This window comes from Streptomyces sp. NPDC093225 (genome assembly GCF_044753805.1).
Lineage (GTDB): Bacteria > Actinomycetota > Actinomycetes > Streptomycetales > Streptomycetaceae > Streptomyces.
In genome coordinates this window covers 57672-114029 of sequence record NZ_JBIVNX010000008.1, presented here as the reverse complement: position 1 = coordinate 114029, position 56358 = coordinate 57672, and the positions used below count along the sequence as shown (strand labels likewise).

Genomic DNA, 56358 nt, shown 5'->3' with positions numbered 1-56358 from the left:
CTGTGCCGCGAGTCGGAGGCGTGACTCGTGGGTCAGCGAGGCGGGCCGGGAGCGCGTCGGGACGTGCGTGCACGAACGCCTGGGACCGGAGCCCTCACCCGGACCGGACGACGACCGGGACTCGGTCCACGCCTCAGCGGGGCGTGCCGAAGTCCTGGGTCCACCAGGGGCCGCCGGTTCCGCGGTCCACGCCGACGCCTATCTCGGTGAACTTGCAGTTGAGGATGTTGGCGCGGTGACCGGGGCTGTGCATCCAGGCGTCGACGACGGCCGCCGCGTCCTGCTGCCCCTGGGCTATGTTCTCGCCCAGGCCGCTCCAGGCGTAGCCGGCGGCCTCGATGCGGCTGGTCATGGTGGAGCCGTCCGGGCCGGTGTGCGAGAGGACGCCCGCCTTGCGCATGGTGGCGCTGTAGGCGCGGGCGGCCCGGGTGAGGTCGGTGTCGGCCTTGAGGGGGCCGCAGCCGGCCTCTGCGCGATGGTCGTTGACGAGGCTGATGACGGTGCCCTCCGCGTCGTCCGCGGAGCCGGCCCCGCCGCCGCCCGTGCCGGAACCCCCGGCCGAGCCCTTGTCCTTGTCGCCGCCCTTGTCGCTGCCCTTGTCGCCGGCCCTGCTCCGGGAGCCGTCGCCGCCGGACTTCGTTCCGCCGGTGCCGGTGCCGGCCGCGGGCCGCTCGCCCGTCGTACGCGTCGACGGGGCCGACGCGCTCGTGGGGGTCGCCGACGGCGTCGGGCTCGGGGCCGGCGTGGCGTCCACGGTGTCCGAGGGGGCCGGGAGCGGGTCCGCCGGTGCGCCCGCCCCGGGGTCCGCCCCCTGCGCGGGGTCGGCCGCGCCCTCGTTCATCAGCAGCGTGCGCGACGTGCCGGTGGTGTCGCCGCCTTCGCCCGCGACGACCACGGCGACGATCGCCGTGCCGGCGAGCAGGCCGGCACCGAGCGCCGCCTGCACGCGCCGGCGTCGCTGCCGTTGGTTGCGGCGCTCGGCTCGGGTCCCGGGGACGGATCGGGTGAACTGGGGGCGGCCGGAGCTCATGGGTGGGCACCTCGCGGAAGTACGGGGAGGGGGCCGGCGGACCCCTCGGGGCGGCCGCCGGTCGATGCGGAGGCTCAGAGTAGGTCGGCGTCACGGCGGCACGGGCCCCTCGGCGGCGTTCTTAAGAAAGCCCTAGGAATCCCCGCAGCGTACGCAGAGGTTGCCCCCTTCCCGCTCCGACCCCCTTGCGTTTTGCGTCCACCGGCCGCATTGTTTGCGTCCAGCGGATGCATTACGTCGAGACGAAGGGCCCCACCATGGAGAACGCCCCCACCGCAGGCGCCGTGCGCAGCGCCTTCATCCCCCAGCAGGAAGAGCTGGAGCTCAACCTCCCGCCCGTGTTCGACGACCCCGACGCCGAGCGCGAGCACCGCAAGCAGCGGCTGGCCGGCGCCTGCCGGGTCTTCGGGCGCCTCGGCTTCTCGGAGGGGGTCGCGGGCCACATCACCGTGCGCGACCCGGAGTTCCCCGACATGTTCTGGGTCAACCCGTTCGGGATGTCCTTCCGGCACGTCCGGGTCTCCGACCTGATCCTCGTCGACCACGAAGGACAGGTGCGCCACGGGAAGCGACCGGTGAACCGGGCCGGGTTCGTGATCCACTCCGCCCTGCACGCCGCCCGCCCCGACATCGTCGCCGCCTGCCACGCACACGCGCTGTACGGCAAGGCCTTCGCCAGCCTCGGCCGGCCGCTGGACCCGATCACGCAGGACGCCTGCGCCGTGTACGAGCAGCACGTCGTGCACCGCGACGACGCGGGAGCGGTGGTCATCGAGGAGGAGTCGGGCCGCCAGCTCGCGGCGAGCCTGGGGTCCCACAAGGCCGTCATCCACCAGAACCACGGCATCTTCACCGTCGGCGAGTCGGTCGACGAGGCAGCCTGGTGGTTCGTCTCCATGGAGCGCAGCGCCCAGGCCCAGCTGCTCGCCGAGGCCGCCGGCACGCCCCGCCTGATCGCCCCGGAGGCCGCCCGCTACACCCGCGAGCAGACCGGCTTCCCGCTGGCCGGTTGGTTCTCGTTCCAGCCGCTGTGGGAGGAGATCGTCCGGACCGAGCCCGATCTGTTCGAATGAGTCGGACCGGTCGAGCGAACGAGATCGAGTAGGACAGGACCCATGGCATCCGAAGCGTCCCGAGCACCCGCAAGCCCCTCCGCTCCCCCGCCGCCCGAGTCCGACCGGGCCGGCGGGCGGACCCCGGAGCCCGGCTCCCCCGCCTGGTGGCAGGCGCGCTACGCCGAGCGCGCCCGGCGCCGGCCGCGCCGGGGCGGGCTGACCCTGGAGCGCATCACGGCCGCCGCCCTCGAACTCGCCGACCGCGAGGGGACGGACGCCCTCACCATGCGGCGCCTCGGCGAGCACCTCCAGGTGCGCCACACCTCCCTCTACCGGCACGTGGCGAGCCGGGAGGAGCTGCTGATCGAGACCGTCGACCACGTGCTCGGCGAGATCCGGCTGCCGGTGCTCGGCGGCGACTGGCGGACCGGTCTGGAGGACGGCGCCCGGGAGTTCCGCCGGGTGCTCCTGGCCCACCCGGCGGTGGTCCCGCTCCTCACCACCGGCCAGCTGCTCGGGCCGAACGCGCTGCGGGCCCGCGAACACGCCCTCGGGCAGCTGCTCGGTCAGGGCTGGCCGGCGCGCACGGCCGTGCACGTGTACCTCACCGTCACCCACTTCGTGATCGGCTCCGCGGTGCTCGACGCCGGCGGCGCGGCCCGTACGTCCGAGCAGCGCGCCGCGATGACCGACCTGTTCACCTCGCTGTCCCCGCGCACCCATCCGGTGGTCCACCGCAACGCCGAGCTGCTCAACTCCCTCGACGGCGACGAGGAGTTCGAGTTCGGTCTGGCCACGCTGCTGCACGGGCTCGGCCGCCTGCACGAGAAGGAGGGGGACGCGTGAACGTACCGCGGGTGCTGCCGCCCCTGAGCCGGTGGACGGCCGGCGGGGCCACCGTCCAGGTCGGCGACCACACGGTCTTCGTCCGCCACGACGGCCCCCCGGACGGCACGCCGGTCACCCTGATCCACGGCTTCCCCACTTCCTCCCACGACTGGGCGGCGGTCGTGCCCGCGCTGGCGGCGGCCGGGCTGCGCGTCACCACGCTGGACCTGCTCGGCTTCGGCGAGAGCGACAAGCCCCGCCGGCACCCGTACTCCGTGCTGGAACAGGCCTCGCTGGTCGAGGAGGTCTGGTGGCAGTGCGGCATCGGCAGCACCGCCCTGGTGGCGCACGACTACGGCGTCAGCGTCGGCCAGGAGCTGCTGGCCCGCGATCCGGCGCGCATCACCCGCATGGCGTGGCTCAACGGCGGCCTCTACCCCGACCTGCACCGTCCTGTGCTCATGCAGCGGCTGCTGCACGGACCGCTCGGGCCGCTGCTGGCCCCGCTCACGACCCGGCGGCGCTTCGCGGCCGCGCTGCGCGCCGTGCTGGGCCGCGAGGTGGCGGACGCGGACCTCGACGACCTGTGGGCGTCGGTCGCCCGGGCCGGCGGCCACCGCCTCGCGCCGCGGCTGCTGGGGTACATCGACGAGCGGCGCCGGCACGCCGCCCGGTGGACCGGGGCGCTGGAGTCCTTCCCCGGGCCGACGCTCTTCGTGTGGGGGCCGGCCGACCCGATCAGCGGTGCCCACGTCCTGGAGCGCCTGCGGGTACGGATGCCCCGGGCCCGGATCGAGGAGCTCGCCGGACCGCCCGCCGTCGGCCACTACCCGCAGGTCGAGGACCCCGCGTCGGTGGCCGGGGCGCTCACCGACTTCCTGGCGGACTGATCCGCCCGGCGCCGGCGCCCTGGACGCCCCGCCCTTTCCCCGCGTCTCCCCCATTTGCGCCGGAGTTCATGCGACTAAAATCGATGCCGGAATTTCGGATTACATGTACGCGGAGTTGCTGTGCGTGTTCTCGTGGCTCCGAAGTCCGCAGTGCCATACGGTCGTCGCCGGACGGCCCGCCGCATCGCGGGGACGTCCACGCGCGGGCAGTAGCCGGCAGCAGGAAAGAGCGCGACAGGAAAGAAGGACGGACATGTCCGGCAGCGAAAGCGAGAACCCGGTAATCCCCTCCCCGGCCCCCACCGCGACGCGGCCCCGGACGAACCGGGACTGGTGGCCGAACCAGCTGGATCTCCAGGTTCTCCACCAGCACTCGCCCGGGGCCAATCCGATGGGCGAGGACTTCGACTACGCGGAAGAGTTCAAGAAGCTCGACGTCGACGCGCTCAAGCGGGACGTGTTCGAGGTGATGACCGCCTCGCAGGACTGGTGGCCCGCCGACTACGGCCACTACGGGCCCCTCTTCATCCGCATGAGCTGGCACGCCGCGGGCACCTACCGCATCGCCGACGGCCGCGGCGGCGGCGGCGCCGGAGCGCAGCGGTTCGCCCCCCTGAACAGCTGGCCGGACAACGCGAGCCTCGACAAGGCGCGCCGACTGCTGTGGCCGGTCAAGCAGAAGTACGGCCGGAAGATCTCCTGGGCGGATCTCCTGGTGTTCGCCGGAAACTGCGCTCTGGAGTCGATGGGATTCAAGACGTTCGGATTCGGGTTCGGGCGCGAGGACATCTGGGAGCCGGAGGAAATCTTCTGGGGTCCGGAGGACACCTGGCTCGGGGACGAGCGCTACAGCGGCGACCGGGAACTCGCCAATCCGTTCGGCGCCGTCCAGATGGGCCTGATCTACGTGAATCCGGAGGGCCCGAACGGCAACCCGGACCCGCTGGCCGCCGCCAAGGACATCCGGGACACCTTCGGCCGCATGGCGATGGACGACGAGGAGACCGCCGCCCTCATCATCGGCGGCCACACCTTCGGCAAGTGCCACGGCGCGGTCGACCCGCAGTACGTCGGCCCGGAGCCGGAGGGTTGCCCCGTGGAGGCGCAGGGCATCGGCTGGCCGAACACCTCCGGCACCGGCAAGGGCGTCGACACGATCACCAGCGGTCTGGAGGGCGCCTGGACCAACGCGCCCACCACCTGGGACAACGGCTACCTGGACAACCTCTTCGCGTACGAATGGGAGCTGACCACCAGCCCCGCCGGGGCGCGGCAGTGGACGCCCCGGAACCCGGAGGCGCAGGGCACCGTGCCGGACGCGCACGACCCGTCGAAGCGCCACGCGCCGATGATGCTGACGACGGACCTCGCCCTGCGGATGGACCCCGTCTACGAGCCGATCGCCCGGCGCTTCCACCAGGACCCGGCCGCCCTGGCCGACGCCTTCGCCCGGGCCTGGTACAAGCTGCTGCACCGTGACATGGGTCCCGTGGCCCGCTACCTGGGCCCGTGGGTCCCCGAGCCGCAGCTGTGGCAGGACCCGGTCCCGGAGGTCGACCACCCACTGGTCGGGGACGCGGACGTGGCCGCCCTCAAGGAGAAGGTCCTCACCTCGGGGCTGTCCGTCCCCGACCTGGTCGCCACCGCCTGGGCGTCCGCGGCGACCTTCCGCGGCACGGACATGCGCGGCGGCGCGAACGGCGCCCGCATCCGGCTCGCGCCGCAGAAGGACTGGGAGGTCAACGACACCCCGGAACTGGCCGAGGTCCTGCGGACCCTGGAGGGGATCCGGCGGGACTTCAACAGCGCACAGACCGGCGGGAAGAAGGTCTCGCTGGCCGACCTGGTCGTGCTGGGCGGGTGCGCGGCCGTCGAGCGGGCCGCGAAGGACGCCGGGTACGACGTCACCGTCCCGTTCGCGCCGGGGCGTACGGACGCCTCGCAGGAGCAGACGGACGCGGACTCGTTCGCCGTCCTGGAGCCGCGGGCGGACGGGTTCCGCAACTTCCTGCGCGCCGGCGAGAAGCTGGCTCCGGAGACGCTGCTGCTGGACCGGGCCAGCCTGCTGACGCTGACCGCGCCCGAGATGACGGTGCTGGTCGGCGGGATGCGGGCGCTGAACGCGAACGTCCGGCAGAGCCCGCACGGCGTCCTCACCGACCGGCCCGGGAAGCTGACGACCGACTTCTTCGTGAACCTGCTCGACATGGACACGGAGTGGCACGCCTCCACGTCGGCGGAGAACCAGTACGAGGGCCGGGACCGCGCCACGGGCGAGGTCAGGTGGACCGCGACGGCCGTCGACCTCGTCTTCGGCTCCCACTCGCAGCTGCGGGCCGTCTCGGAGGTGTACGCCTCCGCGGACGCGGGCGAGAAGTTCGCGCGCGACTTCGCGGCCGCGTGGCAGAAGGTCATGGACCTCGACCGGTTCGACCTGCGCTGATCCCGGTTCCGGGCCGGCCGGTGCGCGCACGCGTGCCGGCCGGTGCGGGCCGCCGGCCCGCACCGCTCACCCGGCGACGGTGTCGACCGCCCGCGGCGTGCCGGCCCGGGCCGACGGGCAGGAGCGGCCCATGACGAACGACTTCGACCGGTTCGGCGACCTCCTCGACTACCCGGTGTACGTGGTGACGGCGGCGGCCGACGGAGACCTCGCGGGCTGTCTGGTCGGCTTCGCGTCGCAGTGCTCGATCGATCCGCCCCGGTTCGTGGTGTGGCTGTCGGTGGCGAACCGGACGTACCGGGTCGCGCTGCGCTGCGAGCACCTCGCGGTGCACGTCCTGGACGCCGCGGGACACGGGCTCGCGGCACTGTTCGGCGGGCGGAGCGGCGACCTCGTCGACAAGTTCGAGCACGTGGCCTGGGACCCGCGGGGTGCGGAGGGCACGCCGGTGCTCCGGGAGGCGGCCGGCTGGTTCGTCGGCCGGGTGCGCGGCCACTGTCCGGGCGGGGACCACGTGGGCTTCCTGCTGGACGTCGTCGACGTCGGCCCGGCGGCGGGGAGTCGCGGTGGGCTGCTGGCCTTCAGCGACGTGGACGACGTACGGGCCGGGCATCCGGCGTGAGGAGGGGCCGGCCCGCGCCGGGCCGGCCCCTGCGGGAGCCTGGTCAGGTTCCCGGGGCGCGGCGCAGCCGGGCCTCCACCCGGCCGTCCACGACACGGGTGTCGAACGCCGGCTGCGGGGCGGTGGCCGGGCCGGTCACGTTCCAGCCGTCCTCCAGGCGGAAGACGCTGCCGTGCCACGGGCAGCGGATGCAGCCGTCCGCCACCTCGCCCTGCGAGAGCGGGCCCGCCATGTGCGCACAGCGCTCGGCGAGCATGCGCACCGCGCCGTCCGGCTCGCGGACGACGACCACCTCGACGCCGTCCACGGTGGCCCGTACCGGCCGGCCCTCGGTCAGGTCCGACACCGGGCCCAGCCGGTGCCACCCGGGGCCCACGGTGTGCGGTACGGCCTCGGCGTGGTTGGCGCCGGCCGCCTGCCGGTAGGCGAGGTGGCCGCCCAGGGCCCCGCCGACGCCCACGCAGGTCAGGCCCGCGAAGGCGAGGGCCCGGCCGGCGACGGGCCGGCCGCGGGCCCGGGCGGCCAGCGAGGCACCGTACAGGGACAGCGCGCTGACGTTCGAGGCGGCGTGGACGAGTCCGACGCGCGCCTGCTCGGGCGGCAGCTCGGCCCAGTCCGTCCAGCCCGAGAGCGCGGCGGGGGCGGCGGCTCCCAGGCCGACGCCGATCAGCACCCGGGCCGCGCGGCCCTCCCCGGGCAGCAGGTCCAGTACCGCCGCGGAGACCCAGGCGCCGATCGGGACCTGGACGAGGAGGGGGTGGGCGGGGTGTCCGAGGGGCACGCCGTGCAGGACGTCGCGGGCCCGCCCGAGCGGGGCGGCCCGCACGACGCGGCGGACGGCGGCGGCGAGACCGTCGGGGCGGGGTGAGTGCTCCAGCCGTTCCACGGCGCGCAGCACCGGGCCGGGCCCGGCCGTCCGGCGCGGCTCCGCGCGGTGGGTGGGGTGCGTGCGGTGCGTGGGCCTTACGGAGTGAGTGTGCATGCCGGGCGGCTACCCGTGGGCGGGCTCCGGATGCGTCCGACGGTCCGCCGCCGGTCCGTGGCGCGGGGGCGCGTCACCAGTCCAGGTCGGCGGTGGTCTTGGCCGGGCCGAGGACCCGGACGTGCCCGTGGTCGCCGTAGCCGGAACGCCGCCACTCGGCGAACGCGCGGGCGGTGCGGTCCGCGCCCTCCTGCTCCGCGACGCCGTAGTCGACCCGGACGACCGCCTCGGCGCGCCCGTCGGCGGGGCGGGTGCGGATGTCGACGCTCGCCACGTGGGAGGCGGTGCCGGCGGCCGCCGTCGCGGGGTGCGACGCGAGGTGGGCGCGGAACTCGCGCAGCATCGGGAACCAGCGGTACGGGCCGGTGGCCGGCACGCATCCGTCGCCGGACGCGCCGGCCCCCGGACCCTGGTCGTCGGTGGTGGTGTCGGGGAGGGCGCCCTGGTCGTCGCTCGTCAGGTCCGGACCGGTGTTCTGGTCGTCGCTGGTCAGATCGGGGAGCGTCCCCTGGTCGTCGGAGGTCTCGTCGGGGAGCGTGCCCTGGTCGTCGCTCGTCAGATCGGGGAGCGTCCCCTGGTCGTCGGAGGTGGTGTCCGGACCCGTGCCCTGGTCGTCGGAGGTGGTGTCCGGACCGGTCCCCTGGTCATCCGTGGTGCTGTCGGGCAGGCCGGGGCGGCAGTCCGGGCCCGGGGCGGGTGACGCGGGTGAGCCCGCTCCCGGCGGGGCGGCCGCCCGGGTCCCCGTGCGTTCCGTGCCGCAGGCGGTCAGCGCCAGGCAGCAGCAGGCGAGCGCCGCGGCGGCGCGTGCGTACCGAACCCGAACCGTGATCCTCATGTGTCGTCCCCCTCGGACGGTGAGAGGGACTCCCACCGTCCGGGGTTCCACCGGCGTCGGGAAAAGTCACTTCCTCCAGAACAGGTGGTGGGTCACACCGCTCGGGCTGGGCACGACGTCCAGGTGGAAGCGGTCCAGCAGGTCCTCCGGGGCGTCCCACAGCCGTAGCCCGGACCCGAGCTTCACCGGCGAGACCGCCACGTGCAGGGTGTCGACGAGGTCGGCGTCGAGGAACTCCCGGATGGTGGTGACGCCGCCGCCGAGCCGGACGTCCTTGCCCTGCGCCGCCTCGCGGGCCCGGCCCAGCACCGTGGCCGGGTCGCCCTCCACGAAGTGGAACGTGGTGTCGGAGAGCGTGAACGACGGGCGCGGGTGGTGGGTCATCACGAACACCGGGGTGTGGAACGGCGGCTCGTCTCCCCACCAGCCGCGCCACTCGTGGTCCTGCCAGGGCCCGCGCTGCGGGCCGAACTTGTTGCGGCCCATGATCTCGGCGCCGATGTTGTTCGCGAAGTCCCGGGTGAAGTAGTCGTCGATGCCCCGGCTGCCGCCGGGGTCGGTGCGGTTGGGCCAGCTCGCGGTGGCCCCCGCCCAGGCGAACAGCTTCCCGGGATCGACGTGTCCGAACGGCCGCTCCAAGCTCTGGTCCTCGCCGGCGGCGATCCCGTCGCTGGAGACGCCGAAGTTCTGCACCCTCAGCAGCTGAGCCACGTGCTCCTCCTGTGTGGTCGGTGACAGTGACGGTGTTGAGACTCCGGGGACCGGGAGAACTCATCGCCGCGTGCGCGACTCCTTCGGATGCGACCGTAGCCCGGCCCCGGGGCCGGGACGGGGTCTGCCACGTGCGACCGGGGCACCGGCAGCCGGACGGCGGCGCCCGATGCCGGGCCGCCGGGCCGCCAGATAGGACAGTGATCGACATATGTCGGATGCCGAGCTATGGTGACGCTCGTGAACGATCAAGCTCTGCGCGAGCCGACGCTGCTCATCCTCACCGCGATCGCCGATGCCCCGCGGCACGGGTACGCCATCGCCCAGGAGGTCGAGAAGATCTCGGAAGGCCGCACCACGATGCGGACCGGGACGCTGTACGGGGCCCTGGAGCGGCTCCTCGAACAGGAACTGATCGCCGTCCACGAGGAACAGGTCGTCGACGGCCGGATGCGGCGCAGCTACGCGCTGGCCCCGCGCGGCCGCGAGGTGCTCGCCGCCGAGGCGGCGCGGATCGCGCGCACCGCCCAGGAGGCGACCCGACGTCTGGGGCTGGGCGGGGTCGGCCCGCTGGCCTCCGGGACGGTGACGCCGTGACCGCTCTGCTGAGGTTCTATCCGGCCGCCTACCGCCGGGAGTTCGGCGACGAGATAGCCGACGCCTACCGCGAGGCCACGGGCGGTGTGGGCCGGGCGGCCCGGTTGCGCGAGGCGGCCGACGTGGCGGGCCACGCGGTGCGCATGCGGCTCGGGCTCGGCTCGGCGGGACGCGCGGGGCGGGGCCTCGCCGCCCTGGCGCCGTTCGCGGCGATCGGGGTGGGCGCGGACGCGGTGTGCTGGTCCACGCTGGTGCTGCGCGTTCTCGACACACCGGGCGGGCCGGGCGGCACCGGGGCGGTGATGGCCGCGGTGGTGGCGGTGGTGGCGGTCCGGTTCGCCGCGCTGCTCGGGGCGGCGGTCGCCCTGGCAGGCGCCTGGGCGGCGGGCGCCTGGACCGCGCTCGCGGCGGTCGTCGCGGGTGTCGCGGTGGACCTCGTCCGGCTGGGCCCGCACGCGCTCGGGTTCGCCGCCGTGTTCTGGGCCCTGCCCGTCCTGCTGGCCCTGGCGGCGGTGGCCTGCCCGCCCGACCTGCGGCCGCAGCCGCGCGTCCGCACGGCGACGGGTGTGCTCGCCGCGGTGGTGTGGGCGGCCGTCCTGGCGACGGCCCTGGTGGTGTGCCCGCTGCCGTACCCGCTCGGGGCGCTGCGGTTCGCCGTACCGGTGGCCGCGGGGCTGCTCCTGACGGGCCGGCAGGCCTTCGCGGGCCTGCGGACGGCCTCGGCCGTCCTCGGCGTGGGCGTCGTCCTGCTGACCCTCGGCGCCCTGTCGGGCGCGTTCCGGCCGACGGTGCTGCTCCCGCTGGTCGGCCTGGTCCTCGTGGCCGCCGTGGCGACGGGCGTGCGGCGACGGCACCGGGGACGCGACCCGCTGGCGGGCGGCTAGAAGGGCGGACGGACCCGGTGCCGGGACGGCGACCCGCCCGCACGGCAGCCACCCCGGCACCGCGACCCACGACCACGACCACGACAGGGACGGCGCCCACGACGGGGACGGCGAGCGCGACCGCAGAAGCTCCACGGCGGGGGGCGAGCACTGCGGTCGCCGTCCACCGGGCCGGTTCCTACGATGGGACGGTGGGCTCGGGGACTTCCGGAACGCCATGCCAGGAGAGGTCCCATGAGCCGCCATCGAGCACTTCCCGCGCTGGCCGCGCTGTCGCTCCTGCTGGCGGCGCTCCTCGCCGGCCCGGCGCCGGCCGCGGCGCCGCCCCCGCGCGACGTCATCGACCCGGCCACCGCCCAGCGCCTGGACGAAGCCGTCCGGGACGCGATGGCGGAGGGCGACATCCCAGGGGTCACCGTCGGACTGTGGAAGGACGACGGCTGGGCGTACGAACGTTCGTTCGGTACGTCCGACACCGCGACCGGCGCCCCCATGAACGCGGACCTGCACACGCGCATCGGAAGCGTCACCAAGACCTTCACCGTCACCGCCGTGCTCCGCCTGGTCGACCAGGGCGCGGTGGCCCTGGACGCCCCCATCGGCAGGTACGTCGCCGGCGTGCCCGGCGGCGACCGGATCACCGTGCGGCAGCTGGCGGACATGCGCAGCGGTCTCCACAGCTACACCGAGGACCCGGCCTTCCTCGCGGCGTACCAGAAGGACCCGCACGGCTCGTGGACGCCCCGGCAGCTGCTCGACATCGCCTTCAAGCACCCCGCCGACTTCCCGCCCGGCGCCCGCTGGGAGTACAGCAACACCAACACCGTGCTCCTCGGCGTCCTGGTGGAGAAGGTGACCGGCCGCACGCTGGCCGCCTACCTGCAGGACGAGGTCCTCCGGCCGGCCGGCCTGGCCGACACCGTGCTGCCGGCCGGAGCCACGATCCCGAGCCCGTACGCCCACGGCTACACGGACCTGGGCGGGGGCGGGAAGCCCACCGACGCGTCCGGCTGGAACCCCAGCTGGGCGTGGGCGGCCGGGGCCATGACCTCGACCCTCGACGACCTGCACACCTGGGCCGGCGTCCTGGCCCGCGGGAAGCTGCCCGACGGCACCCTGCTCCTGAGCCCGGGCACCCAGATCGACCGGCTGGTCATGCTGCCCACCGGCTACCCGGGGGTCGGCTACGGGCTGGGGCTCGCCGATGTCAACGGCTGGCTGGGACACAACGGCGAACTGCCGGGCTACGAGACGATCGCCGCCCGGCTCCCGCAGGAGGACGCCGTCCTCGTGGTCATCGTCAACTCCGACATCGACGGGGACCACGGGAACCTCGCCACCCTCGTCGGCAAGGCCGTCACGCAGGTCGCCACGCCGGCACACGTCTGGTCCCTGCCCTCGGCGGCGCAGCCCAACGGCACGCCCAGCCCGGCGCAGCCCTCGCCGTCCCGGTAGACCGCGGGGGCGGCGCCCCTACGGGGAACCCGGGGAACCGGCGCCGCGCATGCGGCCGTACGCGTACACGCAGCCGGCCAGCGCGAGGCTGGAGAGCAGCATGAAGCCGATGGAGTAGGAGGACTTGGCGCTGTAGACGGCGCCCATGACCAGCGGCGGGACGAACCCGCCCAGGCCGCCCATGGCGCCCACGATGCCGGTCACGCTGCCGACCTGCGGCTGCGGGGTGACCCGGGAGACCAGGGCGAACACGGCGCCGCTGGTGGTGCCGAGGCCGGCGGCCATGAGCAGCAGGCAGACCGTGGCCGTGGGCGTCAGCGCCGGGTCGAAGGCCTGCAGGACCGCCAGGAGGGCCACGGCTCCCAGGGCCCAGGCGGTCACGACCGCCGGGTGCACGCGGTCCGCGAGCCAGCCGCCGATCGGCCGGAACACCACGGTGACGAGCGCGAATCCGGCGGCCTTCGTGCCGGCGTCGGTCGGGCTGAGGCCGTACCAGGTCCTGAGGTACGTCGGCAGGTAGACGCCGAACGCCACGATGCCGCCGAAGCCGATCGCGTACAGGGCGGACAGCTCCCACGTCACCCGCAGCCGGCCCGCGGCGGCCAGCCGGGCGGTCAGGGGCGTCGTCGGTACGGGCCGCCCGGGCCGGTCCCTGAGCAGCAGCGCGGCGAGCACGGCGTACCCGGCCAGGGCGGCGGCCAGCACCAGGAACGGCAGGTTCTCGCTGTGCCGGTACATGCGGGGGGTGAAGTAGCCCGAGAGGGCGACGCCGCCCATGCCCATGCCGAAGACGCCGAGGGCGGCGCCGCGGTGCCGGGGCGGGAACCAGGAGTTGACGAGCGGGACACCGATGGCGAACGTCGTGCCGCCCAGGCCCAGGACGAAGCCGACCGCGAGGAGGGCGCCGTAGGACCCCTTGGCGGGCACGAGCAGCAGGACGGGGATGATGGTCAGTGCGCTCACCAGCGGGAACAGCAGCCGGGCACCGAAGCGGTCGGTGAGGGCGCCGACCGGCACCCGGCCGAGGGAGCCGACCAGGACGGGTACGGCGACGAGCACCGACTGGGCGAACGAGCTCAAGTGCAGGCGCTCGTCGAAGGTGCTCGCCAGCGGGGCGATGAGGGCCCAGGCCCAGAAGGTGAGGGTGAAACCGACGGTGGCGACGGCCAGGTTGAGCCGGGCGGCCGCCGGCGGCCGGTCCTCGTCGGGTGCCGGTTCCGCCGCGGTGGCCTCGCGCCCGGGGCCGGCGCCGGCGGTGTCGGGGCGGGTGGCCTCGGGACGGGTGGCGTCAGGTCCGGTCGTGCCAGGAACGGTGGCGCCTCGTCCGGTGGCGTCAGGTCCGGTGGCGTCAGGTCCCGTGGCGCCGGGACCGTCGGCGGCGAGGGCGCCGGCCGGGGTGGGCCGTTCGCGTGCCGGGGGTCCGCCGCCCGCCCCGGCTGCGGCTCCCGTGTCGTCGTGACCGGCCATCGGCACGCTCCCAGCCCCGGCGCGCGGGCATCGGGCGAGCCGCTCGGGCCCGCGGTGTGCGGTGACGCCATTCATGATCGACGCTGGGCGGCGGGGGCGCATCTCGGATCGGCGGGGTGGGGCGGGGTGGGGTGGGGGCGCCGGGGGCCGGAGGGCTGCGGCCCCCGGGGTGGGGCGCGGGGTCGTCCCGTGGCGGGGACTCCCTGCGCCGCGGGGAGCGACGCGTGCGCCTTGGTGAAGCCTGGGCGTTCTGATTTCACGCGGGATTCACCTCGGGCGAGCACGATCGGGGCATGGCTCTCAGTAGACGAGCACTGCTGGCGACCGGAGCGACCTCCGCCGCCACCCCCCTGACCCCCGCCGCGGCCGGCGCACCGCCCGCCGGGGCCGCGACGACGACCCTGAGCGGCACGATCCCGCGCGGGGCGCCCGACTTCCTCTACCTGCCCGTCGACGTACCGGCGGGCACCGGCGAACTGCGCGTCCGCTACGCCTACGACCGGCCCGCCGTCCCGCCCGGGACGCCCGGCAACGCCCTCGACATCGGCCTCTTCGACCAGCGCGGCACGGCCCTGGGCGGCCGCGGGTTCCGCGGCTGGTCGGGCGGCGCCCGCGCCGAGTTCTTCGTACGGGCCGACGCGGCCACCCCGGGTACGTGGCCGGACCGCTCCGGCCGGGCCGCTGGTGGGTCGCGCTCGGGCCGTACACGGTGGCGCCGCAGGGGTTGGCGTACGAGGTCACGGTCACCCTTGTGCCAGGCGACGGCGGGGGCTCCGGCGCCGACCCCGGGTCCACCTCCGAATCCGGGTCCACCTCCGGGGCCGAGGCCGGGGCCGGGGCACCCTCCGACTCCGGGGCCGGGGCACGCTCCGACTCCGGCGGTCCGCCCGCGCGGGCCCGCGGGCGGGGCCGGGCCTGGTACCGCGGGGACTGCCACCTCCACTCGGTCCACTCCGACGGCGGCCGTACCCCCGCCGAGATCGTGGCGCTCGCCCGCGCCGCCAGCCTGGACTTCATCAACGGCTCGGACCACAACACGCACACCTCCCACTCCGAGTACGCGGCGGCGGCCGGCCCCGAGCTGCTGGTCCTGACGGGCGAGGAGGTCACCACCCGGACCGGCCACGTCCTGGCGGTCGGCACGGACCCGGGGACCTTCGTGGACTGGCGCTATCGCGCCCGCGACGACCGGTTCGGCCGCTTCGCGCACGAGATCCGCCGGGCCGGCGGCCTGGTGGTCCCGGCCCACCCGCACGCCTCCTGCATCGGCTGCGCATGGAAGTTCGGCCTCGGCGAGGCGGACGCGGTGGAGGTGTGGAACGGCCCCTGGACTCCGGACGACGAGGTCTCCCTCGCCTCCTGGGACGCCACGCTGCGGGGCGGCGCGCCGGGGGCCGGTCCCGAGGGCCGCTGGTTGCCGGCCCTCGCCCACAGCGACTTCCACCGTGGCGCCGACCGGGTCGGCTCACCGCAGACGGTCGTGCTGGCCGACGACCTGTCACGGCCGGCGATCCTGGACGCCCTGCGCGCCGGGCGCGCGTACGGAGCCGAGTCCTCGGCCGTCACGGTGGCCTTCGACGCCGTCAGCGCACGGGGCGGCCGGGCGGGCATCGGGGAGCGGCTGGTGGCCGGGCCTTCGGAAGAGGTGCTCGTCCGGCTGTCGGTCGACGGCGCCGGACCGTGCGAACTGCGCCTCGTCACGGACCAGGGCGTGGCCGTCACGGCCCCGTCGGGCACGGTCCTGGAGTGGCGCACCACGCCGACCCGTTCCGCGTACGTGCGCGCCGAGGCCCGCCGCCCCGCGACGGCCCCACCCCTGCCAGGCCCACTGGTGGCCTTCACCAACCCCTTCTGGCTGAGCGTCTCCTGACGCCCAGTCGGGTCGCCGGCCCCGCCCGGGTTCGCCCGGCGGGGCCGGACGCGCTGCCGGGGCGACGAGCACACCATGGCCCCCGCCGACCGCGCCCGGGACGGGCGGATCATCACCGACGTGTACGCCTACCACTTCACCGGCGGCCCGTGCGTCGAACTGCTGCCGGAGAGCTACGTCTGGGCGGACCACCAGCTCGAGGAGTGACGGCCCCCTGTGCCGCCGGTACGCCGGACCGCTCGGCCCGACGCGGAGGCCGAGCCCCGGCGGTCGGGCCGGGTCAGGTGGCCCAGAGGTCGTGGTCCGTGCACAGGACCCAGGACCGGTCCCGGGGCCAGAAGTTGGACGGACTCCAGCCGTCCTCGTCGGGGTGGTCGAACAGCACCTTGGCGTCCGCGAGCGTGCCGGTCCGGACGTGCGGGACCTCGAAGTCCTCGCCGCCGTACAGCAGCGGGTTGTAGTAGGCCACGCACGACGCGTCGGCGCCCTGCGGGCCGTGCGCGGTGAGGACGTCGATCAGGCGGTTCCAGTCGGGACGGTCCATGCGGCCTTCGGGCGGCACCCGGATGCCGACAGTCGCCCTCCTTGATCGAGGGGAACGAGGTGCGACACGGGAACCGCCCCTCGGGCACCGTCGGATCGCCGCTCCGGCGGGCGAGCTCCGCCCCCACCAGGGGGCCCGGCCGTACATCTGCCGCTCGACCTTCCCGATGACGGAGCCGACGGGGACGGCAGGGAGGCGCCCCTGCGGTTCGCCGGGTGCGGAGTGTGCGACCCAGGGCTGACGCCGGTCGCCCACGAGGCTGATAGCGGGCGGCCGCGAGGCCGAGGCGGGCCCGAGGTGAGTTACGGATCCGGGCGGATGGCCCGGCCGGGGCCGGGCGCGAGGATGGGTGCACCCGATCAACGGGCCCCACCACAAGGAGACTTCGATGCCTTCCCTGCCCCGCCCCCGGACGATGGCCCTGCCCGCCGTGCTCACCGCGCTGCTCGTCGCCCTGCCCCTGAGCTCCTCCCCCGCCTCCTCCGCGGAGCAGCGCGCGGACAGGACGGCGCACGCGAGCGTCACGGGGAGCGGGGAGTTCGTCCTCCCGTACTACCCGGACCACGACGTTCGCACGTTCCGCTTCGACGCGCACGCGGCCCCGTACAGCCGGCCGCTGCCCGGGATCCCCACGGGTCTGCCGACCGACGCCCGGGGCACGGTCACGATCTCCCACTACTCCGCCGAGTTGCACAAGACGTTCACGTCCCATGGCGTGGTGGACTGCCTCGTCACCGGCCCCCGCACGGCGACACTGACGGCGGTCATCACCACGGTGAGCCCGGGCGGCCCGAAGGACGTCGGCAAGCGGGTCGGGCTCAGCGTCTACGACGGCGGCGTGGACAAGGGCCGTTCGCGTGACCGGGTGGGCTTCTCCTGGAACGGGGTGAACCTGCTGCCGACCCGCCACGCCGCCCCCAAGGAGGCCATCGTGGGCACCTGCATGGCCCCTGCGCCGTACGCCCCGGTGACCAAGGGCGGCTACACGGTCGAGCACGCCGAACTGCTCCCGCTGCCGAAGCGCTGACGCCGGGGGCCGCAGCGGGCCGGCCGGAGCGGACAGGGTGCGGGGTGCGGGGTGCGCGCGAAACGTTGTCTTGACAACAATTGTCGCGGCACGCACGATGGAGGTGTGACAGAACGGACCAGCGGACTCCGCGACCACCTCGGGTACTGGCTCCGGCGACTCTCCGACGAGGTGCACGGGCGCTTCGAGCGGCAGCTCGCCGAGCACGGCGTGACCGTCTCGCAGTGGGCGGTGCTCATCACCGTCCACCGCGGCGACGCCACGACCACCCGCGAGGTGGCCCGGTACGTCGACATCGACGCCGGCGCCGTCTCCCGCCTGGTCGACCGGCTGGCCGCGAAGGGCCTGATGGCCCGCGAGCCCGACCCCGCGTCCCGGCGCACCCTGCGCCTGACCCTCACCGAGAGCGGCCGCGACCTCGTACCGCGGCTCGCCGAGATCGCCGACCGGAACGACGCCCACTTCTTCGCCGCCCTCGAGCCCGACCGGCGACGCCGCCTGGAGGACTGGATCCGGCAGCTGGTCGACGAAGGCCATGACGGTCGCGCGGCACCCCCCACCCCCTGAAAGGCCCCGCCATGAGCACCACCCAGACCATCGCCCGCTCGGTGACCAAGACCGTCAGCATCCAGCGCCCCGTGGCCGAGGTCTTCGACTTCGTGGCCGATCCGGCGAACTGGCCCGCCTGGGCCGTCGTCAACGTGCAGGCCGTCGAACCCACCGACGACCCCGACTGGTGGCTGATGACCACCCCGCAGGGACCCGCCCGGCTGCGCATCCGCGGTAACGCCGAACTCGGCGTCCTCGACCACGACTACGTGGACGACCAGGCCTCCTGGCGGGTCCCCGCCCGGGTCGTGGCCAACGGCAGCGGCGCCGAGTTCATGATCACCTTCTTCCAGCCGCCCACCTTCACCGACGCCTTCTTCGACGAGCAGATCGCCCTGGTCGACAAGGAACTCGCCGCGCTCAAGCGGGTCCTGGAAGCCGGGGCGTAGTCCGGCGGCACCGGCTCGGGCGCCGTGGCGCCCTCGCCGGCCGGCAGGACCGCCACACCCAGGCCCCGGTCGGCGAGCTGCGCCAGTACGTGGGGCGGCCACGACGTCGTGCACGGGCTGGACGTCACGGTGCCCCTGGGGCTGGACCGGCACGTCCCCGGGGAGCGGCTGCGCGTGCTCCTGGACGACGTCCGGCCCCGCGGCCTGCGGTTCTTCGGCGTCGACCTGGGCGGGGTACGGCTGTGCGCCGACGACCTGGACCGGTCGTACGGTTCCGGGGCGCGGGTGTCCGGGGCGGCCCGGGGCCTCCTGCTGGTGTGCTGCGGCCGCCGGGTGCCGGCCGGCCTGCTGCGCGGCGGGCCGGCCGCTTCACCCGCCCGTGCGGCGGGTGCCGGTCACCCGTCCGCCAGCAGGGCGCAGGCGAAGTCCTCCTGGACGGTGCGGAGCCGGGCCAGCAGCGCGGGCTTGCCGGCCGCGTTGACCTGCGTGTTGAGGGTGAAGGTCAGGGAGCGGGAGCCGTCGGGGGTGGTGGCGGCGAGCTGGGTGTACCCGGCGGTGTTCCCGGTGTGGCCGTGGAGCACGCCGCAGCGGGTCGTGTACCGGAAGAGCGCCAGCCCGGCCGCGTTGGTGCCCGGACCGGGGGGCTCGGAGGAGTCGCCGGGGCGGAAGGCGCGCTGCTCCGCGCGGGTCGGCTCCGAGAGCAACGCGGTGCCGCCGTAAGCGCGGATGAAGGCGCCGAGTTCCCGTGGGGTCGACACGATGCCGCCGGAGGCCCAGGCGCCGGAGGCGCTGATGGCCTCGCTGACGTCCTCGGGTTCGGCGGGCGGGTCGACGGCGTAGCCGTGCAGGAACGGGCGCGGCAGCCGGTAGCCGAGCGGGAGGCTGGTGCGGTGCAGGCCCAGCGGCCGGTAGACGAGTTCCTCCAGGAGTTCCTCGTACGGCCGGCCGGTCACGGCCTCGGCCATGTAGGCGGCGGCGATGTTGTCCGAGTTGGAGTACTCGTACAGGGATCCGGGGCGGAAGCGGAGCGGCTCGTCGGCCACGAAGTCGAGCAGGTGGTGCGGGTCGAAGACGTGACGCGGATCCGCCATGATCGTCGCGATGAACTCGGGGTCCTGCGAGTAGTCGGGCAGGCCGCTGGTGTGCTGGAGCAGCTGACGGAGGGTCACGGCTGCCCATGCGGCGGGCAGTTGCGGCAGCCTGGCACCGATGGTGTCGTCGAGGGACAGCCTGCCCTGGTCGACGAGGCGCAGGGTGACGGCACCGCTGAACGCCTTGGCGACGCTGGCGATCCGCATGTGGTCGTCGGGGCGCGGCGGGCGGCCCGTGGCGATGTCGCCGACCCCGGCCGTGTACACCTGCGTACGGTTCCCCCTGGTGAGGACGGCGATCACGCCGGGCGGGCCGTCGTCCTGGGCGACGAGCCCCTCGAGCTCGCGCTGGAGGCGGTCGTCGTGCCGCGGCGGACGGCCGCCGGACGGATCGGGGCCGGCGGCCGCCTGCACGGGCTGGAGCAGGGCCGCGAGCGCGGCGGCGGTGAGGGCGGTGGCGGACAGTCCGGCGCGGAGCCGGCGGCCGCGGGCGCGGGTGGGCACGTGCGGGTCTCCCTCGGTGCGGTGGGCCTCGGGCCGGCGGACCCGGCCGGGGCACCCGCCCTGCCTAGCAGTCCGGGCCGCGCGCCGGGCCCCGGCACGCTCCGTCCAGGTCCGGTCGGCGGACACCGCAATGACCCGTGGCCCGGCGTGTCGCGTGGCCGGTCGGGCACGGCGCGGCGCGGCACCTGTCGGATCGCCCGACCGTGCCCGGCACGGAACGACCCCGGCACGGGACGGCACCGGACCGGAGCCCCGGCCGCCCGGGCCGCCGTCGGGAGCGGGCCGACCCGACCGCCCGCACGCCGTGCCCGCACGCCGTGCCCTCGCGCACCGACCCGGAGCGCTCCGGATAACGTGGGGGCACCGGCGAAGGGATCAAGGACGTGTTGACTGCGGAGATAGCCGCGATGCGGGCGGGAGCGGGCCGGCCGCAGCGGCTGGTGGGCGAGTTGCGCCGCGCGACGCTGCTGGCACCGGTGGTGGACGGGGCGCTGATGTCCGGCGTGCAGGGCGGCGTCCGCTGGCTGTACGCGTTCACGGACGAGGAGTCGCTCGCCCGCTTCCTGCTGCGCCGGGGCGCCGACCCGGCCGCCGGGACGGAGTACCTCGCCGTCCTGGGAGCGCGGCTGCTCGACTCGGTGATCCCCTCGCTCGACGGGCCGACCGGCATCGCCGTCGACGTGGCCGACGAGGACGGCGCGATGCTCTTCCCCCCGGTCGCCGGCATCGTGCCGGACTCCGTGGCGCTGGACACGGCCACCGCATGACCGGCCGGCCGGTCGGCGTCGTCTGGCGGCCGGGCGAGCGCACGGTCCGCTGGACCGGTCCCGACGGCGAGGTGGAGAAGGCGTACCCCGCGCCACCGCGGTCCGTACTGGCCTGGGACGACCTGGTGCTGGTGGTGGAGCCGCTCGACACCACCCCCTTCTCGCCCTCGGACAACGCCGTGCTCTTCCGGGCCGACGGGCGGGAGCGGGCGCGGCTGAGGCCACCCACCGACCTGGTGGGCGACCCGTCGGCGGTGCACGGCTTCGTGATGGCCTTCGCCGGCGCGCCCCACGGCGCCCCCGTCCTGGTCGTCGCCACCCGGACGGGCGGGGACTTCCAGGGGCGGGTGGACCTGGAGGGCGGCACGCTCAGGGACGTGCGGACGTTCCGCTAGGGGCCTGATCCAAAAGACAGGCCCCTAGGACGCGCTCCGCGGCCCCTCGGGGGCGGTGCGCAGCAGGAGCAGGGCGGTGTCGTCCGTGTACCGGCCGGTGGGCCAGGCGCGGTGGATGAGGTGGTCGATGAGGCGGTCGACGTCCTGGTCGCCCTGGCGGGCGAGCTGGTCGGCGAGCGCGGCGACCGTGCGGTCGGGGTCGGTGCCGGGCACCTCCACGAGTCCGTCGGTGTAGAGGGCGAGGGTGCTCCCCGCCGGCAGGTCCAGGCCGGTGACCGGGTACGGGGCTCCGATGTCGATGCCGAGCAGCGGGGCCGGGTCGAGCCGGACGGCGTGTCCCGGCCCGCCCGGCCGGTGCAGCAGGGGCGGCGGGTGGCCGGCGCTGGCGAGGACGGCCGTGCCGCCGGCGAGGTCGATCCGCGCGTACAGGCAGGAGACGAGCAGGTCGGTGCCGAGGTCCATCAGGACGCGGTTGGTGCGGGCCAGGACCTGGTCCGGCGACGCGCCCGCGCTGGCGCGGATGGCGGTGCGGACCTGCCCCATGAGCGCGGCGGCGGCCACGTTGTGTCCCTGGACGTCGCCGATGACGGCCGCGACGGTGGTGGCTTCGAGGGGGATCACGTCGTAGAAGTCGCCCCCGATGTCCATCCCGAGGCTCGCGGGCAGGTAGCGGGCGGCCATCGTCAGGCCGGGCACGGTCGGCAGGCTGTGCGGCAGGAGGGTCTCCTGGAGGCCGCGGGCGAGGCCGTGCACGGCGTCGTACAGCCGGGCGCGGTCCAGCGCCTGTGCGATGAGACCGGCGAGGGACGTGAGGACCGCACGTTCGTCGGCCGTGAACGTGCGGGGATGGTCGTAGGAGAGGATGCAACAGCCCACCGGCCGGCCGGAGATGAGCAGCGGCAGGAAGGCCCAGGCGTGCTTGCCGCTCATCAGCGGGGCCTGCGGGAAGGAACGGGCCAGTTCCTCGACGCTGGCGAAGAAGGACGGGACTCCGGTGGCCAGTACGTGACCCGCGGGGGTGATGTCGGTGCCCAGGGGCAGGCCGTCGAGGCGCTCGATGGCCGCCGCGTCGTAGCCGTGCCAGCCGGTGATCTTCAGACGGCCGGCCTCCGCCGCGGACAGGACCAGGCCGTCCGCGCCGAAGGCCGGCAGCACCTGGCCGGCGACCAGCTCGACGACGTCGCTGACCGCGACGGTCTCGGTCAGCGCGGCCGCCAGGTGCAGGAGCTGGTAGAGGCGGCCGGTCTGCGCGGTACGGGCGGCGGCGGTCGCGGGGCGCGGCGGGCCGGCGTCGCGGTCGGGCGGGGAGTCGGGTGCGGAGCCGGGTGCGGACTCGGGTGGTTCCCCGTCGGGGGCGGGCGCGGGGCTGATCCGGACGCTGATGCCGCTGGCGTCGGGGAAGAGCTCGAAGAGCAGCCAGCGGTCCGGGGGGTGCAGGGCGGTGAAGTCGACCGGGTCGCGGCTGATGACGGCGGTGCGGTAGTGGTCCTCGACGGCCGGCTGGTCCAGCCAGGGCAGGGACTGCCAGGGCCGGGTGCCCAGGAGCCGGTCGGCGTCCCGGCCGAGGAGGGTGGCCGCCGTGGCGGTGGCGAAGGTGATCCGGCCTTCCAGGTCCAGGGCCAGCGCGCCTTCCGGCAGGCGCTCAGCGTAGTCCGCGGCGGCCTCCGGGGTCCGGCCGGCGTACAGGTGGGGCTCGGCGAGGGGCACCAGGCGGGGCTCCTCGGGCGGCTGCGGGGGCTCCGCGGACTCGTCGAGCAGGTGGCCGATGCCCCGGGCCGCCGCCTCGATGTGGCCCCGCTCGCGGCGGGTGGTGCTCTGCGGGTGGGCGGCCGGCCAGAGCAGGACCAGCCCGCCCCAGGTCCGCGCGCGGCCCGGCAGCGGTGTGGCCGCGAGGGCGAAGCGGTACGGCAGGCTCGCCGCGACGCGGGGGTAGGTACGGGCGAGCTCCTCCTGGGAGCCCACCCACACCAGGCGGTCCTCGCGGACGGCCTCGCTCACCGGCACGGGTGTCGCCAGCGGGATCCTGCGCCAGGGCCAGGCCACCTCGGCCGGCAGGCCGCACAGCACCGCGAGGCCGAGCGTCTGGCCCGCCTGGTCGAGCAGGTAGAGGGCCCCCGCGGAAGCGCCGGTGCGCCGGACCGTGTCGGCCAGCGCCGCGTCCAGGAATTCCGTCCCGCCGCGCTGCTCGCCGATGCCGGACACCGCAGCTTCCATAACTGGACCATACGCCGAGATGCCGGACCGATCGCGCCGGTGGGAGGCGGTCGGGGAGGGACCGGGGTGCACGGGGCTCAGCTCGGCAGGGGGCCTCCGCAGCGCGGGCAGAGCCGCGCGCCGGGGGCGGTCGCGAGGCGGCCGCACCCGGGACAGACCAGGTGCAGGAGGCAGGCGGTCTCCCCGCCCTCGTCCGCTCCGGTGACCGGGGCCGGAACGGCGCGCGGGACCCCGTCAGGCGCGTCCCTGCCGGTCACGGACTCCCCGGGGGCCGTGTCGTGGCGGGCCGGCGTCCCGGCGCCGCGGTCTCGTGCTGCCATGTCCGGTCCCCCTGTCCGCCGCGGATCGTTCGCCCTTCACCTACCCCGCGGCCGGGCGGGAGTCACGCGGCGGATAGGGTCGTGGGCGTGCGGCCCGTCCCCGCTCTCCCGTCCCGCCCCCGGCCGTCCGGCCGCCAGCCCCCGGAATCACCCCGCACCATGAGCACCGACACCGCGCCGGCCGCGGCCGCCCCCGGCGCCGCGCCCCCGTCCGACACCGCGCCGTCCCGCCGCCGCCCGCCCGCCGGGCGCGCCCCGGCGCGGCCCAGCCCCGCGGCGGCCTTCCACAGCATCAGCGCCGCCACCGCGGTCCTCCTCGGCCTCGTCGCCATCGGTGCGGCGATCCACGAGCCGGTGCTCATACCGCCCCTCGCGGCCAGCGCCGCCCTGGTGCACAGCGCGCCGACCCTGCCGCTGGCCCAGCCGCGCAGCGTGATCGCCGGCCACCTGCTGGGCAGCGCCACGGGCTTCGCCGTCCTCGCGGGCGCGGGCAGCAGCGCCTGGTCCGCGGCCGTTGCGGCCGGGCTGGCGCTCGCCCTCAACCTGGTCGCCCGTACCCCGCACTCCCCCGCCGTCGCCACCGCCGTGGTCATCGTGCTCCAGCGGCCCGACCCGGCGCGCTTCGTGCCGCTGCTGTTCGCCTCCACGGTGCTGCTCGTGCTGACCGGGTACGCCGCCTCCCGCGTGCGCCGCGCCTCTCCGAGGTACCCCACCTACTGGTGGTGAACCGGGGAACCTACTGGTGGTGAACCGGGGAACCTACTGGTGGTGAACCGGGGACCGAAGGGCGCCCACGGCGCAGGTCAGCGCAGGTCGAGACGCATCAGGACGCGGGGGTGGCCGGCCAGAACCGAGGCGGTGTCGGCCGCGTGCACGAAGCCGGCGCGCTCGAAGTTCCGGCGCAGTCCGGCGTAGGCCATGGTCAGGTCCACCGTGGCGGCCCCGTTGTCGAGGGGGTACGCCTCGACGACCGGGGCGCCGTGGACGCGGGCGAACTCGACCGCGCCGGCGATGAGGGCGTGCGAGACGCCCTGCTTCCGGTGGCCGGGGCGCACCCGTATGCACCAGAGGGACCAGACCGGCAGGTCGTCGACGTGCGGGATAGTGCGGCTGCGGGCGAAGGAGGTGTCCGCGCGCGGGGCCACGGCGGCCCAGCCCGCCGGCTCGCCGTCGCGGTAGGCGATCACCCCCGGCGGCGTGGCGGCACGGCACAGCTCGGCGACGTGGTCGCCGCGGTCCGGGCCGCGCAGCTCGTTGTTGAGCTTGGCGGGGATCCGGTAGCTCAGGCACCAGCAGACGGTGGCCGTGGGCGACTTCGGGCCGATCACCGCGCGGACGTCGGCGAAGGCGGCCGCGGGGCGCACTTCGATGGTCATGGGGCCACGATGTCACGGGGGTCCGACAGCGCGCCGGGCATCCGGGCCCGGTCAGAGCACGGCGATGCCCAGCGGGCGGTGGCCGGCGGCCAGTCGGTGCGCGGTGCCCGTGCCGAGGTCGACGACGGTGATGCCGTCCCAGGATCCGTCCCGGGTGAAGCCGCCGGTGACGTAGGCGGTACGGCCGTCCGCGGAGACGGCGACGTCCTCGTGGGGTCCCCGCAGCGGAACGATCCGCTCGCGTCCGTCCGGGGCGCGGACCGTGAGGGAGGCGGGGCCGTCCTCGGCGGGGTCGACGGGGCCGGTGCCGACGACCAGCAGGGTGCCGTCCGGGGTGACGGCGGTGCCGTGCTGGTGGGTGTTCGCGGTCATCGGCTCGACCGTCGAGGTGCCGGTGCGCGGGTCCAGTACGACCAGCCGCTCGCCCTCGAAGGGCAGCAGCAGCCGGCCGTCGGAGGGACGCACGGCGGCGTAGTGCGGCTTGAGCCAGGAGCCGAGGCCGCCCGCGGTGCCGTACGGGGCGACCTCGATGCGGCGGGGGCGCAGCGAGTCGGCCGGGACGACGGTCACGTCGAAGGAGTCGTGGCCGGTGGCGTACACCTCGCGGCCGTCGCGCGATACGTCGACGTCGAAGGGGCGGCGGCCGACGGGGACGGCCGCGGTGACCTCCAGCTGCCGGGTGTCGACGACCTCCAGGGCTCCGTTGCGGCCGGGCACGTTGACGCCGACGTAGGCGCGGCTGCCGTCGGGGGCCAGGGCGACGCCCATGCCGCCGCCCCGGTACTCGCCCGTGGTCGGCCGGCCGGTGTCGGTGCGGTAGGGGACGAGGGCGACGCGCGTGCGGGTCCGGGTGTCGACCACGGCGACGCCCTCGGCGGTGGCCACCCAGGCGCGGCCGTCCGGGCCGACCTCCAGGCCGTAGGGGGCGGTGCCGACGCGGACGGAACCGGTGGGGCCGCCGGCGGGGTCGACGAACGTGACGGTGTCCGCCCCGAAGTCGGCGACCAGGAGGGTGCCGTGGGGGGTGGGTGCGGTTCGGGTGGGTGCGGTTCCCCGGGGTGCGACCCCGGCCCCGTCAGGGGCGCGCGCGGTGCGGACGGTGGCCGGGGTGGTCCGGGCGGGGGCCGGGGCCGTCCGGGCGGCGGCGCCGGTGCCGGGGGCGCATCCGGCGAGCAGCGCCGCCGCGACCAGGGCGGCGGGCAGGGACCGGCTCCTTGCGCACCTCCGCCGGCTCCGGCCCCCGGTGCGCGGGGTCCTCACCGGTCCGCCGCGGGGCCGCCGGGGCGGGGGGACACGGCCCGGAGGAAGTCCGCGATCGCGGTGAACCCGCGGCGCTCGGCGTGCTGCCGGGCGGTCACGCCCTCGTGGTCGGCGAGCAGGGGGTCGGCGCCGGCCGTGATGAGCAGTTCCACGATCTCCTGGTGGGCGGGACCGCCGTCGCCGAGGATGACGGCCTCCAGCAGGGCGGTCCAGCCGAGGCGGTTGACGTGGTCGACGTCGATGTCGGTCTCGCGCACGACCGCGCGGACGTACGCGACGTGCCCGCGCTCGGCGGCGGGGATGATGCTGACGCCGCCGTAGCGGTTGCGCAGGCGCAGGTCCGGAGCGGCCGGCAGCAGGGTGCGCATCATCGGCACGCTGCCGGTGACGCCGGTCACCAGCCAGGCGCTGTCGGCCCGTTCGTCCTGGGCGTCGGGGTCGGCCCCGGCGGCGACCAGGGCCTCGGCGGTGTCGACGTGGTCGCCGAGGGCGGCGAGCAGCAGGGCGGTGCGGCGGTGGTCGTCGCGGGCCTCGAGGTCGGCGCCGGCGGCCAGGGCGGCGCGGACTCCCGCGGTGTCGCCGGTCGCGGCCGCGGCGAGCAGGTGCGGGTTCTGGGCGTTCACGGTGGTGGTCCTCCAACGGCCGGTGTGGGGGCGGGCGGCACGGGGGCACCGGTCGGGTGGGTGCCCCCGGGTCCATCCTCGGGCGGGCGGGGCCGCGGGCGGTCGGCGGAGCGGCTCGGGCCGGTGCTCGGACCGGTGGAGGCGGGGGTCGTCCGATCGGATGACCCCCGGGGTGCGGGCCCGCGGGCGGCCGCACGACCGCCCGGTGCCGCGCCGGGGGTCGGGCCCCGGGCGGCGGCCGCCCCCTCGCCCGTGGCGGCGCGGGACCCGATCAGTCCCGGTCCGCGGCGGCGAGCGGCGCCCCTTCCGTCGGGGTGAGCGCGGCGGCGGCCGCGAAGAGGCGGGCGCAGCGCCGGGTCATGGCCTCCGGGGACTGGTCGGGGTGCTTGACCCACCAGCGCACGAGGGTGGCCACCAGGTCGCGCCAGACGTACTTGAGGGCGTCGGCGTCCAGCGGGTCGGTGGAGCCGGTGGCGCGGAGCAGGTCGGCGGTGCCGTCGGCGGCGAGGGCGTCGACGGCCGACCAGTAGGCGGCGGCCCGGCGGGCCGCCTCGCCGCCGGGGGGGAGCGTGGTGTCGTAGAGCACGAACCAGGCCTCCCGCTGCCCTTCGAGCGCGGTGAAGATGCCGTGCAGCACGCGCAGGGGCGTGTCCGGCCCGGTGCCCGCGCCGTCCATCGCGGTGCGGACGGCCGCGAGGAGTCGGTCGCCGACCGGGGTCAGGCAGGCGGTGTACAGGTCTTCCTTGGTGCCGAAGTACTGGTGCAGCAGCGTCTTGGTGACGCCGACGCGGGCGGCGATCGCGGCGAGGGAGGCGGCCGCGTAACCGCTCGTGCCGAACTCCTGGGTCGCGGCCGTCAGGATCTGCTGCTCGCGGTCGTGGCGCGGGACTCCCTTGGTGCCGGCCTTCGATCGGGGGGTTGCCATGCAGGAATATTATCAGTAGGTAATTTACCGCAAGGTAAGTTACCGTCGTCCCGACTCCTGGAGCACTTCCATGGCCGACACCGCGACCCCGCCCACGTCCCGCGTCCGCTCCTGGTGGGGGTGGGGGTGGGCGGACGCGCATCCCGACGACGCCGAGTGCGTCGCGATGGGCGCCCTCTTCCCCGGCTCGCTGGCCCGCCCGCTCCCCGTGCCGCGGGTGGCCGACCTGGGCATCGGGGCCCCGGCCGTCGAGCCGCCGGCGAGCCTGGCCCACCTGGTCGCCACCGACCCCGGGGACCGCGCCGCCCACGCGATGGGCAAGGCGTACCGCGACGTGGTCCGGGCCCTGCGCGGGCGGCCCGGCCGCGTCCCCGACCTCGTGGCCCGCCCGCGCGACGAGCAGCACGTGGCCGACCTGCTGGAGTGGGCGGGGGAGCGCGGCGTCGCCGTGGTGCCGTACGGCGGCGGTTCCTCGGTCACCGGCGGTGTGGAGTACCGCGGCGACGCCCACCGGGCCGTGCTGTCACTGGACCTGACCGCCATGGACCGGGTCCTGGAGGTCGACGCCGCCGGCCGGGCGGCGCGGATCCAGGCCGGCACGCTCGGCCCGGGCCTGGAGGACCAACTGCGGCCCCACGGACTGACGCTGCGGCACTTCCCGCAGAGCTTCGAGTTCTCCACACTGGGCGGTTGGCTCGCCACGCGCGCGGGCGGCCACTACGCCACCGGCCGCACGCACATCGACGACTTCGTGCAGTCCCTGCGCGTGGTCACCCCGGCCGGCACCAGCGCTTCCTGGCGGCTGCCCGCCTCGGGCGCCGGCCCCTCCCCCGACCGGCTGTTCCTCGGCTCCGAGGGGGCGCTCGGCGTGATCACCGAGGCGTGGCTGCGGGTGCAGGTGCGGCCGGCCCACAAGGCCTCCGCGGCCGTGGCGTTCGCCGGCTTCGACGACGCCCTGACCGCCGTACGGCTGATCGCGCAGTCCGACCTGATGCCGGCCAACTGCCGTCTGCTGGACGCCGGCGAGGCCGCGCTCGCGGGCGCCTCGGCCGACGGCAGCGCGGTGCTCGTGCTGGGGTTCGAGTCGGCCGACGCGCCCGTCGGGGACCGTCTCCGGCAGGCCGTGGGGCTGGCCCGGTCCTGCGGCGGCACGGCCGTGGGGGCGGACGGCGCGGCCGGCGCCGACGGCGCGCCCGGCGCCGGCGACGCGGTCGGCGCCGGCGACGCGGTCGGCGCCGGCGACGCGGTCGGGGCCTGGCGGTCGGCGTTCCTCAAGATGCCGTACCTGCGGGACGGGTTGGCCCGGATGGGGGTCGTGGCGGAGACCTTCGAGACGGCCGCGACCTGGGACCGGATCCCGGGGCTGATCGAGGCGGTGCGCACCGAGGTCGACGCGGCGGCCCGCAGGGCCACCGGACACCCGGCGACGGTCAACTGCCGTCTCACGCACGTCTATCCCGACGGCGCGGCGCCCTACTTCACCGTCCTCGCCGCCGGACGCCCGGGCGACGAGCTCGCGGTGTGGGACGACCTGAAGGCGGTGGCGAACGAGGTCCTGCACCGGTACGGCGCCACCATCACGCACCACCACGCGGTCGGCCGCGACCACCGCCCCGGGTACGACCGCCAGCGACCCGAGCCCTTCGCGCTGGCGCTGCGGGCGGCGAAGGACGCCCTGGACCCGCGGGGCATCCTCAACCCCGGCGTGCTCGTCGGCTGAACGAAGCGGGGGCCGGCGGAGCGAGGCGGGCGCCGGCAGCGCGGGAGGCACGCGGCGGCTCGGCGAGGCGGGCGCCGGCCGAACGAGGCGGGCGCCGGCCGAACGAGGCGGGCGCCGGCCGAAGGAGGCGGGCGCCGGCAGCGCGCCACGAGCGCCGCCCGGGCGCGCCGGGCGCCCCACCGGGGCCGCCCACCCGCCGGCGTCGCGACCCGCCCGGCCCCCGCCGTGACGCTCCGCAAGGGGTTTTCGCCCCCGCGCCCCGGGCGCCGGTCGGTTCCGGCCAACCTCGGCCGCGCGGGATGCCGGTGCCCGGACCGGCCCCGTAACGATCAGCCACCAGTACGGCGCCGCCGGCCCCGCCAGGTCGGCCGGATCCGGCTGCTCCGCCCTCCGGGCTGCGCTCTACTCGCTCTCCCCGATTCCCCTCCGGCAGCACCGAGCCCCTTCCCGCACCGCGGGCGGGCCTCCTCGCCATGCCTCCGGCCGGGCCGAACCGGGTTTCCCGAAAGCCGAGTTGAAGGAGCAGCCGATGTCCCAGCAGCAGGCCGAGAAACCACGGACCGCCGTCCTCCCGCCCCCGCCGGAGCTGACGTACACCGGAGGGCAGCACAACGCCGCCATGGAGCGCCTGACGCTCGGCCAGATGGCCCGGCGGGTGCCGGCCGCCCTCGCGCAGACCGCCCGGCTCGCCTCGGCGGTCCACCGCACCGCGTTCGTCTGGCTGGTGTGCGCGCAGGTCGTCGGCGGGATCTGCACGGCCGCCGCGCTGGCGGCCGTGTCCCGGGCGATGGGACCGCTGCTGGCGGGCGGGGACGTCGGGCAGCGCCTCTCCGGAGCGACCTGGCCGCTGGCGGCCGCGGCGGCCATGACGGCGCTGGGCGCGCTGGCGTCCATCGCGGCCGGCAGCGCCGCGCGCCGGCTCAACCCGGGGATGTCGACCATCGCCGACCTGGCGATGGTCGACGCGCACATGGACGTGGAGCTGGCCGCCTACGACGCCCCGGACTTCACCGAGCGCTCGGAAGCCGCGGAGATCGGGTCCGCGCGCTCGGGCATGCTGCTGCAGGACGCCCTGGGCTTCACCAGCGGCCTGATCGACCTGGTGGCGGTGGCCTCGGTGCTGTCGGTGGTCCATCCCGTGCTGCTGCCGCTGCTGCTGGTGTCGGTGGTGCCCCGCGGACTGGGCTCGGTGTTCGCCGCCCGGCTCGACCACCGGCTGCACAACGAGACGGTCGCCTCCCGCAACATCCGCAACATGATGCGCTGGCACCTGACCACCCCGAAGCTCGCCGACGAGCTGCGGGGCAACAGCATGCGCCCGTACGCGCACCACTGGTACGCGGCGGTGTGCGCACGGATCGACGCACGGATGGCCGGCTCCGCCCCGCGCTACCTGGCGGTGTACCTGACGGCCGCCGTGGTCTCCGGCCTGCTCGCACTGGTGACCTGGGGCTGCCTGGGCGTGCTGGTCCTCGGCGGGTTCATGGCCCTGGGAGCGGCGGGGACGGCGATCGTGGCGATGCGGACGTCCACCGCCGCACTGTCCAAGCTGGTGGTCTACGGGGCCGCGATGTTCCAGCACGCCCTCTACCTCGGGGACTACACCGCGTTCCTCGCGCAGGCCGCCGAGCGGTCGGGGCCACGGGGCCCGCGCGAGATGGCCGCACCGGAGCAGGTCCGCTTCGAGGGGGCCACGTACACGTACCCGGGCAAGGACGCCCCGGCGCTCGGGCCGATCGACCTCACCCTGTGCCGGGGCGAGGTGGTCGCCCTGGTCGGCGAGAACGGCGCGGGCAAGTCCACGTTCATCCGGCTGCTGACCTCGCTGACGGCGCCGACGACGGGGACGGTCACGTGGGACGGGGTGCCGACGTCGGGGTCGGACCAGCGGTCCGCGTGGCGCCACGTGGGGCTGGTCACGCAGTCCTACGGCTACTGGCCGTTCTCCGCGCGCGAGAACATCACGCTCGGGCAGCCCGGCCCGCGCGGTGACGCGGCCGTGTGGGACGCCCTGCGGGCGGTGGGCATGGAGGAGACGGTGGCGGGCTTCCCGAACGGCCTCGACACCCTGCTGGCCCGCTCGTTGTGGGGCGGGCACGAGCCGTCGGGCGGGCAGTGGCAGCGGCTGGCCTGCGGCCGGGCCTTCCACCGGCGCCCGGCGCTCCTGGTCATGGACGAGCCGACGTCCGCCATGGACCCGCGCGGCGAGCACATGGTCTTCTCCGGGCTCCGGGAGACCAAGGACGAGCGGATCACGGTGATCGTGACGCACCGGATGGAGAACTGCCGGCTGGCCGACCGGATCGTCGTCCTGGAGCGGGGCAGGATCACCGAGCAGGGGACCTACGAGGAGCTGTCCGGCCGGTCGGGCGGGACCTTCGCCGAGCTGGTGCGGCTGTCCATGGACCGGTAGGCCGGCGCCTCCGGACCCCGCCCGACCCGGCACGACCCGCAGGGACCGCCGGGCCGGTGCCGGCGGCCCCGCCCGTCGCACGGGGCGGGGTCGCCGGCGGGCCACGACGCGTCGAGCGCCGAGGAGGTCCTCGCACCACGGGACCGGCCCCCGGGCCCGGCCGCCACTGTCAGAGGACGTGGGTGAGGACCTCGAGCACCTCGGCGGTGATGGCCGACTCGTTGCGCTCGAACTCCGGGCCGGTCAACAGGTTCGGGTCGGCGGGCAGTCCGGTCAGGACCGGCGTGTGCAGGTGACCGCCCGGGAGGTGGGGGGCCAGCTCCAGACGGAGTCGGTTGGAACGGTAGGCGACCTCGTTGGAGAGGTATCCCCCGCCTCCCCCGGCCACGGCGCGGGAGCCCGGGGTCGGCCCGTCCTCGCGCTCGACCGGGTGGTCCCCGCCGGCCGGTATCTCGGTCACGGAGGTGTTCCAGAGCACGGGGTACGGCGCCCGTACGGCGCCGGTGACGGCCTCGCCCGGGAGGGTCGAGGCGATGAACTCCGGGCCCGCGGCCAGGCCCGGCGGCGGGACCGGACGGTCGGGCGTACCGCCCGACAGCGCGCCGGTGTTGTCGGGGTACGGGTCGGCCGAGCGGGCCCGTCCCGCCCACGCCTCCAGCGTGAACAGTCCGGGATAACCCTGGCTGACGGTGGTGATGGCGTGGGCGGTGCGCGGGCCCGCCGCCATCCGGGGGCCGAAGGCGCGCTCCACGATGCCGCGGTCGAAGTCGCCGTACCGGACGGGCAGCAGGACCGACCGGATCTCCGCGGGGGTGCCGTCCGCGAGGGTGATCCGACGCCCGTTGAGGAGCAGGGCGGCGGAACCGGAGGGGTTGGCGCGGCGCAGCTCCTGGTCGAGTCCGAAGGGGTCGAACCCGCTGACGAACAGCCGACGCAACCCCGGGCGGCCGCTGAAGTCGTTTCCGGTCAGCCCGCGGGAGGCGTCCTCGAGCCGGCCGCGCAGTGCGGCCCGGTCCACGTCGAACGCCGGCTGCCAGTCGGCGAGTTGCACCGTCATCGCGAGTCGGGTCCAGTACAGCGGACGGTCGTCGCCGGCCGGCAGGTCGCCGCCGGGCCGGCGCCCCTGGGCGCGGTGGACCGCGGCCCACCACAGGGCCTCGCCCCAGGCGTCGACCAGCCGCTCCGCCTCGGCCCGGCTGCGCACGGAACGCAGCGCGGCCGGGAAGCGGGTGACGAAGTCGTCGAGTCCGGCCCGCCGGGGGAAGTCGGCGGTCCGGGGGTCGGAGAGGCGGGCCTGTTCGCGGTCCGGTGCGAAGGCCGTCGCGCGGCCGACCGCCGGGCCCGCCAGGGCGGGCCCGGCGGGGAGCAGCGCGGCGACGGGTCCGAGGAGGGTGGCGGCCAGGGCCGCACGCCGGGGCAGAGTCATGCCATGTGACATTACACAGCGCGCTGACCTGCCATCAGTGACCTTCCGGCCAAAGCCCCGCCCCCCGGCTCCGGGCGGAGACGGCGCGGCACGGTCTCACCAGGGAATCGGCCCGTCCTCGGCCAGAAAGGCGCCCGTCGGGCCGTCCTCGCCCACGGTCGCCAGGTCAACCGCCACGACCGCACCCTCCTCCACCGTGCGCATCCCGGTGTGGCGGTTGAGGTCGGTCGCGCAGTAGCCGGGACTCACCGCGTTGACCAGGATCCCTTCGGCGCGCAGTTCGTCGGCGTAGAGCGCGGTGATCGCGTTCAGCGCGCTCTTCGAGGTGCAGTAGGGGAGGAGGACCGCGGAGTAGGGGGACCACGGGCTGCCCGGGTCGGCGAGGTGGGTGAGGGAGCCGAGTTCGCTGGACATGTTGACGATGCGTGCGGCGGCGGAGCGGCGGAGCAGGGGGAGCATGGCGTGGGTCACCGCGATGACGCCGAACACGTTGGTCTCGTAGACCTGCCGGACCGTGGCGGCGGGGGTTTCACTCGGTCTCTGCGGTCCGGCGGCGATCGCGGCGTTGTTGACGAGGATGTCGAGGCGGCCGAACGTGGCGTCGATGTGCTCGGCGGCGGCCCGGACCGAGATCTCGTCGGTGACGTCCAGTGGTACGAACCGTACGTCGGCGCCGCCCGCACGAAGCTCCTCGGCCGCCGCCTCGCCGCGCTCGGCGTTGCGTGCGCCGATCAGGACGGTGATGCCGAGGGCCGCGAGCCCGCGCGCCGTTTCCTTGCCGATGCCCTTGTTCGCACCGGTGATCAGAGCAGTCTTCTGCGAAGTCGTCATGGCGCCCAGCCTCCCCTCCCCCACGGGCGGCAGGGAAAGACCGGAAGGCTCTGGATCTATAGTCCACAGATATGAATGAGCTGGAGGTGCGGGAGCTGAGGTACTTCATCGCGGTCGCCGAGGAACTGAACTTCAGCCGGGCCGCGCAACGCCTGCGGATGGCGCAGCCCCCGCTGTCGAAGGCGATCGCTCAGATGGAGTCCCGGCTCGGGGTACGCCTGTTGGAGCGCACCACCCGGCAGGTGAGGCTGACCGACGCCGGTCAGGTGCTGCTCGACCAGGCCCGGATCGCGGTCGACGCGGTGCACGCGGCGGCCCGGCGTGCCCGCCGGGCCGGCCGGCCGACACCCGAGCTGGTCGTGGCGGTCAAGCCGGGAGGCGATGCCGGGCTGTTGCGGGAGATCCTCGCCGCCTACCGGGGAACGGGTTCGGACCTGCCGCCGCCCGAAGTCGTCGTCGGCGGCAGCGGCCTGCCGATCGCCATGCTGCGGGACGGCCGTGCCGACGTGGCGCTGCTGCGCAGCCCGTTCGACGGTCGGGGGCTGGATTCCGAGATGCTCGTGGTCGAGCCGCGACTGGCCGTCCTCCCCGCCGCGCACCCCCTGGCCGGACGCCGGCGACTGCGGCTGACCGACCTCGAGGGCGAACCGATCCCACGCTGGAAGGGGGCCGCCCCCTCCACCACCGCCTACTACACCGGACGCGACGGCACCGAAACAGGCGATGGCCACGCGGGCTCGGCACCGGCCGACGCTCCCGAGGGGCCGCTCGTGGCCAGCGTCGAGCAACTCCTGGAGGTGGTCGCGCTGGGCCAGACGGTGGCGTTCCTGTCACGCTCCACCACCGAGCGGCACCGGCGTCCGGACATCGTCTACCGCCCGGTCACCGGCCTCAGCCCCAGCTCGGTCATGGTCGCCTGGCCGGAGACCTCGCGGTCCGCAGCCGTCGCCGCCTTCGTCCGAGCCGCCCACGACGTCGCCGCCCACCACCCCGACCACGTGGCCGCGCTGGCCTGACCGGCGTACTCACCCCTGGTCGCGCCGACCGCGCGCTTCTCCTGCCCGCCCTCTTCCAGCCGCCAGGTGCCGCACGACCGAGGCCGGCAGCGCCGTGCGCCGCGGCTCCGCCGCGCGCTCCAGGCCTCCACCCGCTCCGGCTCCGCCACCCGCCGCCCCGCCGGCACCTGCAGCAGCGCCACCGGGTCCCCCGGCAGCGCGCCGTCCGCCCGCCGGGTCGCGTTGGCACCGTGGCGTGCAGCCGCTTTCCCCGCGACCGCCCGCACCGCACCGACCCCGCCGGTGGGTCCCGTGGTGTGTGGGGGAGGTGCTTGACGCGTCGCGGCAGGCTGGTCCGGAGGCAGGCCCGGGCCGGAGGTGGCCGCAGGCCAGGGCGAAGCCCCGAAGCCTCCGGGGTGGGCCTGCCGCAGGGCCTGCAGGCCACGACGCGTCAAGCACCGAGGGGACCCACACACCACGGGACCCGCCCCCGAAGCGACCCCACCCCGACACCGCCCCACCACCCCGACACCGACACCGGCACCACACCCGCACCCACACCCGCACCCGCCGCCCACGACGGCCGGTCACACCGACGGCCGGTCGCCCCCCACGGCCGGCAGCCCCCCACCCCACAGCCGGTCGCCCCGAAGCCCCCGTCCGCCGGCCTCACCCGTTGAGCAGCCCCATCATCTCCGGCGAGTAGCGGTCGCCGGAGGCGATGCCGCGGGGCGCGACGGCCTCGATCGCGGCGAGGTCCTGCGCCGTGATCGTGATGTCCGTGGCCGCGACGTTCTCCTCCAGGTAGCGGCGGCGCTTGGTGCCCGGGATGGCGACGGCACCCTGGTGCAGCACCCATGCCAGCGCGAGCTGGGACGGAGTGACCGCCTTCGCTCCGGCCAGCTGCCGCACGGCGTCGACGACGGCGAGGTTGCGGGCGAAGTTCTCGCCCTGGAAGCGGGGGTCGGTACGGCGGAAGTCGTCGGCGGCGAAGTCGTCGGGCGTCGTGATGGCGCCGGAGAGGAAGCCGCGGCCGAGCGGGGCGTACGCGACCAAGCCGATGCCCAGCTCGTCCAGGACGTCCCGGACCCCGTCGCCCTCGATGCCCCGCTCGAAGAGGGAGTACTCGGTCTGGACGGCCGTCAGGGGGTGGACGGCGTGGGCGCGGCGGATGGTGGCCGCGGCGGCCTCGCTGACGCCGAGGTAGCGGACCTTGCCGGCGGCGACCAGTTCGGCCATGGCGCCGATGCTCTCCTCGACGGGCACGTTCGGGTCGATGCGGTGCAGGTAGTAGAGGTCGATGTGGTCCGTGCCCAGGTGGCGCAGCGAGCGGTCGGCGGCGCGGTGGATGTAGTCCGGGCGGCCGTTGAGGCCGTGCAGCGTGCCGTCGTCGTCGAACTCGACGCCGGTCTTGGTGGCGACGACGACCCGGTCGCGGCGGTGGCCGGCCAGCGCCTTCCCGAGGAGCTGCTCGTTGGCGAAGGGGCCGTAGCCCTCGGCGGTGTCCAGCAGCGTGACGCCGAGTTCCAGTGCGCGGTCGATGGTGGCCAGCGATTCGGCCTCGTCGGTCGCTCCGTAGAAGGCGGTCATGCCCATCAGGCCGAGGCCTTCGGCGCCGACGTGCAGACCCTGGGAGCCGAGTGCGCGGAGTTCCATGAGATGTCCTCTCGGGGACGGGGAGCAGAAGTAACTAACTGGTTATTTCATGGTGCGCCGAGGCATCGCGGTTTGTCAATAACTAGATAGTTACTTGCTAGCCTGGGCCCATGGCACGCGATTCCCACGCAACGAGGGCACGGATCCTGGAGGCCGCGTTCGACGAGTTCGCCCGCTACGGCATCGCCGGGGCCCGGGTGGACCGCATCGCGGAGGCGGCCGGGGCCAACAAGCGGATGATCTACGTCTACTACGGCAACAAGGAGCAGCTCTTCGACCAGGTCCTCCAGGAGGCCCTGGAGAAGGGCGCCGAGTCCGTGCCGTTCGACGCCGAGGACCTGCCCGGGTACGCCGGCGCGATCTTCGACCACCTGGCGGCCGACCCGCGACTCGTCCGCCTGGTGATGTGGCGGCGACTGGAGCGGCCGGAGGTCACCGCACCGGAGGCCACGTCGTACGGGCACAAGCTCGCGGCGCTCGAGGCGGCCCAAGGGGCCGGCCTGGTGGACCCCGGGTACGCGCCGGCGGACGTCCTCGCGCTGGTCCTGGCCCTCGCCCAGGCCTGGTTCACCACGGGGATCGGGCCGGCGGGCGGGGACGGGGAGGCCGACTGGGTACGGGAGCACCGGGACCGGCACCGCGCGGCGGTGGTCGGGGCGGTGGCGCGGCTGAGCGGGCCGCCGGCGCCGGGCGCGGCCCCGTAGGCACGACAGGCACGACGTCCGGCGGTCGCGGGGGGCGCGACCGGCCGTCCCGGGTCGGGCCGGGCCCGTCGACCGCACCGCCTCGCCCGCCTCGGATGGAGGGCGGCCCGCACCCGCGCCGCCCTCCATGCGGGGGGGCCGGGGATCGGTCCGGGCAGCCCGGCACTAGATTCCTCGCATGTCTTCGCATCTCAGTCACGGCGCTTCGGGAGCCCTGCGACGCTTCGCCGGATGGATCGCCCGGGGGTCGGTGGGCCATCCCATGCTGGAAGGGGTCGACTACTGGGATGCGCTGCGCGACTCGCCCTCCCAGATGGAGATCTGCGTCGCGATCTTCGCCAACGTCCTCGAACTGGACGAGCAGGGCGAGCCGGTGAACGAGAAGTACGCGGAGCGCCGGGCCGCAGTCTGGCTCTACCGGTACTGCACCGGGGAGATGCCCCCAGGGGAGCCGGAACTCGAGCCCTGGGAAGTCGAACTCCACTGAGCGCTACCGTGCGACCCCGTTCGAGCAGGGCCGCGCCTCGAACGGCTGCGACGACGACGGAACGACCCTCAAGAGTGCGGCCGAGCGGGTTCGGGGTGCGGGCTCACGGCGTGCGCGGGTCGAGGGCGGGGGGCGTGGCGGTCAACTCCGCGCGGACCCGCGCCCGTACGGCGGCCACGGCCGGCGAGTCGGTGAAGGCCTCGCACACCAGGACCAGCCGGGCGGCCTCCGCCTCCAGGTCCACCGGCGCGCCCGGCACGGGCGGGGCCGCGGCCGCGCGCACGGCGCCGGTGGCGCGCGGGTAGCGGTGTCCGACCGCGGCTGCCTCCAGGGCGGCCGCGAGCTCGGCGGCCTCGACGGTCGCCGCGCGGCGCGGGCTGCCGGCCGGGGCCGGGCAGGCCGCGACCGCCCAGCGGGCCGCCGCGGGATGGACGTGGACGCGCAGCGCGAGTTGGGCGTCCCGGATCTCGATCACCCGCCGGTAGAGCGCGAACCCCGGACTGCCCGCGGTGACGGCGGCCGGCGCGAAGGCGATCTCGGGGCGGGCCGCGTGCAACGCCGCCCAGAGCGGGGCGATCCTGCGGTGGCTGCGGCGGGCCCGTAGCCAGCGGGCCGGGGCACCGAGCCGGCCGCCCCAGGCCGTCAGGGTCATGCCGGCGACGCTGAGCACGATCGTGACCAGGGCGAGCGGGGCGGAGTTCACCCCGATGTCGTGGTGACCGGTGCGCAGGCCGTCGACGACGAGTTCCACGCTCCAGGCCGACCAGAGGAAGCCCGCGACGGCGCCGGCGACGACGAGCCGCAACCCGGAGCGCAGCGGGCTGGGCCCGAGCTGTCCGGCGGACCGGTGGACCACCACCGCGAGCAGGCCGGTGCACCAGAGGCTGTGCACCGTGAAGAGCAGGTCGTACCCGGCCAGCGCCGGCCGGCCGGCGGCCCCGGCGGTCAGCTCGGTGCCCGCGGGGACGGCCCCGGCCGCCCGGTAGAGGACCGCGGCGCACGCCATCACCAGGACCGAGGCCGTGGCCTGGCGCAGGACGTGGGGGACGCGGGCCCCGCCGTACCGCACGGTGTGGGCGAGCAGGGCGAGGAAGGCCTCGGCAGCGAGCTTGAGTTCGGTGCCGACGAGGGGCAGGACGGTCCGCAGCGGCCCCGCGGGCTCCGTGGCCGGGACGCGGGTAAACGGGAGCAGGAGCATGGCGAGCCCGATGGCCACGGTGAAGGCGACGAGGTAGCGGGACTCGGGGTGCGGCCGGCCGCCGCGCCAGAACCAGATCCGGCAGGCGGCTCCGGTGAGGGCGATGAGGCCGGTGAGGAAGTGGAGGGATCCGAGCATGGCTCAGGGGCCGACCGTGCCGCGCCGGCCGCGAGCCGGAACGCCGGGGCGGACGGCCGGAAGGTCCGGGCGGACCGAAGGGACGGCAACGGGGCGGCCCGGGACATCCGAACCGCCCGGCGAGTCGTCCGAACCCCCTGGCGGGACGTCCCGGCCGCCCGCCGCGACGTCCGGGCGGCGGGCCGGGACGTCGAAGACCCCGCCGAGGCGCTCCGTCTGGGCGGTCGGGTACGGCGTACCGGCGGCCGGACGGCCGGCGGCGGCGCGGTGCATGACCATGGAGGCGATCAGCTCGGCCTCCTGCTCCTGGGCGTCGGTGTAGGCGCCGCGCCCGAGCACGCGGTGCACCAACTCGTCGGAGAGGTGCGGCACGAGCGCGCGGACCGTCGTCGTGTCCGCGACGGGGCCGGTCTGGCGGTGGCCGCCGAGCAGGTGGCCGACCTCGTGGAGGACGATGTGCCGCTGGTGGAGCGCGGTGGTGTCGGAGGGGTAGCCGATGTAGTCGGCACGGTCGGTGCTCACCAGGACGCCGCAGGTGCCGAAGGCGCCGGCCGGCAGGGCCAGGAACTCCACGGGCCGGCCCAGGCGTTCGGACAGCGCGGCCGCCAGGGGTTCGAGTGCGAACGGCTCGGGCAGCGGCACGCCGTCGGCGATGCGCCGGCAGCGCCGCCAGAGCCCGCGCCGGGGTACGCGGCTCAGCACGGGGTCACTTCCGGCGCCGGGCTTCGGCCTCGCGGCGGGCGATCGCCTCGATCATGTCGCTGATGGTGCCCAGCCCCTCGGGCGAGAGCGTGACGGCGCGCAGCGCGACGTCCCGGACCTCGGCGTCGCGCAGCGCGCCGAGCAGGGTGAGCTCCTCGGAGATCCGCTCGCCCTGCTCGTCGTCGAAGAAGTAGGACGGCGGGACCTGGAAGAAGGCCGCCAGGGCCTCGAGGTGCCGCTTGGTCGGGTTGTCCCGGCGGCCGGTGCGCAGCTGCCAGAGGTAGGTGGCCGAGAAGGTCTCGCCGCTCGCCTCGCGACAGGCGCGGGCCACCTCCTCGTTGCTGTACGCCTCGCGGCTCGGGCGGCGCACCGTCTGGAACAGCCGCTCGATCCGGTCGGCGAGGGTGGGCACCCCCGTCTCGCCTGCCGCCACGTGGCTCCTCCCCGTTCCTCTCGGTCGTACGCGTCGGTCCTACGCGTCGGTCGTACGTGTCGTCGTACGCGCCGCCGGTCGTACCCGCCGGTCGTCCGCGTCGGCCGTACCCGTCGGTCGTGCCGGCTGGTCACATCTGTCGGTCCGCCCCGCCTGCGCGGCCCAGCATAATGCGGCGTTATTCATTTCAGCTCATGCGATGTTGGCCTGAATTCACACTAGTTGGCGATCGGTGCGCGTGACAGTCTTGCGCCGTGATCTCCGACTCCCTCCCGCCATCGGACCGCAGGGTGCTGCCCGCCGATCCGGCGCTCGACGCCGAGGCGGTTCCGGCCGGGGACCGCCTGCGGGCGCTGGAGGCGCTGGGCGTCCTGGCCAGGGCCGCCGCCCGGCTCGACGACCCCGACCTGTTCCACCGCCCCCGGTTCCACCACCCCCGGCGCCCCGTCCCCGCGCACCGGCGGCACCTGCGCCCGGCCGAGCCCGGTCGGCCCGTCGACGCGGCCCCCGCGTCCGAGCCGCCCGCCCGAGCGGGCCTGCAGGCGGTCCGCGCGGTCCGGGAGGAGGCCCGCGCCCAGCCCGGCAGGCGGCCCTGCCCCACGCCCGAGTCGCTGGCCGAACTGCACCGGATGATCGCGGCCTCGGATCCGGACGTCCCCGGCCGCGGCGGCTACCGCCGCTCCCCCGCCGCGGTCGTCGGAGCCGACGGCCGGCGGTCCGTGGTCGCCGTCGCCCCGGGTGCCGAACTGCGCGCCCACATGGAGCGCTGGTACGAGTGGGGCCGCCTGACCACGTCCCCACCGCTCGACGCGGCGGCACTGGCGATGCTGCAGTTGCTGACGATCCACCCCTTCCCCGCCGCCAACGGCCGTACGGCCCGTCTGCTGGCCCAGTGCGACCTGGTCGCGGCGGGCCTCATGCCGGGCCTGCTGCTCGACCTCGACGGGTGGGTGCGCATCCACCGGCAGGAGCACGACGAGGCACTGGAGGCCGCCACGGACGGCGAACTCGTCCTCTGGGGCGCGGTGTTCGCCCGCATGGTCACCGAGACCGCCCAGCACCGGGTCGCGGCGCTCAGGGCGTACGAGCGGATGCTCGACGAGGCGTCGGCCCGGGTGGCGGGCGACCCGGAGGCGCGAGAGGTGCTCGGGTGGTTCCGGTCGGCCCCGGCGGTGTCGGCCGAGTGGCTGCGACGCCGGACGGCCGCCGATCCGGGGCCGGCCCTCGACCGGCTGGTCGGGGCGGGGATCCTCGTCCCACACCCCGAGCTGCCGGGGGCCCTGGTCCAGCCGCGGCTGCTCGCCGTACTGGACGCGCCCTGGCCCGCCACCTCGGCGGCCGGCGACAACCACGGGGCGACCGCGGGCGACGACGGGCCACGGGTGGCGGACGACGCACGACGCACGACGCACGACGCACGACCGCAGATGACCACACGTGACCACGGGTGATTGACTACCGCGCATGGAAGACGCGCGGGTGTTCGCCGGACATACGGACGGGATGACGAGTTGGTGCAGTCGGTGTCGCCTCGCGCGACGGGATGGCCGGGCATGAGCGGCGACGGCGCGGCCGCGGGGGCCGGGCGGGCGTCGGCGGGGCGCGTGACACCGCCCTTCGACCCCGAACTCGGCGCCGTGCTCGCGGCATTGGGAGACGAGGCGATGCGACCGCTCACGCCGGAGAACCTGGCGGAGCGACAGGCGCAGGACGCCGCCGTCCGGCCCCGGCCCACGGTCGGGGAGCTCGCGGACGGCGGTCGCTTCGAGGTGACGGAGCTGCGCGCGCCGGGACCGGCCGGCGCGCCGGACGTCACGCTCGTGAGCGCGCGGCCGGCCGGGGCCTCCGGACCCCTGCCGGTGCTCTACTACATGCACGGCGGCGGCATGGTCGTGGGCAACGCGTGGTGCGTCCTGCCGCAGCTGCTCCGCGACATGGCGCTGCCCCTGGGGCTGGCCGTCGTCTCCGTCGAGTACCGGTTGGCTCCGCAGGTGCGCCATCCCGGGCCGGTGGAGGACTGCTACGCCGGACTCGTACGGGTGGCCGAGCAGGCGGACCGGCTGGGCTTCGACCCGGACCGCATCCTCATCGGCGGCAAGAGCGCCGGCGGCGGGCTCGCCGCGGCCCTGGCCCTGCTCACCCGCGACCGGGGCGGACCCGCGCCGATCGGCCAGCTGTTGCTGTGCCCGATGCTCGACGACCGGGGCGGGACCTTTTCCAGCCACCAGATGGCCGGCGTGGACACGTGGGACCGCACGTCCAACGCGACGGCGTGGCAGGCCCTGTTGGGCGATCGGCACGGTTCACCGGAAGTGTCTCCGTACGCGGCCCCCGCCCGGGCCACGGACCTGTCGGGGCTGCCCGCGGCGTACATCGAGGTCGGCTCGGCCGAGACCTTCCGGGACGAGGGGGTGGCCTACGCGGACGCCCTCTGGAAGGCCGGCGGCCAGGCCGAACTGCACGTCTGGCCGGGGGCGTACCACGGTTTCGACAGCTTCGCGCCGGACGCGGCGCTCAGCCGGGACGCCCGCGACGCCCGGTTCCGCTGGCTCCGGCGCGCACTCACGGCGTCCACGGTCCCGGGACCCGAGGCCGGGGGTCCGGCGACCGTGCCTCAGGGAGCGGACGGGGCGTAGTAGCGGCGGCGGCCGCGCAGCATGCCCTCGGCCGACAGGGTGAACACGTCGACGAAGTCGCGCTGTTGGGGCGCGACGCGGCCGATGGCGACGACGCAGTCGCCCTCCGCCATGATGCGGGTGATCTGGTGGCGCACGCCCGGGGGGCCCGGGCGCTCCAGGCCCGCGGCCAGTGCCTCGGCGTCGGCATCCACATCGACGTCGGGATCGCCCGTCCCGCCGTCGAACACGTCCGGGTCGAGGAGCGATCCGTAGCCGTCGAGGTCGCCCGTGTCGAGGTAGTGGTAGGCGAGGCGTACGTGGTCCACCCCGGAGTCGGTGACGACGCGGCTCGGGGGAGGCGGCCCGGTGTGCCGGCTGTCCATGGAGGGTCCTTTCGTACGGCCGCCGCGTGCGGCGGCGGGCACGGGGCGGCGGCGTGCGACCAGCCTCCACGAAGTACGCAACTCGGCGCTATCGCGCCCCTATCACGAACCTCTCAAAGGGGTCGGCCCAGACCCTCCGCACCGCTCCGGCCTGCACGGGAACGGGATTTCACCCTCGCGTTCCGACGATCGGGATCAAGCCAACGACGCTTCATCGCCACGAAACCTCCACACCATGGACAACAGCTGACCCGTCAGTAAGACTGAGCCGGCGCTCCACTTCCGACGGCGCAGCTCCAGCTGGGAGACTCATGAACGTTTCGCCCGGCGGGGCTCCGCAGACCCCGGAACCGGTCGCCTTCCGCATCCTCGGGCCGCTCCAGGTGGTCGGCGGCGACGGACCCGTGCGCGTCCCCCCGGGCCGCCAGGAGATCATCCTGGCCGCCCTGCTGCTGGAGGCCGACCGGGTCGTCAGCACCGACTACCTGGTCGACCTCATCTGGGACGACGGCCCACCCGACACCGCACGCACCCAGGTGCAGATCTGCGTGTCGCGGCTGCGCAAGCTGTTCAGCACCGCCGGGGTGGCCGCGGCGATCACCACCCGCCCGCCGGGGTACGTCCTGCGCACCGGGGGCGAACTGGTCGACGCCCTGCTCTTCGCCCGCCGGGTCACCGACGCGCGCTCCGCCGCCCGCCAGGGTGACCTCGGCGCGGCGGCCGAACTCCTGCGGGCGGCCGGCGAGTTGTGGCAGGGGGACTGCCTGCACGGGGTGCCCAGCGAGACCCTGCGCGGCAAGGCGCTCCAGCTGGACGAGGAGCGGATGACGGCCACGGAGACCCGGATCGAGCTGGAGCTGGAGCTCGGCAGGCACCACCAGCTGGTCGCGGAGGTCCAGACGCTGGTCCGCACCCACCCGCTGCGGGAGCGGCTGCGCGGGCAGCTGATGCTGGCGCTGTACCGGTCCGGCCGGCAGGCGGAGGCGCTGGAGACCTACCGGGTGGGCCGCGAGCTCCTCGTCGAGGAGCTCGGCCTGGAACCGGGGAGCGAGCTGCGCGCCCTCGAGTCGGCCATCCTCGCCGGTGAGGTCGCGCCCCCGGCCTCCGGCGGGACCAACGGCGGACCGGCAGGACCCACGGGACCGGCAGGCCCGGTAGGCGGCACCGGCCAGCTCGGTCCGACCGGCAGCGGCGCGCGCCCCACCCCCGGCGGGCACCCGACGCACGGCGGGCACCTCGCTGCCGTCGTGCACCCCCCTGCCGTCGCGCACCCCGCCGCCGCGCCTCCCGGTTCCACCGAGCGCCCCGGCGGGGCGGAGCACCGCGGTGCCGGCGCTCGTCCGCCCCACCAGACCTCCGGCCCGCTCGCCGGCGAGGAGATCCCGCGCCAACTCCCCGCCGACACAGCTGACTTCGTCGCGGACGAGGAGCAGCTCGGCGGGATCGAGCGGACCCTGCTGGGCGAGGGCGGCCGGCGCGCCGTCGGACTGGCGGTCATCGTCGGCAAGCCGGGCACCGGAAAATCCACGCTGGCCACCCACGTGGCCCACCGGCTCAGCGAGCACGGGTTTCCCGACGGCCAGTTGTACTGCGACCTGCGCGGCACCGCCGGAACCCCCGCCACCTCCGGCGAGGTGCTCGGCCGGTTCCTGCGGGCGCTGGGCATTCCCGGTCCGGTCATCCCCGAGTCCCAGGACGAACGGGCCGAGATGTACCGCACGCTGCTGGCGTCCCGCCGGATGCTGGTGGTGCTCGACGACGCCGCGTCCGAGAGCCAGGTCCGCCCGCTGCTGCCCGGCAGCAGCCGCTGCGCCGTGCTCGTCACCAGCCGGGTCCGGCTGACCGGGCTGCCCGGGGCGCACCGCGTCGAGCTGGACGTGATGGACACCGAGCGGGCCCTGGAACTGCTGGCCCGGGTCATCGGCGCGGACCGGGTGGGCGGCGAGCGGGTGGCGGCGGAGGCACTCGTCCGGACGGTGGGCGGGCTGCCGCTGGCGCTGCGCATCGTGGCGGCCCGGCTGGCGGCGCGGCCGCACTGGAGCTTGGCGTCGATGGTGCTGCGCCTGGCCAACGAGCGGCACCGGCTGGACGAGCTCACCCACGGCGAGATGACCATGCGGGCCAGTCTGTCGCTCACGCACGACGGACTGGCCCCGGCGGACCGCCGGCTGCTGCGGCTGCTCAGCCTGGCGCGGGGCGCGAGCCTGCCGGGCTGGTTGGCCGGGGCGCTGCTCGACGACGCCCGGCCGTACCCGTCCGACCTGCTGGAACCGCTGGTCGACGTACAGATGCTGGACGTCGTGGGCATGGATGCCACCGGCGGCTTCCGCTACCGGTTCCACGAGATCATCCGGGTGTTCGCGCGGGAGCAGTCGGCCCTGCACGACGAGCCGGCCGCGCAGAGGGCCGCGCTGGAGCGGATGCTGGGCGGCTGGCTGTCGCTGGCCGAGCAGGCGCACCGGCGCGTCTACGGCGGGGACTTCACGGTGCTGCACGGCAGCGCGCCGCGCTGGTCGCCGCCGCAGGTCTGCGTGGACGAACTGCTGGTGGACCCGATGGGCTGGCTCGACGGCGAGCACGCCAGCCTCGTCCAGGCCGTGGAGCACGCGGCCGCCGCCGGGATGGACGAGCTCTGCTGGGACCTGGCGGCGACGCTGGCCACCCTGTTCGAGGGCAAGGGCTACTTCGACGACTGGGACCGTACCCACCGGCTGGCGCTGGAGTGCGTGCGGGCAGCCGGCAACACGCGGGGGACGGCGGCGCTGCTCAGCTCGCTCGGGGTGCTCTACCTGGGCCGTAGCCAGCACGAGGAGTCGCGGTCGGCGCTGACCTCGGCCCTCGACCTCTTCCAGGGGCTCGGTGACCGGCAGGGACTGGCGCTGTGCCACCGGGACCTGGCGCTGCTGGAGCGGATGCGCGGGGCCGACGACCGTGCACTGGTCCTCTACGACCGGGCGCTGCGGGACTTCGACCAGGCGGGCGACGTGGTGGGGCGGGCCATCGTGCTGACCCAGAGCGCCCACATCTGGATGCGGCGCGGGCAGGTCGCGGCGGCGCAGTCCCGGCTGGACGAGGCGTTGGCCATCTACCGCTCCGTCAACTACACCGGCGGGCAGGCGCGTACGCTGCGCCGGGCGGGCCAGCTGCAGCAGGGCCAGGGGGAGCACGAGCGCGCGGTGCGGACGTTCACCGAGGTGCTGGAGCTGTGCCGGGACGGCGGGGACGTGATCGGGGAGGGGCACCTGCTGCGGGACCTGGGCAACGCCCATGCCGAGATGGGGCGTCGGGAGGCGGCCCGCGGGTTCTACGCGCAGGCGCTGGCGGTCCGTGAGCAGATCATGGACCAGGGCGGCGCGGCACTGGTGCGGCTGGACCTGGCGCGGCTGCTGGCCGCGAGCGGCGGCCCGGCGGACCGGGCGTGGTCGCGGGAGCTGCTCGAGGCGGCGGTGCGGGCGTTCCGGGAGCGGCGCATGGGGCCGGAGTTGCTGGAGGCCGAGCGGTTGCTGGCCGCCGCGGGCCCGCGTCCTGCGGGCGGCGGCGGGGGCGGAGGCGCGGCGTCGTCGGACACGGGCGCGTTCGGCACGGATGCGTACGGTGCCGGAGCGATCGGCCCGGCAGCGATCAGCCCGGGTTCGTTCGGCCCGGGAGCGTACGGCCCGGGAGCGTACGGTGCGGCGGCCCCCGTTGCAGGCCTGGTCGTCACCGATCCGGCGGCGACGGGTCGTGCACCGGCGGCAGCGGATCGCGCCGCCGGGGTCTGACGTCGTCCTGCTGCGGCGTTCAGTCCCACGGGTTGGTGTCGGTGCTCGCCGACGGCGAGGGGGTGGCGGCCGCGGGGGCCGGGGCGGAGGTGCCGGTCAGGGCGGGCGCGACCGGGCCGTCGGCCTGGGCGATCTGGGTGCCGAGGAGGGCGGTGCCGGCGAGGGCGACGGTGACGAGGGCGGCGCGGAGGGCGGGGGCGATGGTCATGTCGGTCTCCCTTTCTGCGGAGCGCTCCGGGCTTTCCGGGGCGCTTCCTTTCTTGTGGGCACCACGGTAGGAACGGCCGGAATCCCGGCACCGGCCCCGCCGTTATCCCCGCGCTATCACGGCGCTCGAGAATCGCGGGACAGCGGGTGGAGGCGGGATAGCGCGCGATAGCGGTGTCGGCCGCACCGCCGCGGCGGCACGATGCCGACGGGATAGCCCGCTGCCGACGATGGGATCCAGGAACCGGGCCGCATCACCCCAGCCCCGCCGTTCCCCACCACCATCGCCGGGAGCGCCTCTGTGAACACCACCGTCATGCCGCCCGCCCGTACCACCCGGGCCACCCTCACCCTCCCCACCTCCCCCGCGCCCCGGCCCGCCGACGCCGACCGCGCCGCCCCGGGCCAGGAGGGCTCCCCCGTCGGGACGCTCATCCGCTCGCACCGACTGCGGATCGGTCTGACGCAGCGCGAGTTGGCCGACCTGTCCACCATCAGCGTGCGTGCGATACGCGACCTCGAGCAGGGCAAGGCGAGACGTCCGCGCACCGACACCGTGCGGCTGATGGCCGACGCACTGCGCCTGGGCCCCCGGGCCCGGGCCGCCCTGGAAGCGGCCGCGCAGCAGGGCCGCGCCGCGGGCGGGCCGGGCTGGACGGAACCGCCCGCACCGCCGACCGCACTGCACGCGATGGCCGGCCGGGACGGTGAAACCGACGTCCTGGCAGGGGAGTTGGCTGCCGGTAGTGAGCGCCTGGTCAATGTGGTGGGGTTGGCGGGCGTCGGCAAGACCCGGCTCGCGCTGGCGGTGGCCGAGCGGCTGCACGGCATCGGCCTGCCGGTGCTCTGGCACGCCTTCCCCGGCGCTGCCGCCGACTATCTCGCCTCGCAGGACAGGGAGTTGGCGGCCCGACTGGAGGCGGTGGCGGCGGAGCTGTTCGGTACCCGTGCGGCGGACGGCCCGGTGGACGGCCCGGTGGGCGCGGCCGCGGCCGGGCTGGCGGAGCTGCTGGGCGAGGGCCCCGCGCTGCTCGTGCTCGACGGCGTACCGGCCGCCGCGCCGCACGCCGCCCGGCTGACCGGACTGCTGCGGGCCTGCCCCGGGCTGCGGCTGCTGGTGACGTCGGACGGACCCTGGGCCGTACCCGGCGAAAGGATCTTCCTGCTCAACCCGCTGGGGGTGCCGGCCGCGGGCGTGGCGGACGCCGGAAGCCCCGCGGTGCGGGTCTTCCTTGACCATGTGCGCCGCGTGCGGCCGGAGTTCACGGCCGACCCGGCCGACCTGGAGCTGGCCGCCCTGGTCTGCCGCCGCCTGGACGGGCACCCCGGCGCGCTGGCCGCGGCCGCCTCGTGGCTGGTGGTGTACGACCTGGCGGCGCTGTGCCGCAGCCTGGCGGCCGACCCGGCGGCGCACCTGGACCACCTCGGCACGACGGGCGGCGGCGCGAGCCTGCGGGCGGCGCTCCACGACCGACTGCTGCGGCTGCCCGCCGGCCCCCTGGCCCTGCTGGACGCCCTGTGCACACGACCCGGCGGCCACGCCGCGCACGAGCACCCTCACCCTCACCCTCACGACGACACCGACACCCTCGGGTACGAGCTCACCGACATCACCGCGCTGACCTGCCTGTCCCTGCCCGAGTGCGGCCGGCTGCTGCGCGAGCTGCTGGTCAGCGGTGCGGTCCGCGCCGTGCACCGGGACGGCGCCTCCCGCTTCCTGGTCCCGGGCCTGGTCCGGGCCGCCCGGGCCTGCGGTGCCGGGACAACTGCCGCCGCCCGCTGAGCTGCTCCCCGAGTGCCGGAGCAACTGCCGCCCGGCCGCAGCCGCCGCGGGTTGGATGACGTACAGCCGGACGACGACCCCGAGGTCGGGCGAACCCCCGCTACTCCCACACGATCCGAGGAGCACCCGCATGTCCCCCAACGCGTCTGAGCAGGGCACCGCGCACGGGCCTGCCGCTGTGCGGCTGCCCCTGTCCGCGGCGCAGCGCGACATCTGGATGGCCCACGGCCTGGACTCCTCCGGATGCCGCTACAACATCGGGGAGTTCCGGGAGCTCACCGGTCCGCTCGACGCCGACCTGCTCGCCCGCTGCTGGTACCGGCTGGCGTGCGAGGCCGACGCGCTGCGCATCCGCGGCACCGGCTCCGCCGAGGACGGCACCCTGTGGCAGGAGGTGCACGCCGAGCCCGTCGGGCGGGCGCTGGTCACGCTGGACCTGGGCGACGCGCCGGACCCGGTCGCGGCAGCACGCACCTGGATGGACGCCGAACTGGCCCGGCCCTTCGACCTGGCGCGGGACTGGCTGAGCCGGCACGTGCTGATCCGGGCCGGCCGCACGGCGGCCGGCGAGGAGCGCTGGTTCTACTTCCACGCCTACCACCACCTGGCGATCGACGGCATGGGCGTGGCCCTGCTGGACCAGCGGCTGGTCGAGCTGTACGAGCGGGCGGCGGCCGGGCAGCCGTGGGGACCGACGCCGTTCGGCACGCTGGCCGAGCTGCTGGCCGAGGACGTCAGCTACCGGGCCTCGCAGGAGGGGGCCGCGGACCGGGCGCACTGGGCCGCACACCTGGCGGACCTGCCGCCGGTGCCGCGGCTGGGTGAGGGCCACACGGGGAGGAGCGGGCCGGGGGAACTGCCGTTCGTCCGGCGCACCGTGGTCCTGGGTGCGGAGCGCGCCGAGCGGCTGAAGCAGGTGGCCCGCGAGCACCGGGCGCCCTGGACCATGCTGGTGATCGCGCTCGTCGCCGCCTACGTGCACCGGGCGACCGGGACGGCCGAGCCCGTGCTGGGCCTGCCGGTGACCGGCCGGCGCACCGAGCTGGCCCGGCGCACGCCCGGGATGCAGTCGAACGTGGTGCCGCTGCGGGTGCCGGTCCGGGCCGACGGCTCGCTGTCCGAGCTGCTGGCGACGGTGGTCGCGGTGTCCCGGCAGGGTCTGAAGCACCAGCGGACCCGGTACGAGGACGTCTGCCGCGACCTGGGGCTCGGCGAGTCCGACCGGCGGATCGCGGCCCCGCTGGTGAACATCATGGCGTTCACCCCGGGCATGCGCTTCTGCGGGTTGCCGACCGTGCAGCACAACCTCGGCAACGGGCCCGTGGAGGACCTGGCGGTCGGCGTGTACGACCTGGGTCCGGAGGGCGGGCTGCGCGTGGACTTCGACGCCTCGCCCGAGGTGTGCGACATCGCGGCGGTGGCCGGGCACCAGGACCGGTTCGCGGCCTTCGTCGAACGGCTGCTGGCGGACGCCGGGCGGCCGCTGTCGGAGGCGGAGCTGCTCGAGCCGGCGGAGCGTCGGCGGGTGCTGGAGGAATGGCCGGGAGCGTCCGTCGGGATCGGTGAACGGCCGGTCCTGACGGCCCGGTTCGAGGAGCAGGTACGGCTGCGGCCCGACGCCCCCGCCCTCGTGTTCGGCGCGACCACCCTCTCGTACGGCGAACTCGACGCCCGCGCGAACCAGTTGGCCCACCACCTCGCCGACCGGGGGCTCGGTCGGGGCGACCTGGCCGGTGTGCTCCTCGACCGCGGACTCGACTTCGCCGTCGCCGTCCTCGCCGTCACCAAGACCGGCGCCGGCTACGCCCTCCTCGACCCCGAGTTCCCCGACGAGCGACTGCGCTCCACCGCCACCGACGCCGGACTGCGCCTCCTGGTCACGGACGGGACGCACGCGTCCCGGGCCGTGGACGGCCCGTGGACCGAGGTCCGGGTCGACGCGGCGGCCGAGCGGATCGCCGCGGAGTCGGACCAGGCCCTCGACGTGGCGCTGACCGGCGACGACACCGCCTGCGTGATGTTCACCTCCGGCTCCACCGGACGCCCCAAGGGCATCCTCTCCAGCCACCGCAACCTCGTCTCCACCGTCACCTCCCAGACCTACGCCGACTTCGGCCCCGGCGAAGTCTTCCTCCAGTGCTCCCCCGTCTCCTGGGACGCCTTCAGCCTCGAATTCTGGGGCGCCCTCCTGCACGGCGGAACCACCGTCCTGCAGCCCGGTCAGCGCCCCGAGCCGGCCCTGGTGGCCGAACTGGCGCCCCGGCACGGGGTGACGATGCTCCAGCTGTCTTCCAGCCTCTTCAACTACCTCACCGACGAACACCCCGAGGCCTTCGCCACCACCCGCATCGTCTACACCGGCGGCGAACCCGCCTCCCCGACCCACATCGAACGCCTCCACGACCGCCACCCGCACCTGACGATCACCAACGGCTACGGCCCGGCCGAGTCCATGGGCTTCACCACCACCCACACCGTCGACCCCACGGCCGCACCGGGCGCCACGGTCTCCATCGGCCGCCCCCTGACCAACAAGCAGGCGTACGTCCTCGACGAACGGCTGCGCCCGGTCCCGCCCGGCGTCACCGGCGAGCTCTACCTCACCGGCGACGGCCTCGCCCACGGCTACCTCGCCCAACCCGCCACCACCGCCACACGCTTCGTCCCCAACCCCTACGGCACCCCAGGCAGCCGCCTCTACCGCACCGGCGACCAAGCCCACTGGGACTACGGGGGGAACCTGCACTACACAGGGCGCTCGGACACCCAGGTCAAGATCCGCGGCTTCCGGGTGGAGCCCACCGAGATCGAGACGGTGCTCACCACGCACCCGGACATCACGCAGGCCGCCCTGCTGGCCACCGACCACCTGACCGCCTACGTCACGGCCGTCCCGGGCGCGGCCGTCACCCCGGCCTCGCTGCGGGCCTGGCTGCGCGAGCGGCTGCCGGAGCACATGGTGCCCGCCCGGGTGGCCGTACTGGAGCGGCTGCCGCTGACGGCCAACGGCAAGATCGACAAGCGGTCGCTGCCCGCGGTCGACGCGCCGCTGGAGCCGGGCGGCCGAGCCCCGCGCACGGAACTGGAGGAGCTGGTCCGGACCCTGGTCGGCGAGGTGCTGGGCTCCGCGGCGCCGCTGTCGATGGACGACGGCTTCTTCGACCACGGCGGCCACTCGCTGCTCGCCGCCCGCCTCACCCACCGCATCGGCAGCACGTTCGGCGTCACGCTCACCCTGCGGGACGTCTTCCAGCACCCCACACCGGCCGCGCTGGCCCGGCGGATCACCGAGGCCTCGGGCCGGCCGGGGCTGCCGGCGCCGACCCGCGCCGCCGGCCGCCCGGACCGGCTGCCGCTGTCCTTCGCGCAGCAGCGGCTGTGGCTGGTGGCCGGCATGCGCGGCGCGGACGGCGACGCGGGCCCGGACGCGGACACCGCGTACAACGTGCCGATGGCCGTGCGGCTGGAGGGCGGCGAGGTGGACGCGGCGGCACTGCGGGCCGCGGTCGGCGACCTCGTACGGCGGCACGAGCCGCTGCGGACCCGGTTCGCGAGCGCCGACGGGCAGCCGTACCAGGTCGTCGCCCCGCCGGACGGGGCGGCGGAGGGAGTGTCCTTCGAGGTCCGCACGGTGGCGCCGGAGGAGCTGGACGCGGAGCTGCACGCGGCCGCCCGGCACGCCTTCGACCTGGCCGCCGAGCACCCGCTGCGGGTGACGCTGCTGCGGGACGGCCCGGACACGGCCACGCTGCTGGTGCTGCTGCACCACATCGCCACCGACGGGCAGTCGCTGCGCCCCCTGTTCGCCGACCTCTCCGCCGCCTACGCGGCCCGGCTGGCCGGGCGGTCCCCCGAAGCGGAGCCGCTGCCTCTGGAGTACGCCGACTACGCGCTCTGGCAGCGCCCGGCCCTCGCGGACGGGGCGCTGGAGGAGCAACTCGCCTACTGGCGCACCACGTTGGCCGGACTGCCCGAGGAGCTGGGCCTGGTCACGGACCGGCCCCGGCCGGCTGTGGCCGGGCGGCGCGGCGGCGCGGTCCGGGTGGACTTCGGGCGGGAGCTGCACAAGCGGGTGCTGGAGCTGGCCCGGGCCGAGCGCTGCACACCGTTCATGGTGCTCCAGGCCGCGCTGGCCGCGACGCTGACCCGGCTGGGTGCCGGAACGGACGTGCCGCTGGGCTCTCCCGTGGCCGGCCGCCCGGACGAGGCGCTGGCCGACCTGGTGGGCTTCTTCGTCAACACGCTGGTGCTGCGCACGGACACCTCGGGCGACCCGGCGTTCCGGGAGCTGCTGGCCCGGGTGCGGGCGGCCGATCTGGACGCCTTCGCACACCAGGACGCCCCGTTCGACCTGGTGCTGGAGGCGGTCAACCCGACGCGTTCCCTGGCCCGGCACCCGCTGTTCCAGGTGTGCCTGGCGCTGGAGTCGGGACCGGCCGCGGCCCCGGAGTTCCCCGGCGTGCGGGCCGGTGCGGCGCGGCCGCTGGCGACCGGCGCGGTCAAGTTCGACCTGGAGTTCCTGCTGACCTCCGACGACGCGACCGGGCTCGGCGGGGCGGTGCTGTACAGCTCCGACCTGTACGACCGGGAGACGGTCGAGCGGATGGCGGAGGTGTTGCGGCGGGTCCTCGAGCACGCGGTGTCCGCACCCGAGGTCCGGCTCTCCGAGCTGGAGGTCCTCGGTGCCTCCGAGCGTCGGCGGGTGCTGGAGGAATGGCCGGGGGCGTGCGTCGGGATCGGTGAACGGCCGGTCCTGACGGCCCGGTTCGAGGAGCAGGTACGGCTGCGGCCCGACGCCCCCGCCCTCGTGTTCGGCGCGACCACCCTCTCGTACGGCGAACTCGACGCCCGCGCGAACCAGTTGGCCCACCACCTCGCCGACCGGGGACTGGGTCGGGGCGACCTGGCCGGTGTGCTCCTCGACCGCGGACTCGACTTCGCCGTCGCCGTCCTCGCCGTCACCAAGACCGGCGCCGGATACGCCCTCCTCGACCCCGAGTTCCCCGACGAACGACTGCGCTCCACCGCCACCGACGCCGGACTGCGCCTCCTCGTGACCGACGGCGGCCACCGTGCGCGCCGGATCAGCGGCCCGTGGTCCGAGGTCGTCGTCGACGCCGAGCGGAACGAGATCGACGCGCGGCCGGCACACGGTCTGGACGTGGCGCTGACCGGCGACGACACCGCCTGCGTGATGTTCACCTCCGGCTCCACCGGACGCCCCAAGGGCATCCTCTCCAGCCACCGCAACCTCGTCTCCACCGTCACCTCCCAGACCTACGCCGACTTCGGCCCCGGCGAAGTCTTCCTCCAGTGCTCCCCCGTCTCCTGGGACGCCTTCAGCCTCGAGTTCTGGGGCGCCCTGCTCCACGGCGGAACCACCGTCCTGCACCCGGGACAGCGCCCCGAGCCCGCGGTCATCGCCGCCCTCGCCGACGCGCACCGGGTGACGATGCTCCAGCTGTCGTCCAGCCTCTTCAACTACCTCACCGACGAACACCCCGAGGCCTTCGCCACCACCCGCATCGTCTACACCGGCGGCGAACCCGCCTCCCCGACCCACATCGAACGCCTCCACGACCGCCACCCCCACCTGACGATCACCAACGGCTACGGCCCGGCCGAGTCCATGGGCTTCACCACCACCCACACCGTCGACCCCACGGCCGCACCGGGCGCCACGGTCTCCATCGGCCGGCCCCTGACCAACAAGCAGGCGTACGTCCTCGACGAGCGGCTGCGCCCGGTCCCGCCCGGCGTCACCGGCGAGCTCTACCTCACCGGCGACGGCCTCGCCCACGGCTACCTCGCCCAACCCGCCACCACCGCCACACGCTTCGTCCCCAACCCCTACGGCACCCCAGGCAGCCGCCTCTTCCGCACCGGCGACCAAGCCCACTGGGACCACCACGGGAACCTGCACTACACGGGCCGCACCGACACCCAGATCAAGATCCGCGGCTTCCGCATCGAACCCACCGAGATCGAGACGCTCCTCACCACGCACCCCGACATCACGCAGGCCGCCCTGGCGACCCACCCGGACCACCACGGCACCGCCCAGCTCACCGCCTACGTGGTGCCGGCCGCCGCCCCCGGCCCGGCACCGCAGGAGGTCCGCCTGTGGCTGCGCGAGCGGCTGCCGGACCACATGGTCCCGGCGTTCGTGGTGCCGCTGGAGCGGCTGCCGCTCACTCCCAACGGAAAGATCGACAAGCGGGCGCTGCCCGCCCCGAGGGCGGCGGCCGCCGCCGGCGGCCGGGCCGCGCGCACCGACCTGGAGACGACCGTGCTCGCCCAGTTCGCCGAGGCACTGGCCGTGGCCGGTCCGCTGTCGATCGACGACGACTTCTTCGACCACGGCGGGCACTCGCTGCTCGCCGCCCGCCTCACCCACCGGCTCGGGGCCGCGCTGGGCGTCGCCCTCACCCTGCGCGACGTCTTCCAGCACCCCACCCCGGCGGCCCTCGCCCAGCACATCGAGTCCCGGCTGTCGGCCGGCGCGGCCCCGCCCCGGCGGGCCCGGCCCGCCCTGCGCCGCCGCTCCACCGACCAGGAACGGAGTTCCTCATGACCGACCACGCCCCCGACTTCTCCCCCGCCGCCGACGACGTGGTGTGGGACCTGCCCGGCGAGGGCCCGCAGCGCACGACGCTCCTGGTCCTGCCGCACGCGGGCGGCAACGCCCACGCGTACGCCGGCTGGCGCGAGCACCTCCCCGCCGACGTGCGCCTGCTGATCGGCCAGTACCCCGGCCGCGGCGCCCGGTTCGCCGAGGACCTGCCCCGGACCGTCGCCGACCTGGCCGGCCCGGTCGCGGCCTGCCTGCCGGCGGGCAGCACCGACGACCTGGTGGTGCTCGGGCACAGCATGGGCTCGCTGGTCGCCTTCGAGGTGGTCCGGCTGCTGCAGGCGGCCGGCCGCACCCCGCGCGCCCTGGTCGCCTCCGCCTGCCGCGCGCCCTTCCTGGCCAACCCGGCCGTGGTCCACCCCGAGCGGCTGGACGACGACCAGCTGGTGGCCGCCATCAAGGTGCGCGGCGGCACCGACGACGGGATCCTGGACGACCCGGAGCTCCGCGAGATCGTCATCCCGTCCATCCGGGCCGACTTCGCCATCGACGACGTGTACCGGTGCGACCCGGCCGAGGCCCGGGTGGACTGCCCGGTGACCGTGATCGGCGGGGACGC

Annotated in this window: 46 protein-coding genes and 2 pseudogenes (1 of these 48 cut by a window edge); 27 read left to right on the top strand and 21 right to left on the bottom strand. The window is 75.4% G+C overall.

All coding sequences use genetic code 11. The annotated features are described in order from the left end of the window. Window positions 1-133 precede the first annotated feature (133 nt). On the bottom strand, window positions 134-1030 hold the full coding sequence (locus tag ACIQCH_RS10310) for a CAP domain-containing protein (RefSeq protein ID WP_402580005.1): 897 nt from the start codon (window positions 1028-1030) through the stop codon (window positions 134-136). A 257-nt stretch (window positions 1031-1287) separates the two neighbouring features. On the opposite strand from ACIQCH_RS10310, the gene ACIQCH_RS10305 reads away from it, so the two are divergent. The 5 genes from ACIQCH_RS10305 (at window position 1288) to ACIQCH_RS10285 (ending at window position 6868) form a co-directional block, all read left to right on the top strand. After that, window positions 1288-2103 (top strand): class II aldolase/adducin family protein, encoded by an 816-nt coding sequence (locus ACIQCH_RS10305; RefSeq protein ID WP_402580185.1) that lies wholly within the window; start codon window positions 1288-1290, stop codon window positions 2101-2103. A gap of 42 nt (window positions 2104-2145) precedes the next feature. Then, window positions 2146-2931: a TetR/AcrR family transcriptional regulator gene (locus tag ACIQCH_RS10300; protein WP_402580003.1), complete on the top strand. Its 786-nt coding sequence runs from the start codon at window positions 2146-2148 to the stop codon at window positions 2929-2931. After that, entirely contained in the window at window positions 2928-3803 is an 876-nt protein-coding gene (locus ACIQCH_RS10295; protein ID WP_402580001.1) for an alpha/beta fold hydrolase, read from the top strand. Before ACIQCH_RS10300 ends, ACIQCH_RS10295 begins: the two co-directional genes overlap by 4 nt. Before the next feature lie 253 nt (window positions 3804-4056). Further along, the gene (katG, locus tag ACIQCH_RS10290) at window positions 4057-6246 is read left to right on the top strand and encodes a catalase/peroxidase HPI (RefSeq protein ID WP_402579999.1); all 2190 of its coding nucleotides are present in this window, start codon (window positions 4057-4059) and stop codon (window positions 6244-6246) included. A gap of 130 nt (window positions 6247-6376) precedes the next feature. After that, complete coding sequence (locus tag ACIQCH_RS10285; protein ID WP_402579997.1) at window positions 6377-6868, top strand: flavin reductase family protein; 492 nt, start codon at window positions 6377-6379, stop codon at window positions 6866-6868. A 43-nt stretch (window positions 6869-6911) separates the two neighbouring features. Here ACIQCH_RS10285 and ACIQCH_RS10280 read toward each other — a convergent pair whose 3' ends face one another. The 3 genes from ACIQCH_RS10280 to ACIQCH_RS10270 all read right to left on the bottom strand — a co-directional run bounded on the left by ACIQCH_RS10280 (window position 6912) and on the right by ACIQCH_RS10270 (window position 9396). Next, on the bottom strand, window positions 6912-7850 hold the full coding sequence (locus ACIQCH_RS10280; RefSeq protein WP_402579995.1) for a Rieske 2Fe-2S domain-containing protein: 939 nt from the start codon (window positions 7848-7850) through the stop codon (window positions 6912-6914). Between the two features lie 73 nt (window positions 7851-7923). Further along, window positions 7924-8685, bottom strand: coding sequence for a hypothetical protein (locus ACIQCH_RS10275; protein WP_402579993.1), 762 nt, complete (start codon window positions 8683-8685; stop codon window positions 7924-7926). Between the two features lie 66 nt (window positions 8686-8751). Then, window positions 8752-9396: a dihydrofolate reductase family protein gene (locus tag ACIQCH_RS10270; protein ID WP_402579991.1), complete on the bottom strand. Its 645-nt coding sequence runs from the start codon at window positions 9394-9396 to the stop codon at window positions 8752-8754. A gap of 240 nt (window positions 9397-9636) precedes the next feature. Between ACIQCH_RS10270 and ACIQCH_RS10265 the strand changes: the two genes are divergently transcribed. The 3 genes from ACIQCH_RS10265 (at window position 9637) to ACIQCH_RS10255 (ending at window position 12332) form a co-directional block, all read left to right on the top strand. After that, complete coding sequence (locus tag ACIQCH_RS10265) at window positions 9637-9993, top strand: PadR family transcriptional regulator (RefSeq protein WP_402579989.1); 357 nt, start codon at window positions 9637-9639, stop codon at window positions 9991-9993. Next, window positions 9990-10877 carry a hypothetical protein gene (locus ACIQCH_RS10260; RefSeq protein WP_402579987.1) on the top strand — a complete coding sequence of 296 codons (888 nt, stop codon included), beginning with the start codon at window positions 9990-9992 and terminating at the stop codon, window positions 10875-10877. The genes ACIQCH_RS10265 and ACIQCH_RS10260 overlap by 4 nt, the downstream gene beginning before the upstream one ends. 234 nt (window positions 10878-11111) lie before the next feature. Next, window positions 11112-12332: a serine hydrolase domain-containing protein gene (locus ACIQCH_RS10255; protein ID WP_402579985.1), complete on the top strand. Its 1221-nt coding sequence runs from the start codon at window positions 11112-11114 to the stop codon at window positions 12330-12332. A gap of 18 nt (window positions 12333-12350) precedes the next feature. Here the strand turns inward: ACIQCH_RS10255 and ACIQCH_RS10250 are convergent, their stop codons facing one another. Next, window positions 12351-13799: an MFS transporter gene (locus tag ACIQCH_RS10250; RefSeq protein ID WP_402579983.1), complete on the bottom strand. Its 1449-nt coding sequence runs from the start codon at window positions 13797-13799 to the stop codon at window positions 12351-12353. A gap of 293 nt (window positions 13800-14092) precedes the next feature. Between ACIQCH_RS10250 and ACIQCH_RS10245 the strand changes: the two are divergent. Together ACIQCH_RS10245 and ACIQCH_RS10240 are read left to right on the top strand one after the other, a co-directional pair. Further along, window positions 14093-15669, top strand: a pseudogene (locus ACIQCH_RS10245) (CehA/McbA family metallohydrolase). Window positions 15670-15708: 39 nt separating this feature from the next. Beyond that, window positions 15709-15834 (top strand): annotated as a pseudogene (locus ACIQCH_RS10240) (cytidine deaminase); the annotation flags it as partial. Window positions 15835-15949: 115 nt separating this feature from the next. Here the strand turns inward: ACIQCH_RS10240 and ACIQCH_RS10235 are convergent. Beyond that, window positions 15950-16213 (bottom strand): hypothetical protein, encoded by a 264-nt coding sequence (locus ACIQCH_RS10235; RefSeq protein ID WP_402579981.1) that lies wholly within the window; start codon window positions 16211-16213, stop codon window positions 15950-15952. A gap of 388 nt (window positions 16214-16601) precedes the next feature. Here ACIQCH_RS10235 and ACIQCH_RS10230 point away from each other — a divergent pair, with 388 nt between their 5' ends. The 3 genes from ACIQCH_RS10230 (at window position 16602) to ACIQCH_RS10220 (ending at window position 18238) form a co-directional block, all read left to right on the top strand. Next, the gene (locus ACIQCH_RS10230) at window positions 16602-17240 is read left to right on the top strand and encodes a hypothetical protein (protein ID WP_402579979.1); all 639 of its coding nucleotides are present in this window, start codon (window positions 16602-16604) and stop codon (window positions 17238-17240) included. A gap of 105 nt (window positions 17241-17345) precedes the next feature. After that, window positions 17346-17807 carry a MarR family winged helix-turn-helix transcriptional regulator gene (locus ACIQCH_RS10225; protein ID WP_402579977.1) on the top strand — a complete coding sequence of 154 codons (462 nt, stop codon included), beginning with the start codon at window positions 17346-17348 and terminating at the stop codon, window positions 17805-17807. An 11-nt stretch (window positions 17808-17818) separates the two neighbouring features. Then, window positions 17819-18238 carry a hypothetical protein gene (locus ACIQCH_RS10220; RefSeq protein WP_402579975.1) on the top strand — a complete coding sequence of 140 codons (420 nt, stop codon included), beginning with the start codon at window positions 17819-17821 and terminating at the stop codon, window positions 18236-18238. Window positions 18239-18633: 395 nt separating this feature from the next. Here the strand turns inward: ACIQCH_RS10220 and ACIQCH_RS10215 are convergent, their stop codons facing one another. After that, a complete protein-coding gene (locus tag ACIQCH_RS10215) occupies window positions 18634-19833 on the bottom strand; it encodes a serine hydrolase domain-containing protein (RefSeq protein WP_402579973.1) in 1200 nt (399 codons plus the stop codon). A 383-nt stretch (window positions 19834-20216) separates the two neighbouring features. Between ACIQCH_RS10215 and ACIQCH_RS10210 the strand changes: the two genes are divergently transcribed. Together ACIQCH_RS10210 and ACIQCH_RS10205 are read left to right on the top strand one after the other, a co-directional pair. Next, window positions 20217-20600 (top strand): SseB family protein, encoded by a 384-nt coding sequence (locus tag ACIQCH_RS10210; protein ID WP_402579971.1) that lies wholly within the window; start codon window positions 20217-20219, stop codon window positions 20598-20600. Continuing rightward, a complete protein-coding gene (locus ACIQCH_RS10205; protein ID WP_402579969.1) occupies window positions 20597-20995 on the top strand; it encodes a hypothetical protein in 399 nt (132 codons plus the stop codon). Before ACIQCH_RS10210 ends, ACIQCH_RS10205 begins: the two co-directional genes overlap by 4 nt. Window positions 20996-21019: 24 nt before the next feature. On the opposite strand, the gene ACIQCH_RS10200 is transcribed toward ACIQCH_RS10205, so the two are convergent. Further along, window positions 21020-23209, bottom strand: coding sequence for a SpoIIE family protein phosphatase (locus tag ACIQCH_RS10200; protein ID WP_402579967.1), 2190 nt, complete (start codon window positions 23207-23209; stop codon window positions 21020-21022). Window positions 23210-23286: 77 nt separating this feature from the next. Then, a complete protein-coding gene (locus ACIQCH_RS10195; RefSeq protein WP_402579965.1) occupies window positions 23287-23529 on the bottom strand; it encodes a hypothetical protein in 243 nt (80 codons plus the stop codon). Window positions 23530-23688: 159 nt separating this feature from the next. Between ACIQCH_RS10195 and ACIQCH_RS10190 the strand changes: the two genes are divergently transcribed. Further along, on the top strand, window positions 23689-24255 hold the full coding sequence (locus tag ACIQCH_RS10190) for an HPP family protein (RefSeq protein WP_402579963.1): 567 nt from the start codon (window positions 23689-23691) through the stop codon (window positions 24253-24255). 77 nt (window positions 24256-24332) lie between these two features. On the opposite strand, the gene ACIQCH_RS10185 is transcribed toward ACIQCH_RS10190, so the two are convergent. The 4 genes from ACIQCH_RS10185 to ACIQCH_RS10170 form a co-directional block, all read right to left on the bottom strand. After that, entirely contained in the window at window positions 24333-24905 is a 573-nt protein-coding gene (locus ACIQCH_RS10185; RefSeq protein WP_402579961.1) for a GNAT family N-acetyltransferase, read from the bottom strand. Between the two features lie 51 nt (window positions 24906-24956). Beyond that, a complete protein-coding gene (locus ACIQCH_RS10180; protein ID WP_402579959.1) occupies window positions 24957-26165 on the bottom strand; it encodes a hypothetical protein in 1209 nt (402 codons plus the stop codon). Then, complete coding sequence (locus ACIQCH_RS10175) at window positions 26162-26788, bottom strand: ankyrin repeat domain-containing protein (protein WP_402579957.1); 627 nt, start codon at window positions 26786-26788, stop codon at window positions 26162-26164. Before ACIQCH_RS10175 ends, ACIQCH_RS10180 begins: the two co-directional genes overlap by 4 nt. A gap of 271 nt (window positions 26789-27059) precedes the next feature. After that, window positions 27060-27713, bottom strand: a complete 654-nt coding sequence (locus tag ACIQCH_RS10170) for a TetR/AcrR family transcriptional regulator (RefSeq protein ID WP_402579955.1) — start codon at window positions 27711-27713, stop codon at window positions 27060-27062. Between the two features lie 70 nt (window positions 27714-27783). Between ACIQCH_RS10170 and ACIQCH_RS10165 the strand changes: the two genes are divergently transcribed. Together ACIQCH_RS10165 and ACIQCH_RS10160 are read left to right on the top strand one after the other, a co-directional pair. Continuing rightward, entirely contained in the window at window positions 27784-29433 is a 1650-nt protein-coding gene (locus ACIQCH_RS10165; RefSeq protein WP_402579953.1) for an FAD-binding oxidoreductase, read from the top strand. A gap of 529 nt (window positions 29434-29962) precedes the next feature. After that, a complete protein-coding gene (locus ACIQCH_RS10160; RefSeq protein ID WP_402579951.1) occupies window positions 29963-31846 on the top strand; it encodes an ATP-binding cassette domain-containing protein in 1884 nt (627 codons plus the stop codon). A gap of 169 nt (window positions 31847-32015) precedes the next feature. Here ACIQCH_RS10160 and ACIQCH_RS10155 read toward each other — a convergent pair whose 3' ends face one another. Together ACIQCH_RS10155 and ACIQCH_RS10150 are read right to left on the bottom strand one after the other, a co-directional pair. Then, window positions 32016-33272 carry a pyroglutamyl peptidase gene (locus tag ACIQCH_RS10155; protein ID WP_402579949.1) on the bottom strand — a complete coding sequence of 419 codons (1257 nt, stop codon included), beginning with the start codon at window positions 33270-33272 and terminating at the stop codon, window positions 32016-32018. A gap of 96 nt (window positions 33273-33368) precedes the next feature. Then, window positions 33369-34103 (bottom strand): SDR family oxidoreductase, encoded by a 735-nt coding sequence (locus tag ACIQCH_RS10150; protein ID WP_402579948.1) that lies wholly within the window; start codon window positions 34101-34103, stop codon window positions 33369-33371. A gap of 71 nt (window positions 34104-34174) precedes the next feature. Here ACIQCH_RS10150 and ACIQCH_RS10145 point away from each other — a divergent pair, with 71 nt between their 5' ends. Then, window positions 34175-35119 (top strand): LysR family transcriptional regulator, encoded by a 945-nt coding sequence (locus tag ACIQCH_RS10145; protein ID WP_402579946.1) that lies wholly within the window; start codon window positions 34175-34177, stop codon window positions 35117-35119. Between the two features lie 648 nt (window positions 35120-35767). On the opposite strand, the gene ACIQCH_RS10140 is transcribed toward ACIQCH_RS10145, so the two are convergent. Then, a complete protein-coding gene (locus ACIQCH_RS10140; protein ID WP_402579944.1) occupies window positions 35768-36754 on the bottom strand; it encodes an aldo/keto reductase in 987 nt (328 codons plus the stop codon). A 110-nt stretch (window positions 36755-36864) separates the two neighbouring features. On the opposite strand from ACIQCH_RS10140, the gene ACIQCH_RS10135 reads away from it, so the two are divergent. Beyond that, window positions 36865-37458 (top strand): TetR family transcriptional regulator, encoded by a 594-nt coding sequence (locus tag ACIQCH_RS10135; RefSeq protein WP_402579942.1) that lies wholly within the window; start codon window positions 36865-36867, stop codon window positions 37456-37458. A gap of 178 nt (window positions 37459-37636) precedes the next feature. Then, window positions 37637-37945: a hypothetical protein gene (locus ACIQCH_RS10130; protein ID WP_402579940.1), complete on the top strand. Its 309-nt coding sequence runs from the start codon at window positions 37637-37639 to the stop codon at window positions 37943-37945. Window positions 37946-38048: 103 nt separating this feature from the next. On the opposite strand, the gene ACIQCH_RS10125 is transcribed toward ACIQCH_RS10130, so the two are convergent. The 3 genes from ACIQCH_RS10125 to ACIQCH_RS10115 are packed head-to-tail and all read right to left on the bottom strand — an operon-like array spanning window position 38049 to window position 40416. Continuing rightward, a complete protein-coding gene (locus ACIQCH_RS10125; protein ID WP_402579938.1) occupies window positions 38049-39281 on the bottom strand; it encodes an MAB_1171c family putative transporter in 1233 nt (410 codons plus the stop codon). A gap of 3 nt (window positions 39282-39284) precedes the next feature. After that, window positions 39285-39983, bottom strand: a complete 699-nt coding sequence (locus ACIQCH_RS10120; protein WP_402579936.1) for a ParH-like protein — start codon at window positions 39981-39983, stop codon at window positions 39285-39287. A gap of 4 nt (window positions 39984-39987) precedes the next feature. Further along, window positions 39988-40416: an XRE family transcriptional regulator gene (locus tag ACIQCH_RS10115; RefSeq protein ID WP_402579934.1), complete on the bottom strand. Its 429-nt coding sequence runs from the start codon at window positions 40414-40416 to the stop codon at window positions 39988-39990. 254 nt (window positions 40417-40670) lie between these two features. Between ACIQCH_RS10115 and ACIQCH_RS10110 the strand changes: the two genes are divergently transcribed. After that, on the top strand, window positions 40671-41867 hold the full coding sequence (locus ACIQCH_RS10110) for a Fic family protein (protein WP_402579932.1): 1197 nt from the start codon (window positions 40671-40673) through the stop codon (window positions 41865-41867). 102 nt (window positions 41868-41969) lie between these two features. Further along, entirely contained in the window at window positions 41970-43052 is a 1083-nt protein-coding gene (locus tag ACIQCH_RS10105) for an alpha/beta hydrolase (RefSeq protein WP_402579930.1), read from the top strand. Here ACIQCH_RS10105 and ACIQCH_RS10100 read toward each other — a convergent pair. After that, the gene (locus ACIQCH_RS10100) at window positions 43031-43417 is read right to left on the bottom strand and encodes a nuclear transport factor 2 family protein (protein WP_402579928.1); all 387 of its coding nucleotides are present in this window, start codon (window positions 43415-43417) and stop codon (window positions 43031-43033) included. The genes ACIQCH_RS10105 and ACIQCH_RS10100 overlap by 22 nt on opposite strands. Before the next feature lie 311 nt (window positions 43418-43728). On the opposite strand from ACIQCH_RS10100, the gene ACIQCH_RS10095 reads away from it, so the two are divergent. Next, window positions 43729-47178 carry an AfsR/SARP family transcriptional regulator gene (locus ACIQCH_RS10095; RefSeq protein WP_402579926.1) on the top strand — a complete coding sequence of 1150 codons (3450 nt, stop codon included), beginning with the start codon at window positions 43729-43731 and terminating at the stop codon, window positions 47176-47178. A 19-nt stretch (window positions 47179-47197) separates the two neighbouring features. Here ACIQCH_RS10095 and ACIQCH_RS10090 read toward each other — a convergent pair whose 3' ends face one another. Continuing rightward, window positions 47198-47386, bottom strand: a complete 189-nt coding sequence (locus tag ACIQCH_RS10090) for a hypothetical protein (RefSeq protein WP_402579924.1) — start codon at window positions 47384-47386, stop codon at window positions 47198-47200. Between the two features lie 300 nt (window positions 47387-47686). On the opposite strand from ACIQCH_RS10090, the gene ACIQCH_RS10085 reads away from it, so the two are divergent. The 3 genes from ACIQCH_RS10085 to ACIQCH_RS10075 form a co-directional block, all read left to right on the top strand. Next, complete coding sequence (locus ACIQCH_RS10085) at window positions 47687-49168, top strand: helix-turn-helix domain-containing protein (RefSeq protein WP_402579922.1); 1482 nt, start codon at window positions 47687-47689, stop codon at window positions 49166-49168. Between the two features lie 130 nt (window positions 49169-49298). Beyond that, entirely contained in the window at window positions 49299-55742 is a 6444-nt protein-coding gene (locus tag ACIQCH_RS10080; RefSeq protein ID WP_402579920.1) for an amino acid adenylation domain-containing protein, read from the top strand. Then, window positions 55739-56358, top strand: the 5' portion of a protein-coding gene (locus tag ACIQCH_RS10075; protein ID WP_402579918.1) for a thioesterase II family protein. Its footprint extends 187 nt past the window's final position; 620 of the gene's 807 nt are visible here — the first part of the coding sequence; its start codon is at window positions 55739-55741; its stop codon lies off the right edge, out of view. The genes ACIQCH_RS10080 and ACIQCH_RS10075 overlap by 4 nt, the downstream gene beginning before the upstream one ends.

Excerpts from the sequence above, each read along its gene's own strand:
- ACIQCH_RS10310 (WP_402580005.1), bottom strand. The coding sequence starts at position 1,030 with ATGAGCTCCGGCCGCCCCCAGTTCACCCGATCCGTCCCCGGGACCCGA.
- ACIQCH_RS10305 (WP_402580185.1), top strand. The coding sequence starts at position 1,288 with ATGGAGAACGCCCCCACCGCAGGCGCCGTGCGCAGCGCCTTCATCCCC.
- ACIQCH_RS10300 (WP_402580003.1), top strand. The coding sequence starts at position 2,146 with ATGGCATCCGAAGCGTCCCGAGCACCCGCAAGCCCCTCCGCTCCCCCG.
- katG (WP_402579999.1), top strand. The coding sequence starts at position 4,057 with ATGTCCGGCAGCGAAAGCGAGAACCCGGTAATCCCCTCCCCGGCCCCC.
- ACIQCH_RS10285 (WP_402579997.1), top strand. The coding sequence starts at position 6,377 with ATGACGAACGACTTCGACCGGTTCGGCGACCTCCTCGACTACCCGGTG.
- ACIQCH_RS10280 (WP_402579995.1), bottom strand. The coding sequence starts at position 7,850 with ATGCACACTCACTCCGTAAGGCCCACGCACCGCACGCACCCCACCCAC.
- ACIQCH_RS10275 (WP_402579993.1), bottom strand. The coding sequence starts at position 8,685 with ATGAGGATCACGGTTCGGGTTCGGTACGCACGCGCCGCCGCGGCGCTC.
- ACIQCH_RS10255 (WP_402579985.1), top strand. The coding sequence starts at position 11,112 with ATGAGCCGCCATCGAGCACTTCCCGCGCTGGCCGCGCTGTCGCTCCTG.
- ACIQCH_RS10250 (WP_402579983.1), bottom strand. The coding sequence starts at position 13,799 with ATGGCCGGTCACGACGACACGGGAGCCGCAGCCGGGGCGGGCGGCGGA.
- ACIQCH_RS10235 (WP_402579981.1), bottom strand. The coding sequence starts at position 16,213 with ATGGACCGTCCCGACTGGAACCGCCTGATCGACGTCCTCACCGCGCAC.
- ACIQCH_RS10230 (WP_402579979.1), top strand. The coding sequence starts at position 16,602 with ATGCCTTCCCTGCCCCGCCCCCGGACGATGGCCCTGCCCGCCGTGCTC.
- ACIQCH_RS10220 (WP_402579975.1), top strand. The coding sequence starts at position 17,819 with ATGAGCACCACCCAGACCATCGCCCGCTCGGTGACCAAGACCGTCAGC.
- ACIQCH_RS10205 (WP_402579969.1), top strand. The coding sequence starts at position 20,597 with ATGACCGGCCGGCCGGTCGGCGTCGTCTGGCGGCCGGGCGAGCGCACG.
- ACIQCH_RS10200 (WP_402579967.1), bottom strand. The coding sequence starts at position 23,209 with ATGGAAGCTGCGGTGTCCGGCATCGGCGAGCAGCGCGGCGGGACGGAA.
- ACIQCH_RS10195 (WP_402579965.1), bottom strand. The coding sequence starts at position 23,529 with ATGGCAGCACGAGACCGCGGCGCCGGGACGCCGGCCCGCCACGACACG.
- ACIQCH_RS10190 (WP_402579963.1), top strand. The coding sequence starts at position 23,689 with ATGAGCACCGACACCGCGCCGGCCGCGGCCGCCCCCGGCGCCGCGCCC.
- ACIQCH_RS10185 (WP_402579961.1), bottom strand. The coding sequence starts at position 24,905 with ATGACCATCGAAGTGCGCCCCGCGGCCGCCTTCGCCGACGTCCGCGCG.
- ACIQCH_RS10170 (WP_402579955.1), bottom strand. The coding sequence starts at position 27,713 with ATGGCAACCCCCCGATCGAAGGCCGGCACCAAGGGAGTCCCGCGCCAC.
- ACIQCH_RS10165 (WP_402579953.1), top strand. The coding sequence starts at position 27,784 with ATGGCCGACACCGCGACCCCGCCCACGTCCCGCGTCCGCTCCTGGTGG.
- ACIQCH_RS10160 (WP_402579951.1), top strand. The coding sequence starts at position 29,963 with ATGTCCCAGCAGCAGGCCGAGAAACCACGGACCGCCGTCCTCCCGCCC.
- ACIQCH_RS10155 (WP_402579949.1), bottom strand. The coding sequence starts at position 33,272 with ATGACTCTGCCCCGGCGTGCGGCCCTGGCCGCCACCCTCCTCGGACCC.
- ACIQCH_RS10150 (WP_402579948.1), bottom strand. The coding sequence starts at position 34,103 with ATGACGACTTCGCAGAAGACTGCTCTGATCACCGGTGCGAACAAGGGC.
- ACIQCH_RS10145 (WP_402579946.1), top strand. The coding sequence starts at position 34,175 with ATGAATGAGCTGGAGGTGCGGGAGCTGAGGTACTTCATCGCGGTCGCC.
- ACIQCH_RS10140 (WP_402579944.1), bottom strand. The coding sequence starts at position 36,754 with ATGGAACTCCGCGCACTCGGCTCCCAGGGTCTGCACGTCGGCGCCGAA.
- ACIQCH_RS10135 (WP_402579942.1), top strand. The coding sequence starts at position 36,865 with ATGGCACGCGATTCCCACGCAACGAGGGCACGGATCCTGGAGGCCGCG.
- ACIQCH_RS10130 (WP_402579940.1), top strand. The coding sequence starts at position 37,637 with ATGTCTTCGCATCTCAGTCACGGCGCTTCGGGAGCCCTGCGACGCTTC.
- ACIQCH_RS10125 (WP_402579938.1), bottom strand. The coding sequence starts at position 39,281 with ATGCTCGGATCCCTCCACTTCCTCACCGGCCTCATCGCCCTCACCGGA.
- ACIQCH_RS10105 (WP_402579930.1), top strand. The coding sequence starts at position 41,970 with ATGAGCGGCGACGGCGCGGCCGCGGGGGCCGGGCGGGCGTCGGCGGGG.
- ACIQCH_RS10100 (WP_402579928.1), bottom strand. The coding sequence starts at position 43,417 with ATGGACAGCCGGCACACCGGGCCGCCTCCCCCGAGCCGCGTCGTCACC.
- ACIQCH_RS10095 (WP_402579926.1), top strand. The coding sequence starts at position 43,729 with ATGAACGTTTCGCCCGGCGGGGCTCCGCAGACCCCGGAACCGGTCGCC.
- ACIQCH_RS10090 (WP_402579924.1), bottom strand. The coding sequence starts at position 47,386 with ATGACCATCGCCCCCGCCCTCCGCGCCGCCCTCGTCACCGTCGCCCTC.
- ACIQCH_RS10080 (WP_402579920.1), top strand. The coding sequence starts at position 49,299 with ATGTCCCCCAACGCGTCTGAGCAGGGCACCGCGCACGGGCCTGCCGCT.